Raw genomic sequence first — 54,667 nt, 5'->3', positions numbered from 1 at the left:
GCGGCCAGGATCACGTCCTTCATCACCGCCTCCTCGCTGATGCCGCGGGCCTTGGCCTGGTCGGTGATCTGGGCCTCGACCAGCGGGGTCTTCACGAAGCCGGGGCAGATGGCGTTGCAGGTGATGCCCTGCTGGGCCACTTCCAGGGCGATGGTCTTGGTCAGGCCCAGGATGCCGTGCTTGGCGGCCACATAGGCCGACTTGTAGGGCGAGGCGACCAGGCCGTGCGCCGAGGCGATGTTGACGATCCGCCCGCGGCCCTGCTCGCGCATGATCGGGATCGCCGCCTTGCTGGCATGGAAGGCCGACGACAGGTTGATGGCGATGATCAGGTCCCACTTGTCGTCGGGGAATTCCTCGACGGGGGCCACGTGCTGCACGCCGGCGTTGTTGACCAGGATGTCCAGCTCGCCGAACTCGGCCTTGGCGGCCTTGACCATGTCGGCGATCTCGACCGGCTTGGTCATGTCGGCGCCGTGGTACAGCACCTCGACGCCGTGCTTCTCGGCCAGTTCCGAGCGGGTGCGCTCGATGGCGGTCATTTCGCCCAGGCCGTTGAGCACGATGTTGACGCCTTGACCGGCGAGGGCGTCGGCCAGGGCGTGGCCGATGCCGCTGGTCGAGCCGGTGACGATCGCGACCTGCCCCTGCAACCCGAAATCAACCGCCATGACGCGCTCCTGCTGGCCTGCCTGGGCCGCTCGAATTGTTGCAACGCAACATATAGCCCGCCGTTGCGAAAGAACGAGGGGCTATAAATTCATCGTTAGATGAATTCAGGGCTGCGGGCGAGCGAAAACCCAGTCGGCCTCGGTGGAGAGCTCGGGTCGGAAGCGGTAGCCGTCGCGGTCGAAGGCCTTGAGGTCGGCGGCCTTCTCGATGCGGCCGTCGATGATGTGGCGGGCCATGCGGCCGCGGGCCTTCTTGGCGTAGAAGCCCAGCACCTTCAGGGTTCCGGCCTTCTCTTCCTTGAAGTGGCAGGTGACCACCGGCAGCTTCAGGGCCTTGGCGTCGACGGCGCCGAAATATTCCTGGCTGGCCAGATTCACCAGCGTCGGGTCCGCGTGGCCGGCGGCGGCCTCGTTGAGCGTCTTGGCGATGGTCTCGCCCCAGAAATCGTAGAGGGTGGCGCCGCGCTTGGTCTTCAGGCGGGTGCCCATCTCCAGGCGGTAGGGCTGCAGGGCGTCCAGCGGCCGCAGCACGCCGTAGAGGCCCGACAGGATCCGCAGGTGGTCCTGCGCCCATTCCAGCGAGGCGCGGTCGAGTTCGCGCGCCGCCAGGCCGGCATAGACGTCGCCGTTGAAGGCGATCACGGCCTGGAGGCCTTCTTCGACCTCCGGGTCGAAATGTTGGAATCTTTCGCGGTTCAGGTCGGCCAGCTTCTCGGAGATGTGCATCAGCCGGCGCAGGTCGGCGGCCGTCAGCTTGCGCGTGACCTTGGCCAGTTCGGCGATCTGCGGCTTCAGGGCCGGCGTCGTCAGCGGCAGCACCTCGCTGGGCGCGGTGAAGTCGAGCGACTTGGCGGGAGAGATGACCATCAGCATGGGGACGCAGATAGAGGCTTTGGCCCCGCTTCGCCAGCGGTGGCGGCGCCTCTTAAGCCCGTAAGGGGCGATGCGCCCCTCAGGCCAGCGTCAGCACCAGCGGTCCGTTCCGCGTCGCCACCAGGGTGTGCTCGTACTGCACGGTGGGCTGGCCGCGCGGCGGACGCAGGGTCCAGCCGTCGTCCAGTTCCTCGACCCAGTCGGCGCCGAGCGACAGGAACGGCTCGATGGTGAAGACCAGGCCCTCGGGGATCGTGCGACGGTCGCGCGGCTCGCGCCAGGTGGGGATCTCGCGGGGCTCGTCGTGCAGCGAGCGGCCGACCCCGTGGCTGGCGAGGTTGCGCACCAGGCTGTAGCCGTTCTTGTCGGCGAAGGTCTCGATGGCGCCGCCGATCGCGTTCAGTCGGCCGCCAGGCTGCACGGCCCGGATGCCCGCCCACATCGCCCGGCGCCCGTCGCGGCACAGGCGTTCGATGCGCTTCGTCGTCGGCGGCACTGAAAAGCTGGCGCCGGTGTCGCCGAAATAGCCGTCCAGCTCGGCCGAGACGTCGATATTGATCAGGTCGCCGGCCTTGATCACCGTGTCGCCCGGAATGCCGTGGGCGCAGTCGGGACCCACCGAGATGCAGGTCGCGCCGGGGAAGTTGTAGGTCAGTTCCGGGGCCGAGCGCGCGCCGTCCTTCTCCAGCAGGGCGCGGCCAATGTCGTCCAGCTCCCGGGTGGTCATGCCGGGCTCCAGCGCGGCTCCCATGGCCGCCAGGGTGCGGGCCACCAGGGCGCCGATGACGCGCAGCTTCTCCAGCTGGTCTTCGTGCTCGATGGTCACGGCAGGGTCTCGACGGCCTTCGCCGCTTTTGGGCTGTCAGACGCTGGATCGTCGCCGTCCACGCCCGCCTCCCGCAGCTCGCGCGCCACCAGTTCCTGGAAGGTCAGGTGCGGGTGCAGTTCGCACAGCATGCCGATCCTGATCCAGAACGCCGCCTGGCCGTTGATCGACCGGTACGACGCCTTGCTGGCCCGCCGCAGCTGCTCGTGCAGCTCGTCCTCGATGTTGACGATGCCCATGGGATATCTCGATCATATACGTTTCGTATATGAGATATATGGCCTGGGTGCGGGCGAGGCAAGCGATGAAGACGGCCAAGCTTGTCGCTGGACAATCGGCCCTCGTTCGCCTCACGGTTGGGCGCGGCGTGGGGCGAGTGCATGACGAGCGTGATGAAGCGGGCGGTGGGGCCGCTGCTGGTGGCGATGGCGCTGGCCGTGGCGGGGTGCAAGCCTCTGTCGTTGAGGAGCGATCCGGCCGCCGAGGCCGCTGCGCGCGCGGTCTATGACGACATCGCCGCCGGCCGGGCCGAGGCCGTGCGATCGCGGATGGCGCCGGAGGCCGCAAAGACGACCACGCCGGCCGCGATCCTGGCCCTGCGCCGTCTCGCGCCGCCGGCGGGGACGGTCGAGCGGCGGCTGATCACCTTCCAAGGGACCTTCGCGCCCGGCGTGGAGACGCTGGACCTGACCTACGAACTGCCTTTCCGCGACGAGGCCGTGCTCTATCACGTGCGGCTGGTGCGCGCCGACAAGACCCAGGCCTGGCGGCTCTGGGGCTGCGGCTTCAATCGCGCCAGCAACGCCGAACTGGCCAAGGGCTCCTTCACCCTAAGCGGCCGGACGCCTTTTCAGCTGGCGTTCCTGACCGTCGCGGTGCTGTCGCCCCTCTTCATGCTGTGGGCGGCGGTCGCCGCCTTTCGGGCCCCGGGGCTGAAGCGAAAGTGGTTGTGGGTTCCGCTGTCGTTCCTCGGCGTCGGCGTCGCGTCGATCAACTGGACCACGGGCGCGGCGGGCTTCCAGCCGATACACATCGTGCTGCTCGGCGTCACGGCCAGCAAGCAGGGCTACGCCAACTTCTACCCGTGGATCCTGAAGTTCACCGTGCCGGTGGGCGCGGTGGCCGTCCACCTACGGGCCTGGAAGGCGCGGCGGGCCGCCAAGGTGACGGCGCCGCCGGCTCTCGATCAGGCAGCCTGAGGGCGGCCCTATTCGGCCGCCGCCGACGATGTCGAAGCCTGCTGCCCCTTCGCCGCCGCGATCAGTTGGCGGGCGTGGGTCTGGACCTGGCGCAGGGTGGCGTTGGTCATGACCTGGGTGGTGTCGTTCAGCGCGTCGGTCACTCCGAAATAGGTCGGGTAGGCCGCCAGGTGGTTGGCGACGATCAGGCCGAAGAAGTCCTGCAGGCTGGCGTAGTCGACGTCCGGCGGCGTGGCCGCGAAGGTCTTGTGGGCGATCGGGGTGTAGGTCTTGAAGGCGAGCAGGCCGTCGGCCAGCAGGTCGATCGAGCCCAGCAGGGCGTCCATCTCCAGCTTGAACGCCAGATCGCCGGTGTTGGTGAAGAAGCCCTTCAGATGCACGTCGTTCCAGGCGGTGGGCACGATGTCGTGGGCGTTGACGATGTCGGTGTTGAAGGGCGTCGGCCCGGTGTCGGCCGGCTGCGGGTAGAAGTGGGTGTAGAGGGCCGCGAAGTCCGGATTGCCGGGCGTTGGGCCGGCGCTGGGCAGGGCCAGGTGGGTGATGCCGGGGAACGGGCCGCCGTTCTGGCCGATCACCGCCGTCGCCAGGGTCGGCGACAGCGCCCCGCCCAGGCTGTGGCCGGTGAAGATGATCGTGCCGCCGGTGTTGGCCTTGGCCCAGGCCGTGACGAAGGCCTGGATGCCGCCGCTCTTGGAGTCGGTCATCGCCAGCAGGGCGGTGATGCCGGTGTGGGTGGCGTGCGAGATCTTCGGCGACGGCGCGCCCGTGAAGCCGCCGTTCCCGTAGGCCCAGTCGACCTGGCGGACGATCGCGAAGTCTTCGGCCAGCCAGTCGTAGGCGTCGTCCTCGTTGGTGCCGGCCATGGCCACCACCAGGCAGGGCGCCCCGTTCACCGTGGCCGCCGCCGCGTACAGCAGGTTGTCGGCGTAGTAGAGCGCGGTTGGGTCGTCGCCGTCGTGGCTGGCGGCCTCGGGCCCCCAGACGACCGACCAGTCGGCGATCTGGCCGGCGTTGTCGGTGACGAAGGCGGCCACCGCCTGGGCCACGATGGCTTCCAGATTGGCCAGGGTGTCGACCTTGTCGCCGGCGGCGTTCGACAGCCAGGACAGGCAGAAGGCCTGCTGCTGCAGGGTCAGGCTCGAAGCGGGCATGATCGCCTCCCTATGTTGATTTTGATGGCGCGCGGCCCGGCCGTCGCCGAGGGCACGGTATCACGGTTTCAACTTGAGGATGTGATCTGTCGCACAAGGCGGCGCGGGGAATCCCCTTCGCCCGAAAATGCTCTAGGAAGGGGCCATGAACCAAACCCTCGCCCTCGTGGCCGCCCTGGCCTGGCCCCTGCCGATGATCGCCGCCCTCTACTTCGTGGCCCGCACCAAGGCGCTGAAGCTGCGGGTGATCTGGGCGGTGCTGGCCTTCGTCGGCGTCGGGGCGTTCTGGATGAAGCCCTCGACCGGCGAGTGGGGCTTCGTCCCGTTCGCGATCAACATCCTGGGCCCGGGCGCGGCCAACGGCTTGCTGAAGGCCACCTTCCCCGCCGGGGCGGTGCTGTCGCTGATCATGGTCTATTTCGCCCGACGCAAGGCCAAGGCGGCCCAGGGCTAGTGACGGCCTAGAACAGCACCCGCGGGTTCATGATCCGCTGCGGGTCGAGCGCCGCGCGGATCGCGCGCAGGGCGGCGACCTCGATGGGGTCCTTGTAGGCCAGGGCCTCGGCGGTCTTCATCGCGCCAAGGCCGTGTTCGGCGCTGATCGAGCCGGTGAAGCTGGCGGCGATGTCGTGGACGATGCGGGCGCCTTGCTCGCGCAGGGCGTCATGGGCGTCGTCGTCGCCTCCGGAGGCCTTCAGCACGTCGTAGTGGACGTTGCCGTCGCCCACATGGCCGAAGGCGACGATGCGGGTTCCGGGGAAGGCCTTGTCGATCGCCGCATTGGCCTGGCCGATGAACAGCGGGATCTTCGAGACGGGCACCGACACGTCGTGCTTCCACACCGCGCCCTCGGGCTTCTGGCCGGCGGAGTGGCCTTCGCGGATGTGCCAGAAGTCCTTCATCTGGGTCTGCGTCTGGGCCACGGCCGCGTCGGCGATCAGGCCGGCCTCGAAGGCCCCGGCCAGCAGGCGTTCCAGCGCCGCCTCGGCCGCGCCGGGCTCGCCGCTGGCGATCTCGATCAGCACGTACCAGGGATGCTCCGTGGGCAGAGGATCGCGCAGGCCCGGCACGTTGCGTACGGTCAGAGCAAAGCCCAGGCGGCCCATCAGCTCGAAGGCCTCGACCGCGCCGCCGGTCTCGTCCTTGGCCTTGGCCAGAAGGGTGATGGCGTCCTCCGGCGAGGCCAGGCCGACGATGGCCACGGCCCGCGAGGCCAGGGGCGCGTGCAGCTTCAGGGCCGCGGCGGTGACCACGCCCAGCGTGCCCTCGGCCCCGATCAGCAGCTGCTTGAGGTCGTAGCCGGTGTTGTCCTTGCGCAGGCGCTTGAGACCGTTCCAGATCTCGCCGTTGGGCAGGACGGCCTCGATGCCCAGCACCTGTTCGCGCATCATGCCGTAGCGCAGCACGGCCGTGCCGCCGGCGTTGGTCGAGATCAGCCCGCCGATGGTGCACGAGCCTTCCGAGGCCACGCCCACGGTGAACCGCCGGCCCACGCTCGCCGCCTGCTGGTGGGCCTCGTACAGGGTCACGCCGGCTTCGAGCACCATGACGTCGTCCAGGGCGTCGACGTCGCGCACGGCCCGCAGCTTCTCGGTCGACAGCAGGATCTCGCCCTGCGGGATCTGGCCGGCGACGAGGCCCGTGTTGCCGCCCTGCGGGGTGATCGCCACGCCCTCGGCCGCGCAGATGCCCACTACGGCGGCCACCTCGGCGGTGGTGCGGGGCGTCACCAGCAGCGGCGTCTCGCCCTTCCAGCGCCCGCGCCATTCCACCAGCTTCGGCGCCAGCCGCTCGGGATCCTGGCTCCATCCACCCTCGCCCAGCACGGACTTCAGGCGCGAGACGACATCTGCGGGAACGGGCTTTGTCATGGCCCGGGAGAATAGGGCGGAACGGGCAGGGGGTGAAGGCCGCCCTATGGTCCCTCTCCCCTTGCGGGAGAGGGTGGCCTCCGAAGGAGGTCGGGTGAGGGGGCGCACGAACGCAAAACGCCGCGAAAGCCGATCAGCTTTCGCGGCGTCTGGCTTTTGAGAAACCCCTCATCCGTCGGCTTTCGCCGACACCTTCTCCCGCAAGGGGAGAAGGGGGCTACTTCCCGTCGCGGAACGGGTCGGCCGGATAGACGCCCAGGATCTCGAACTTCTCGGAGAAGAACTGCAGTTCGTCGAAGGCCAGGGCCAGGCTGCGGTCTTCGGGGCGGCCGTCGACCTCGGCGTAGAAGAAGGTGGCCGTGAAGGCGCCGTTCTCCATGTAGCTTTCCAGCTTGGTCATGTTGACGCCGTTGGTGGCGAAGCCGCCGAGGGCCTTGAACAGGGCCGCCGGCAGGTTGCGCACCCGGAACACGAAGCTGGTCACGCAGCGGTGGGTGAACGACGGGGCCGGCGGGGCCGGGTCGGCGGTCATCACCAGGAAGCGGGTGGTGTTGTGGCGCTCGTCCTCGATGTCGCGGGCCAGGATGTCGAGGTCGTAGATCTCGGCGGCCAGGGCGGGGGCGACGGCGGCGCGGGTCGGGTCGGGCTTGGCCGCCAGGGCCTTGGCCGCGCCGGCGGTGTCGCCCGCGCCTTCCTTGGCCAGGCCCAGGCGCTTGAGGCTGTTGCGGCACTGGGAAAGCGCGATCGGCATCGAGACGGCGGTCGTCACGGTGTCCAGCGTCACGCCCTTGTTGGCCATCAGCTGGAAGCGGATCGGCTTGAAGCGCTCGCCGATGATCTTCAGGCCCGAGGCGGGCAGGAGATGGTGGACGTCGGCGACGCGGCCGGCGATCGAGTTCTCGATCGGGATCATGCCCAGCTGGGCGGCGCCGGTCTTGATGGCCTCGAACGCCTCCTCGAAGGTGGCGCAGGGCAGCACCTCGTAGTCGGGGAAGTAGGTGCGGCACGCCTCGTGGCTGTTGGCGCCGGGTTCGCCCTGGAAGGCGATCTTCTTGAGGGTGCTCATCTAGCTTTCAGTCTTTTCGGCGTGGTCGCGCGCGGCCTGCAGGTCGGAAGGGTTGTCGACGGAGATCGGGGCCTCGCCCGCCACCGCCGCGCGGATCGTCAGGCCCAGCTCCATGGCCCGCAGCTGCTCCAGCTTCTCGCGCTTTTCCAGCGGCGAGGGCGCTGCGGCGTTGAACGCCTCCAGCGCGGCGCGGCGATAGCCGTAGATGCCGATGTGGCGCCAGACGGGCGCGTCGCCATAGAGGGTGGAGCGGGTGAAGTAGAGGGCGCGGCCGCTGTTTCCGCTCGCGTCCATGGCCAGCACGGCCTTGACCACGTCGGGGTTGGACCGGTCGTCGGCCGAGGCTTCCGGCGCCACCACGGTGGCGATGTCGGCGTCGGCGTGGGCGGCCAGTTGGCCGGCGCAGGCGCTGAGCACCGCCGGATCGACGAAGGGCATGTCGCCCTGCAGGTTGATGATCACGTCGTGGACGCCGTCCGGGTCCAGCACGGCCAGGGCCGCCAGGATGCGGTCGGAGCCCGAGGGCAGGGCCGGATCGGTCAGCACGGCGCGGCCGCCGGCGGCTTCCACCGCCGCCACGATCTCCGGATCGCCGGCCGCCACGGCCACCGGGCCGATGCCCGCGGCCTCCGCCTGGCGCAGCACGCGCACGATCATCGGCAGCCCGCCGATGTCGGCCAGCGGCTTGTTGGGGAGGCGGGTTGCCGCCATGCGGGCGGGGATGAGGACGATCGGGTTCATGGCGTACCGGAGTTGGGCGAAACGCGGTTCGCCCGGGTTGCGCACGGGGCGGTAGCGTGTCAGAGACCGGAGCGCAACATCGCGCGTGGGACGACCATGGGGGGACCCGCGCTCATAAATCGGCTCCGCCCACGTAAGGCGGGCCAATAAAGAGGCTGACAAGGCTGAGATGAGCGACCTTACGTTCAACAAGATTTTCGGCGGCGTGCTCCTGACCGGCCTGGTGATCTTCGGTCTGCGCGAGGCGTCCGACATCGTCTTCAAGAAGCACGAGGTCGAGAAGGCCGGCTACGAGATCGCCGTCCAGGAAGACACCGGCGGCGAAGGCGCCCCGGCCGCCGAGGTCCCGCCCGACTGGGGTTCGGTGATCCTGCTGCCCGCCAACATCGAGGCCGGCAAGGCCGTCGCGGCCAAGTGCGCCTCGTGTCACAACTTCGATTCGGGCGGCCCCAACGGCACCGGTCCCAACCTCTACGGCACCCTGGGCAAGCATCCGGGCACGCACCCGGGCTTCGCCTATTCGTCGGCCATGACCGACTTCGGCGGCAAGAACCCGCAGTGGGACTACGACCACGTCGACCAGTTCCTCAAGGGTCCGCAGAAGTACATCTCGGGCACCAAGATGACCTTCGCGGGCCTGAAGAAGCAGGAAGACCGCATCGCCATCATCGCCTACCTGCACAGCCTGGGCTCGACCCTGCCCGTGCCGGCGCCCAAGCCGGCGGCGGCCGCCGCCGCTCCGGCTGCCGCGGCTCCGGCCGCGGAAGGCGCCGCGGCGCCGGCGGCTGGCGCTGCTCCGGCCCCGGCGGCCGCGGCTCCCGCCGCCCCGGCCCAGCACTAAGGCTCCAGACAGCCCGAAACCAAGAGCCCCGCCGGTGCGAACCGGCGGGGCTTTTTCATGATCCTTCTCCCCTTGCGGGAGAAGGTGGCGGCCTAAGGCCGACGGATGAGGGGTCTCTCAGACTTGAGACGCTCCACCCGGCTTGTCCGCTGCACGCAGCTTTGATTTTTGAGAGACCCCTCACCCGACCCCCGCCTTCGCGGGGGCCACCCTCTCCCGCAAGGGGAGAGGGGACTCAGGTCGTCTCCACCGACAGCGCCCACAGCCGCTCGGCCGCCTCCGGGTCCAGCGCGTGCGGCAGCACCCCGGCCCAGGGCTTGTCCTTGGTCCAGGCAACGGCCTGCTTGCAGTCTTCCAGATAGAGCCCGCCGACGCCGTCGAGCTCGGGCCCGACCGCCGCCCAGACGCTGGTGGCCGCGCCCTGCTGCGGGGTCTTGAAGCCGTCGCGGGGCTTGCCGTCCTCGCCGATCCAGCCCAGGGCGACCTGCTCCTCGATCGGCAGGTGGCGCTGCAGCGGGGTCATGATGCCGCCGGGCATGACGGCGTTGGCCCGCACGCCCAGGTCCTTGAACCGGGCGTCGAAGCCGACCGCGAACAGGCTGTTGGCGGTCTTGGCCTGGCCGTAGGCCTCCCACTTGTCGTAGGGCCGATGGCGGAAGTGCGGGTCCTCGAAATCCACGCCCGAACGGCGATGGCCGATCGACGACAGCGACACCAGCCGCGAGGGAACGCCCGACCCTTGCGCCCCCGCCACGAGGTTTTCCGCCAGCAGCGTCGACAGCGCGAAGTGGCCGAAGTGGTTGGTGCCGATCTGCATCTCCAGCCCGTCTTCGGCGTAGCCGAGCGGGCAGGCCATGACGCCGGCGTTGTTGATCAGCAGGTTCAGCGGCGCCTCGCCCCAGGTCTGAGCGAAGGCGCGCACCGAGGCCAGGCTGGAAAGGTCGAGCATGGCGAAGCGGGCCTTGCCGGGACCGGCCGTGCGTTCGATCTCGGCGACGGCTTCCGCGCCGAGGTCGGGCTTGCGGGCGGCGATCACCACCTCCGCGCCTGCTTCGGCCAGCGCCCGGGCGGTCTCGATCCCGATGCCGGTGGCCGCGCCGGTGACGATGGCGGTGCGGCCCGTGAGATCATGACCGGCGACCACCTCGCCGGCGGTGCTGCGGGCCCCGAAGGGCGAGACGATGCGGTCGGCCATGGCGAGGATCCTTGTCGGTCATGAGGAACCTCCCCCTGTGGGGGAGGCGATCGCGCAGCGATCGGTGGGGGGAGTTTCCGCGAAGCAGGCCTATGCAGCGGAAGCTGAAAACGGCCCCCCTCCGTCGCCTTTGGCGACACCTCCCCCAGAGGGGGAGGATCTTTGTATCCTACCCCACCTTGCTGAAGTCCGGGGCTCGGCGTTCGGCGAAGGCCATGAACGCTTCGCGGGCCTCGGCGGTCTGCAGGCGCTCGGCGAACAGGGCGCCTTCCTTGTCCATCAGGCTGGCGATGGCTTCGGCGTCGCGCATCAGGCGCTTGGTGACGGTCAGGGCGCCCAGCGGACGCTTGGCCAGCTGGTCGGCGGCGGCGCGGGCGCGGGCCCGCAGGTCTTCGGCCGGAACCACGGCGTTGGCCAGGCCCCAGGCGGCGGCGGTCGTTCCGTCCACGGCCTCGCCCAGGGCGAACATGGCGTAGGCGCGGGCGTGGCCGATGCGGGCCGGCAGCAGCCAGCTGGAGGCGGCCTCGGGCGCCAGGGCCAGGTTGACGAACGGCACGGTCAGGCGCGCGTCGGGGGCCACGAACACCAGGTCGCAGTGCAGCAGCATGGTCGTGCCCACGCCGACGGCCTGGCCGTGGACGGCGGCGACCAGCGGCCGGGTGGCGTTGGCCAGGGCCTTCAGGAACCGCCACACGTGGCGCTCCTCGGTGAAGGCACCGGTGGCCTGGGCCACGAAGTCGCCCAGGTCGTTGCCGGCGCTGAAGCTGTCGCCGTCGCCCTGGAACACCACGACCCGGATCTCCGGATCGCGCTCGGCGCCCTCCAGGGCGTCGGCCAGGGCGCCGTACATGGCGTTGCTGAGGGCGTTCTTCTTGTCCGGGCGGGCCAGGGTGATGGTCAGGACGCCCGCCTCGCGGTCAATCTTCACGTGCTCGGTCATTGGGGAGCGTCTCCTTTGGGGAACTTGGTCTGCAGGCTCGAAAGCCAGCGGGCGACCACGGCGATCTCGTCGTCCGTGAAGCCTTCGGTGAGGTGGGCGTTGAGGTGGACGAGGCCGGCTTTCGCCTCCTCGCGGGCGGCGCGGCCGTGGTCGGTCAGGTGCAGGCGCAGGGCGCGGCCGTCCTTGGGATCGGGCCGGCGCTCGACCAGGCCGGCGCGGGTCATGCGATCGACGAGGCCGGTCATGGCCGAGGGGGCCAGGTCCAGGGCCTCGGCCGCCTCGCCGATCAGCGCCCCGTCGGCGCCGCCCAGATAGAACAGCACCCCCGACTGGGCCGAGGTCAGGCCGTGCCGGTCGGCCGCCAGCTTGGCCTCGATCCAGCGCTGCACCCGCCGATGGCCGGAGGCGAGCAGGAAGACGAGGCGCTTGTCGGGGGCAGGGGCGGGGGGCGTCGACATGCGCCGACTATATGCTTCGTGTGCGAAATATCAAACGGGTGTTTTCCTACCTTGTCCCTCTCTCTTTGAGAGAGGGAGGGGCCCACGCCGAAGGCGTGGGAGGGTGAGAGGTAACAAACTCACCGAATGAAGCGCGGAGTTGCGACTTGGACGTCGGGTATGTGGCTGCAGGTTCGGATTTGCTTGTTGGCGGTGAAACCTCTCACCCTCCCACCGCTTCGCGGCGGGCCCCTCCCTCTCTCTATGAGAGAGGGAAATACTAAACCGCCCGATACCACCCCACGCCGGCCTCGTCCGTCTCCCGCGCCGCCAGTCCGCGGCCGATCAGGCAGTTGAGGTGGGCCATGGCCTCGCCGGTGGCCATGCCCAGCACCTCTGGGCCGATCGGCCGGGCGAAGAGGGCGCCGAACGCGTCGACGGCGCGCTTGGGTTCGGCAAGCTTGCCGACCAGGCGGGAAAGGCCGCGTTCGTGGCCGTTGATCAGCTGGTCGATGCGGGCGTGCAGGCCGCGGAAGGGGGCGTTGTGAGCTGGCAGCACCAGCACCTCGTCGGGCACGATCGCCTTGACCTTGGCCAGCGAGGTCAGCCAGTCGGTCAGCGGATCGGCGTCGGGCTCGGTGGGAAAGACCGAGACGTTGGACGAGATCTTCGGCAGCACCTGGTCGCCAGAGATCAGCAGGCCCAGACCGGGCGCCCACAGGCAGGCGTGGTCGGGCGAGTGGCCCTGGCCGGTCACCACCGTCCAGTCGTGCGCGCCGATGCGGAAGGTCTCGCCGTCTTCCATGCGCCGATAGCTGTCGGGCAGGGCGTGGATCGCCCGGCCGAAGCCGCCGAAGCGGGTCTTGTAGTTGTCGATGGCGTCGTCGTCCCAGCCGGCGGCGCGGAAGAACCGCACCCCGTCCTCGGGCGCCTCGCGGCCGGTGTCGGCCACCAGCATCCGGCACTGGAAGTATTCCAGCCGCGTCATCCACAGGCGGCAGTCGAAGCGGCGGGTCAGCCAGCCGGCCAGGCCCACATGGTCGGGATGCAGGTGGGTGACGATAACGCGGGTGACGGGACGTCCCTCCAGCGCGCCGGCGAAGGCGGCCTTCCAGGCGCCGCTGGTTTCCTTGGTGGCCATGCCGGTGTCGACGATCGTCCAGCCCTCGCCGTCGGCCAGGGCCCAGACATTGATGAAGCCCAGCGAGCCGCCCAGCGGCTGGCGCAGCCACAGCACCCCGGGCGCCACCTCGACCGCCTGGCCCGAGCCGGGCTCCGGCTCGACCTCGAACGGATAGGCCAGGCGCGGCCGGCGCGGCGATTCCGCGTCGCTGGCGGCCTCCTCGAACCCGTCGCTCATCGCCCGTCTCCTCCCCAAACCACCCATTTTTTATGGCCAAGCCGCGCCATGATTGCGCCCCTGTCGGACGACATCTTGACCCTAGATGCAAGCGGGCGCTTAAGTCCGCCGCGAGGAATTCACCCCCAGGAGACTACAGACATGAGGCCATTCGCGATCGGCCTGACGGCCGCCCTCGCGGTCGCCGTGCTCGTTCCGGCAGCCGTCCTTTCGGCGCCGAAGGATGCCAAGCCCGCCGCCGCCGCCGTCGACGCCAAGTCGCGTGAAACCGGCATGAAGGAAGCGCCGCCGCTGATGGCGCAGACGACCATCGCCTGCCAAGTGTCCGACGCCCGCCTGATCGGCGCCGACAAGAAGACCAGCACCTCCTACTACGAAGTCGCCTGCCAGGAAGGCATGGGCTACGCCATCGTGGCCAAGAAGGACGCCGCTCCGCAGGCGTTCAACTGCCTCGAGACCGGCCAGGTCGGCGCCGACGGCAAGGAATCGGGCCTCAAGTGCCTGCTGCCGGCCAACGCCGATCCCAAGCAGGGCCTGAAGCCCTACCTCGCCAAGGCCAGCGCCGCCTGCGACCTGCAGAACGCCCGCGCCATCGGCACCGGCAACAACAACTCGTTCTTCGAAGTCGCCTGTAAGGGCGGCGCGGGCTACATCGTCCAGGTTCCGGTCCCGATGAAGCTGGAAGGCACGGTGGCCAACAGCTGCCTGCTGTACGAAGAAACCGGCAACATCTCGTGCAAGCTGACCGACCGCGCCACCCAGCTGCAGGTCGTCGACACCCTGGCCGCCGCCGCCAACAACGGCTGCGCGGTGAAGGACAAGCGCTACATCCTGACCACCAAGACCGACAACTACTTCGAAGTCTCGTGCCAGGACGGCAAGGGCTACGTGCTGCAGCAGACCCTGGCCAGCGGCGCTCTCTCCCGCGCCATCGACTGCGCCAACGCCCCGGGCGGCGCCGAGTGCACCCTGACCGACAGCCGCGCGGCCAAGACCGAGCAGGCCGGCCTCTACACCAGCCTGGCCAAGAAGGCCGGCTTCGACTGCAAGGTCGAATCCTACGGCCTGTTCCCGTCGAACGACCCCAAGAAGGAAGTGGTCGAGCTGAAGTGCTCGAACCGTCCGGACGGCGGCATCGGCATGTTCTCGCCCACCGAGAACCGCGTCTATGACTGCCTGTTCTCGGAGCTGAACGGCTTCCGCTGCAGCTACACCAAGCCGAACGCGGTGTTCCCGCGCCTGTGGTCCGACCTGAAGGCCTACGGCAAGGGCAGCTGCGAGGTTTCCGACGCCCGGGTCATCGGCCGCACCGAGACCGACGGCTTCATCGAAGTCGCCTGCGCCGACGGCCTGCCGGGCTGGGTGATGTCCTACCCGCTGAACGCGCCCGCGCCCAAGCCCAAGGAGCTGCTGTCCTGCCTGCAGGCCAAGGGCGTCGGCGGCGGCTGCAAGCTGCCGACCAACATCAAGAAGTAAGAGCTTTTCGGAGCTCTGACGAAGAACCCCGCCGGTGCGAACCGGCGGGGATTTTTTAATCCTCCCCCGTGCAACGGGGGAGGTGGCGCGCTGCGGATACGCAGCGTGACGGAGGGGGCGACCGCCGCTGCCCAGCCCAGTCTCGCCCCCTCCACCGCGGAGCCTGCCCAGCGGAACCTCCCCCTCTGGGGGAGGCGGCCGAAGGCCGGTGGGGGGACGGTTTCAGCTTCCGCCGACTGGGCCGGCTTCGCAGTCACGCCCCCCACCGATCGCTTCGCGATCACCTCCCCCATAGGGGGAGGTTCCTTTTGTCGGGGAAGCCTAAAGCGCCGCCTCGATCAGCCTTGGCCCCTTGCCCGCCATCGCCTGTTCGAACGCCGCGTCGAAGGCTTCGGCCGTCTCCACCCGCTGCGCCGGCACGCCCAGCCCTTCCGACACCGCCACCCAGTCGATGCGCGGCTCGCCGATGTCCAGCAGCTTGCTGGCCGCCGGGCCCGCCGGGCCGGCGCCGGTGCGGGAAAGCTCGATGCCGAGGATGCGGTAGACGTGGTTGGCGAAGACCACGACCACCACGTCCAGCTGCTCGCGGGCGATCGTCCACAGGCCCTGCACCGTGTACATGCCCGCCCCGTCGCCGGTCAGGGCCAGCACCTTGGCGTCCGGCCGGGCCACGGCCGCGCCGATGGCCAGCGGGATGCCCTGGCCGATCGCCCCGCCGGTCAGCGACAGCCAGTCGTGGGCGCGGGCGGCGCGGGTCTGGGTGAAGATCGGCAGGCCGGCGGTCACCGCGTCGTCGGAGATCACGGTATCGGCCGGCATGTGGCGGGCGATGGCCGCCCCGATGGCCCAGGCGTCCAGCTTGCCGGCCGGCGCGGGCGGCGGGGCGTAGGGCTCGGCCGGACCGGCGGCGGGCGCCTCCAGGGCGTCGGCCAGGGCGTTGAGGGCGGCCGCCGCATCGTCGCCCCGGCCGCACAGGGTCTCCAGTCCGCAGTGCTCGGGCACGAGCACGCTGGGCCGGTCGGGATAGGCGAAGAAGGCCACCGGCCGCTCGGTGGCGACCAGCACCATCAGGTCGGCGCCGTCGAGCTCCTTGAGGGCCTGCTCGCCGAAATAGGGCAGCTTGTCGGGACGGAAGCGGCCCTCGCCGCGCGCCTGGCGGGCGGTGAAGGTGTCGGTCAGCACCCGGATCCCCAGGGCCGCCAGCCGCCCGGCGGCGGCGATCCCGTCCGCCCGGCAGGCGCCCGAGCCCAGCAGCAGCACCGGCGCCTTGGCCGCCTTCACCGCGTGGGCGATGGCGGCGATCGTCTCGGCGTCGGGCGCGCCGGGGGCGGGGATCTCGGCCACCCCGCCGTGCACCGTGGCCTCGTTCCAGGCGGCGTCGGCGGGCAGGATCAGGCAGGCGTTCCCGGCCGGCGTCCCGTAGCTGGCGGTGATCGCCTCGGCGGCCAGCGGCCCGACGCTGTCGGCGCTCTCGGCCGACTTCACCCACAGCGAGTTGGGCGCGGCCAGGGCGGCGATGTCGCTGTTCAGCGGGGCGTCGAAGCCCCGGTGATAGGTGGCGTGGTCGCCGACGACGTTGACGATCGGGGTGAAGGCCCGGCGGGCGTTGTGCAGATTGGCCGCGCCGTTGGCGTAGCCCGGCCCCAGATGCAGCAGGGTGCAGGCCGGCCTGCCCGCGATCCGCCCATAGCCGTCGGCCGCCCCGGTCGCCACGCCCTCGAACAGGCACAGGATCGAGCGCATGCGCGGCTCGCGGTCCAGGGCCGAGACGAACTGCATCTCGCTGGTGCCGGGGTTGGCGAAGCAGGCGGTGACGCCGTTGTCGGCCAGGGTGGTGATCAGGGCGTCGGCGCCGTTCATTCTCGTTTCCTTCCCTAGCACTGGATGCTCCCCCTGAAGGGGGAGCTGTCGCGGAGCGACTGAGGGGGAAGTACGGCCAGCTTTTCGGAAGCTGAAAACGTCCCCCCCTCCGGCCCTCTGGGCCACCTCCCCCAGAGGGGGAGGATCTTTAGAACACCATCACGTCTTCATCGGGCGCGACCGCGAACAGCCGCTCGATCTCCGCCGGCCGCCGCTCGCGGGCCAGGGCCTGGTTGATGTAGCCCTTGTCGGTCAGCTCGCCGCTGGCCGCGTCGGGGGCGCCGGGCAGGATCAGGGCGCGGGCCACGCGGCCGCCGCCCTTGGCCCCGGCGTTGAAGCGCTCCAGCCCGGCCCGGATCGCCACCCGCACGGCGGCCGCGTCGCCGATGCGCTCGCAGGTCCGGGGCTCCAGGAACAGCATCAGACCGACGCCGTCGCGGCCCTCGCCGCAGACCACGGCGTCGCTGGCCGCCCCGCCGATGGCCGAGATTGCCGCCACCCGCAGGGCCCCGGCGGCGACGAAGGTCCCGCTGGCCAGCTTGAAGTTCTCCACCAGCCGTCCGTCGAAGACGAGGCCCGCCGAGGGATCGTTCGGATCGGCCAGCCGCGCGGCGTCGCCCAGACGGTAGAAGCCGTCCTCGTCGAAGGCCTCGCGCGTGGCGTCCGGCTGGTCGAGATAGCCGGGCGAGACCTGCGGGCCCTTGACCCGGATCTCCAGTTTCTCGCCGGCGGGCACGAGCTTTACCGAAGTGCCGGGCGTGGGCAGGCCGACCATCCCTGCGCGCGCGTTCAGCCAGTGGATGTTGCAGGCCGTCGGCCCGGTCTCGGTGGCGCCGTAGCCGGCTGCGAAGGTGATGCGCTGGCCGGTCGTCTCCAGGGCCACCGCCTGCACCCGGTCGAGGATCGACTGGGCCATGGCCGCGCCGCCGTACTGCAGCACCCGCACCTTGCGGAAGAAGGTCGCCGCCAGCACCGGATCGCGCTCCAGCTCGCCGACCAGCAGGCCCCAGCCGGCCGGCACCATGTTGTGATAGGTCGGCGAGACCTCGCGCAGGTTCCGCAGCGTCTCGGAAAACCGCCCGGGCACGGGCTGGCCGGTGTCGATGTACAGCGTGCCGCCCCGGTGCAGCACCATGTGCAGTATGGCGTTGGCCCCCAGGCTGTGGCTCCAGGGCGCGGAATTGACCAGCACCGGCGGATCGGGGTCGGCGTAGCAGGCCTCGATCTGGGCGGCGTTGAGCGCGATGTTGGCGTGGGTGCAGATCACCGCCTTGGGCCGCCCGGTCGAACCCGAGGTCAGCAGCAGCTTGGCCGGCAGCTCGGGCTTGGCGAAGTCGATCGGCTGGAACCTGCGCAGCAGTCCGTCCAGCGCGATGTCGCCGGGGCGGGCGTTGCGGCTGACGATGATCGGCAGGTCCGCCAGGGCCGGATGCGACAGGCCGTGGGCGAAGGCCGCCGCGTCGTCGACATAGACCGCCGCCGGATTCAGGCGTTCCAGCGCCTGGCCCAGCCGCGTCAGGTCGGCGCCCGCCTGGCCATATTGCGGCGACACCGGCGCCACGGCGCGTCCGCCCATCATGGCGGCGTAGGCGATCAGGGCGTGGTCAATGCCGTTGCGGGCGAGGATCAGCAGCGGCCTGTCGGGATCGGGCAGAAGGGCTACGTCACCGAGGCCGTCGGACAGGCGAACGATCTTCTCGTACGCCTCGCCATAGGTGATCGTCCGCCAGCCCTCCTGGCCCTCGACGCGCTCGGCCAGCCAGACCCGGTTCGGCGCCTGGGCGGCCCAGCGGGCCAGCGGGGCGGTGGTGGTCCGCACCGCGTCGGAATAGGGCATGGGGTTGCGCAGGATCAGCGCCTCGCCGTGCTTTTCGACCTCCAGCGCCCGCTGCGCATAGCGGGCGTCACGGAACGGAGCGCTGACGAGGGTGTCCATGCCCCCTGTTATGGAGCGCGTCGAACGGCCGTTCAACCTCGTCGAGCGGTGTTCGATGGTCCTTCTCCCCTTGCGGGAGAAGGTGTCATCCGGAGGATGACGGATGAGGGGTCTCTCAGACGCAAAACGCCGCGACAGCTGAACAGCCGTCGCGGCGTTTCTGTACGTGCGACCCCTCACCCGACCCCACTGCGTGGGGCCACCCTCTCCCGCAAGGGGAGAGGGAACTACTTCGCCAGCGTCTCCAGGAACCGCACGGGCTCGCCGCGGCCTTCGGCGATGATCTCGTCGTCGCGCATGACCACGATGCCGCGCACGATGGTGGCCACCGGCCAGGCCTTGGCCTCGAAGCCGTCGAACGGCGTCCAGCCGGCGCGGTTGGCCATCTGCTCGTGGGTGATCGTTCGCTTGGCTTGCATGTCGACGATGGTGAAGTCGGCGTCGAAGCCTTCGGCCAGGCGGCCCTTGTCGGCCAGGCCGAACACGCGGTTGACGCCATGGCTGGTCAGGTCGACGAAGCGTTCGAGGGAAAGCTTGCCGTCCACCACGTGGGTCAGCATCACCGGCACCAGCGTCTGCACGCCCGGCATGCCCGACGGCGAGGCCGGATAGGGGCGGGCCTTTTCCTCGCGGGTGTGGGGGGCGTGGTCGCTGCCCAGCACGTCGGCGATGCCGGCCTCGATGCCGCGCCAGACGCCGGCCACGTGATAGGCGTCGCGGATCGGCGGGTTCATCTGGGCGAAGCCCTTCAGCCGCTCATAGGCCTCGGGCGCCACCAGGGTCAGGTGCTGGGGCGTGACCTCGACCGAGGCGACGTCCTTGTTCTGGGCCAGGAAGTCGATCTCTTCCTTGGTGGTGACGTGCAGTACGTGGATGCGCTTGCCCAGGTTCTTGGCGATGCGCACCAGGCGGTGGGTCGATTGCAGGGCGGCCTGGGCGTCGCGCACCTCGGGGTGGCTGGTCCAGTCGCCGGGACGGGCGAGGCTCCGGCGGTCGGCCAGGCGGTATTCGTCTTCCGAGTGGAAGGCCGCGCGGCGGTTCACATGCCGCAGCACGTTCTCGACGCCCTCGTCGTCCTGCACCAGCAGGCTGCCCGTCGAGGCGCCCATGAACACCTTGATGCCGCAGCAGCCCGGCAGGCGTTCGAGTTCGCCCAGGAAATTGGCGTTCTCGTGGGTGCCGCCGACATAGAAGGCGTGGTCGGTGTGCATCCGGTTCTTGGCGCGGGCCAGCTTGTCGGCCAGGGCGTCCGGATCGGTGGTGGTCGGCTCGGTGTTGGGCATCTCGAACACGGCGACCACGCCGCCGAGGGCCGCGCCGCGCGAACCGCTTTCGAGGTCTTCCTTCCACTCCAGGCCCGGCTCGCGGAAGTGCACCTGGCTGTCGATCACGCCCGGCAGCACGGTCAGGCCCGTGGCGTCGAACACCTCGCCCGCCGAGGCCTGGCTGAGGTCGCCGATGGCGACGATCTTGCCGCCGCGCACGCCGACGTCGGTGATCCCGCGCCCGGCATGGTTCACCACCTCGCCCCCACGGACGATCAGGTCGAAGGTCTGGGACATGGCGCGCGCTCCTGAGGTGGGTTTGGGGCGGTCTAGGTCTGCTGCGAGCGGGTGGCAACAGGTTTCCCTATTTCACCTGGACCCCAAACTCCGAGCATCCCCGCGAAGGCGGGGACCCAAGCAGGGTCGGCCGCTGCGCGACGCTGTGAGGTTGGTCACCGCCGAGCGTGATACGAACCCCGGCTCGGCTTGGGCCCCCGCCTTCGCGGGGGTGAGCGGAAGTGGGGCGTTCAGCCAGGACGCCAGTCAACAGTTCAACGTCTCGTACAGGTCCAACCAACCCGGGTTCATCGCCTCGATCAGCCGGATCTTCCAGGCGCGGTTCCATTTCTTGATCTGGCGCTCGCGGATCAGCGCGCCTTCGCGGCTGTCGCCGCTTTCGTACCAGACCAGCCGATGGACGCCGTAGCGCTGGGTGAAGCCCCGGAAGTGCTCTTCCTTGTGCTGCCAGATGCGGCGGGCAAGGTCGTCTGTGTGGCCGCAATAGAGCGTGCCGTAGGGGGCGCTGGCCAGGATGTAGACGGTGAACAGGAGGTCCATGGGCCGGCCTCGGGTTGCTCTCGAAATGGAACATAACAAGAACAATCTGGGCGTGCAATAGGTTAGCTCCGCCCTTCATCCGAGCGTCCCCGCGAAGGCGGGGATCCAAGCTGAGGTTGGTGTTCTCGCATCGGCGGCCGATCTTGGCGCGGCCGCGGACCCCGCTTGGGTCCCCGCCTTCGCGGGGATGCTCGGAGTTAAATGCGGAAGAGCAGAGGGAGAGCGGCCGCCCTAAGCCGGCGGGCTGGCTTCGCCGCTGGCGCGTTTGCGGCGGCGGGGGGAGACCTTGAGTTTGGGTTCGGCTTCGGCCGGCGGGGGCTCTTCGGCGACGGCCGGGGTTTCGGCGGCGGCTTCCTGAGCCACTTCCGGCGCGGTTTCGACCGGCGGCTCGGCGGCCGGTTCTTCAACCGGCGGCGCGACGACGACCGCGCTGGCCCGGGCCTCGTCCAGCAGCTCCACGGCCGCGCGAACCACCTTGGCCACCGGCAGGTCGCTCATGTGGCGGATGGCTTGCGAGAGGTCGGGGTCGACGGCCTTGAACTGTTCGAAGTCGCGCGGGCCGCGCACGGCGCGGGTCAGCGGACCCCAGGGGCCGTAGCGGCGCTCGTCGGAGGGGCCGAACAGGCCGACGGTCGGCGTGCCGGCCGCGGCGGCGATGTGCATCAGGCCGCTGTCGTTGCCGATGAATAGGTCGGCGCGCTTGAGGCAGGCATAAGCGGTCAGCAAATCAACCTTGCCAGTCAGGTCGATGCAGCGGCCGCGCGCCGAGGCCATGCGCAGTTCCTCGACCATGCGGCCGTCTTCCGGACCGCCGAGGATCAGCAGGCGCCCGCCCTCCAGCTTGGCGCCGGGGCCGAGCAGTTGGGCCGCCGTCTGGGTGAAGCGCTCGATCGGCCAGACCTTGCCGATCCAGTTGGCGGCCGGGCCCATGGCCAGGATCGGGCCGGCCTGCTCATTGCCGCGCGGGGCCAGCATCTGGTCGGCCAGGGCCTGGACTTCGGGCGTGATGTAGAGGTGCGGGGCCGGCGGGGCGTCTTCGATCTTCAGCACGCGGGCGGTCTCGATCACCTTGTGGGCGATCTCGCCGGGGGTCTTCTTCCAGATCGCCCGCTTCTCGCGGCGCAGGAAGAGGGCGGTGGCGCTGCCGCGCAGATCGACCACCAGGCCCCACTTCTTGTGGCGCACCTGGTTCCACAGCTTGAACCAGTGACCCTTGCCCTTGCCCTTCTCCATGACGATCACCCGGTCGAGGCCGGGGACGTGGGCGAACAGGGGGGCGGCCAGCGGGCCGGCGACGATGGTGAAGCGGGCGTTGGGGATCTCGTCGGCCAGCATCTTGATCAGGCCGGACGACAGCACGGCGTCGCCGATACGCGTGGCGGTGATGAAGAGAATCGGGAAGGCCCGCTGTGTCATCGGTCCATCTATAGGGTGAACCGCCTGTCAACGCATCCCGTTATCCCGCTTAAGCTTTCTTCGCATGAAAGACTGGCGGATGCGTCGCCCTGGCGCCACATGTTCGGCCATGACCAGCCCGCGCACCGCCCATCTTTCCTCCCGCGCCGTCATCGCCGTCGCCGGCCCCGACTGGAGGAGCTTCCTGCAGGGTCTGCTGACCCAGGACGTCGAGACGCTCGCGCCCGGCGAGCTGCGGTTCGCAGGGTTGCTGACCCCGCAGGGGCGGCTGCTCTACGACCTGTTCGTGGCCGGGTTGCCGGACGGGGCGCTGCTGGACGTGGCGGCCGAGCACCGCGACACCATCATCACGCGGCTGTCGATGTACCGCCTGCGGGCCAAGGTCGAGATCGGGGCTTCCGATCTGGCGGTCGGCGCGGCGTTCTCGCCGGACGGCGCGCCGGTTTCGGGTGAAGGTCTCTACGCCGATCCGCGCCTGCCGGCCCTGGGCGCGCGGGTCTACGGCCCGACGGCCGAGCCCGACGCCACGGAAGCCGAGTACGACGCCCATCGCCTGGCCCTGGGCGTGCCCGGCCCGGCCGACTGGCTGACTGACAAGGCCTATCCGATCGAGGCCGATTTCGACCTGCTTTCGGGCATCGACTTCAAGAAGGGCTGCTTCGTCGGCCAGGAGACCACCAGCCGCATGAAGCGGCGGGGCACGATCAAGAACCGCATGCTGCCGATCGCCTTCGACGGCCCGGCCCCGGCCTTCGGCGCCGAGGTGCTGGCCGGCGAGCTTCGGGCCGGCGAGGTGCTGAGCGGCGGCGAGGGCCGGGCCATGGCCCTGCTGCGGCTGGACCGCATCGAGGGCGCGGACCTGACGGTCGACGGCCGCCCCGTGCGGGTCGAGCGCCCCGACTGGGTCCCGCCGACGCCGGTGGCGGTCCCGACGGTCTAGTCGGCCCGACTTCGGGACCTTCGGCCATTTTCTCCGAGCCTCCCCGCGAAGGCGGGGATCCAAGCCGAGTCCGCGGCTAGCCCACGGCGGCGCCATATCCCGAAAGCCAGCTTGGGTCCCCGCCTTCGCGGGGAAGGACGGAGGTGGGGGAGGCAGGCGCATGATCCGCCCTAGCCGGCCCCTTCGAGCCAGGGCACGCGCGGCAGGCGGGTGTCGCCATCCAGCTGGCAGACCGAGCGTGGCGAGGCCGGCCCCACCTCGGCGAGGATGCGGTCGATCTCCTTGCGGTAGCCGCGCGAGGCGGCGCCATTGAAGCCGTTGCTGGCGGGCAGGGCGGCCAGCGGCTGCGCCAGGTCGCGTCGTCCCATCCGCAGCAGCGCCAGCACCGAAGCCTGGATCACATCAGCGCGGGCGTCGCTCCGGGGGATGGCCGCGACCCGGTCGGCGACGCTCGCCGCCGCCGGTCCCGCGCGGCAAAGGCCCAGCAGGGCGTCGGTGCGGCCCGGCACGGCGCGGACGGCCTCGATCCTTTTCGCCAGCGGCAGGGCGGCCGGCGCGCCCAGATCGCCCAGGCGGACGGCCAGCCCCTCCAGGGCCGCGTCCTCGCCGACCAGCGGCGCCAGGCGCGGGCCGATGCGGGCGAAGGCCTCGGCCGGCAGGGCGGCGGCCACGTCGGCGAAGGTCTGCTGGGCGCTGGAGCGGGAGCGATCGCCATAGGCCCGCCCGATCGCCGCCAGCAGGGCCTCGGCGTCGACCTGGTCGGCGTTGCTGACCACGATCCAGCGGCTGAAGTCCTCGTCCTGGGCCAGGTCCTCGCCGGCCATCAGGCGCGAGAAGCGGGCCAGGCTGCGGTCCACGGCCTGGCGTCCGAAGGCGCGGGCCTGGGCCACGGCCGGTTCCGAACCCGCCGCCAGGGCGCGGGTCTGGGCCTCGTCGAGCGACAGGATCAGCTTGCCGCCGATCCTGGTCGTATGGATCGGCCGCTCCGCCAGGCCAAGGACCCCGGCGATCATGCCCGCAAAGCCCTCCGCCCCGCCGCCGACCCCCGGCTTCAGCTGGTAGAGCGTGTGGGTGCATTCGTGGCGGGTCCAGGTGAGGCAGCCCACCAGCGGGAAGGGGATCGGCGAGGGGACGGCGGCGATCCCATAGGCCAGGGCGACGGCGCGGCCGTCCGGCGCCGTCAGGGTCAGGCGCCGCAGTCCCGGCTCCAGATCCCCGGGTCCTTCGCCGGTGGCCACCCGCACCACCGGCCCCTGCGGCTCGCCGGGCAGGCTCAGCACGCAGGCGTTGGACACCAGCGCCCGGCCGACCATCATCCGCTGCGCCGTCATCCGAAGGTCGGGGGACTTGGGGATGGTCTCGCAGGTCGCGCGCGGCAGCACCCGCAGCGCGGCCGGCTGGCCGCTGCGGTAGACATCGGGATAACGGTAGACGACCGGCAGGGCGTAGCGCTCGACCAGGCTCTGGGCCAGTTGACCGGGGGCCAGGATCGAGGCCTGGGCCGGATCGAAGGGCAGGCGCACGGCGGCGTTCTCGCGCCGCAGCCGCTCGTCCAGCGCGCGATAGTCCAGATAGCCCGTGACGCACCAGACCAGGTTGCCGCCATAGACCAGCACCGGGATGATCAGCATCCAGCGGGGCGCGGCCCGGCGCCAGGCGTCGACCGCCATCGTCACCAGGGCGGCGTTGAACAGCAGGCCGATCCAAAGCGGCGACAGGGCGAAGAACAGGATCAGGTTCAGCAGCGGGATCTGCTGCAGCAGATAGGCCGGGATCATCGCCAGCAGGAACAGCGGCCAGGCGGGCCAGCGCCGAGGCTTGGCCGGCCCGTCGGGACTGGGAGCGGGTTTTCGCCGTCCGAACGTCTCGCTCATGCGGGCCGTCTCCGTCGCCAAGCGCGCGGGCTCTACTCGCTCATAAATTGATTACTGATTATTCATCGCGCGGGCGATTGCGGCGACAGGGATCTGGGCTCAAGTCTTCGGGCGAGCATCGCCGTCTGGGGGAAAGCTAATGAACCGCCGTGAACTCCTGGGCGCGGGCGCCCTGCTGGCCGTCCCCCTGGCCGCGTTCGCCGGACCTGCCCTGGCGGCCGACATCGACCGCTTCTCCGTGGTCGTGCGCGGCAAGGGGCCGGACGTGATCCTGATCCCGGGCCTGGCCTCGTCGCGGGCGGTCTGGGCGCCGACGGCCAAGGCGCTGGAGGATCGCTACCGCGTCCACCTGGTGCAGGTGGCGGGTTTCGCCGGCGATCCGGCCGGAGCCAACGCCGAGGGCGCGGTCGCGGCCGGCGTCGCCGAGGGCCTGGCCGCCTACATCCAGGCCAAGGGGCTGAAGGCGCCGGCCGTCATCGGTCATTCGATGGGCGGCACGATCGGCCTGATGCTGGCGGCCCGGCATCCCGCGCTGGTCGGCCGGCTGATGGTGGTCGACATGTTCCCCAACCTGGCCATGGCCTATTTCGGACCGGGCGCCTCGCGCGACGCCGTGGCCAAGGGCGCGGCCGACTTCCGCCAGCGGATCGAGACCGCGCCGCAGGACCAGTACCTGGCCCGCCAGAACCAGACCGCCGCGACCATGGTGCTCACCGAGAGCGCCCGCCAGGCGGTGGTCGACGACTCCCTGGCCAGCGACCGCAAGGTCGTGGGTCGGGCGATGGAGGAACTGCTGACCACTGATCTGGCGCCCGAACTGCCCCGGATCACCGCTCCGACCACCGTGGTCTGGGCCTGGAACAAGGCCAGCTTCGCGTCCGCCGAGGCCTTCGCCGGCTGGTACGGCGCGGCCTATGCGCCGCTGAAGGGGGTCAAGCTCGTCCGCATCGACGAGGCCGCCCACTTCGTGATGATCGACCAGCCGGCCCGCTTCCAGGCCGAGGTCGAGGCGTTCCTGAAGCCCTAGTCGGCCTGCGCGCGTGTTCCTCAAAAGTTCTGGTTTTCGGGCGCCGTTCTGCTAGCGTCGCCGCATGACTGAGATCCATCGCTGCACCTGGCGGGGCATGAACGGCGACCCGCTGTACGAGGCCTACCACGACACCGAGTGGGGCGTGCCCGAGTACGACAGCCGCGCCCTGTGGGAGAAGCTGGTGCTCGACGGCTTCCAGGCCGGGCTGTCGTGGATCACCATCCTCAAGAAGCGCGAGGCCTTCCGCGCCGCCTTCGCCGATTTCGACCCCGAGATCGTCGCCCGCTTCGGGGCCGAGGACCGCGCCCGGCTGATGGCCGACGCCGGCATCATCCGCTCCAACGCCAAGATCGACGCGGCCATCAACGGCGCGCGGATCTATCTCGACATGCGCGCTCGCGGCGAGGACTTCTCCGAGTTTCTGTGGGGCATCGTCGGCGGCGCGCCGATCCAGAACAGCTTCACCGGCATGGGCGACGTCCCGGCCCAGACGCCCCTGGCCGTCGAGATGGCCAAGGCCCTGAAGGCCAAGGGCTTCAAGTTCTGCGGCCCGGTGATCGTCTACGCCTTCATGCAGGCCGTCGGCATGGTCAACGACCACTTCGTGACGTGCTTCCGCCACGACGAGTGCCGGGCGCTGGGCGGGGAGCGGGGGTAGGGCGCGACGGCTCGCGGGCCTTGGCCCTGCGCGCTATGCTCGCATGATGGACGCCAGCACCGTTGAGTTAGACGCCGCGAAATCCCGCCTCCGCGCGGCCATGCAAGATTTCGAGGCCTGGGCGGAGCGGGAGGCGCCGGTTTCCTCGCGAGGGGGAGAGTGGGAAGTCAACTATCCGGATTGGGGCGAGATCCACGACGCCTACCTGGATCTGCTGCGCGTGATCCATCTCGAAGCGCTGGACGCCGAGACGTCGCATCGCCTGCTCTACCTGCTCGGTCGGGACAATGAGATCCAGTTCCTCGAGCGGGAGCTGGTGGCGCGACCGCCCCTGCTGCTCGCCCTGACGGAAGCGGCGCTGCGGTCCGACGACGCGGATGCGCGGTGGCAGATCGCCGACGCGCTCGGCGTCGTCGATGTCCCCGACGAAAGCGTCGTCTCCACGCTTGAGGCGTTCGTCGTTGATCCGGAGGAGTATGTCTCCCGGCGTGCGCTCCTGGCCCTGGCCCGACGGACGTCGGCGACCATCGAGCCATGGGCGGTCAGGGCGTGGGAGACGGGCGGGGAGTACCAGCGAATAGCGGCGCTCCACGCCCTCGCGACCCGGGGCTCGGCGTTGCTCGCGTTCTATCTCGCCGAAGCCGACGCCGACGGACGTGAGCATCTGGCGAACTTCGCGGAGGGAATCCGCAAGAACGGTCCCGAGGCCTGATCGGCAATCAACGGCCTGAGCTCATTTTCCTCCGAGCATCCCCGCGAAGGCGGGGACCCAAGCTGAATTTCAGGCGGGGGCGCGGCCGTGGATCATCCGCGGCCTCGGCTTGGATCCCCGCCTTCGCGGGGAAGAACGGGTTTGGGTGGTGCAGGGCGGAGGACTGCCCGCCGACGCCTAGCGCGCCGCCGCGACCTCGGCGGGGCTGGGCGTCTTGGCGAAGCGCGCCGGGTTGCAGTCGGCCAGCTGGGCGTCGGACAGCGTCACGCCGCGATAGTTGAAGCCCGTCACGGTCCCCAGTTCGCGCGTCAGGCGCCGGCAGCTGCGCAGGGGCGGCAGCGATTTCACCTGGAGCGAGCGGCAGACCTGGCCCTCGCAGCGCCAGGCCGCGCCGTCGAACACGATGTAGTCGCGGGGCGCGGGCGCGCTGAGGGTCAGCCAAGCGTTCTGGGCCTGGGGTTCGGCCATGGCGGGGCCGCCCGTCGCGACCAGGGCCGCGACGGCGAAAAGAAAGCTACGCATGGGAAAGCTCCGGGGAGGAGGTTGGGGAGGGTACGCTTACTGGAACCCGTTGGCGCCGCGCCTAGGCGGCGGCCTTGAAGAGCGTGAATTCCTCGCCCAGCGCCCGCGCCACCGAGGGGCGGACTTGCAGGCGGTCGCGATAGGCGGAGAGGGCGGGATAGGGCGTGAAGTCCATCGCCAGGTAGCGGGTCCAGACCAGCATCACGAACAGATAGGCGTCGGCGACGCCGAAGCGGTCCTGCAGGAACGCGCGTCCGGCCAGGTGCGCCTCCAGCACGGCGAAGCGCTCGGCGGCCGACGCCCGGGCCAGGGCCTTGGCGTCTTCCGGCGCGCTGGCGGCCAGCAGGACGCCGAAGGTCCGGGCGTGCAGCTCGGCGCCGACGAAGCTCAGCCAGCTCTGGGCGCGGCGGCGCTCGGGGCCGTCGGGGGCGATCAGGCCGGCGGCCGGGAACAGGTCGGCCACATGCTGCAGGATCACCGCGTTCTCATAGATCAGCTCGCCGTCGCCCGTGCGCAGCACCGGCACCTGGCCCATCGGATTGATCGCCAGGAACGGCGCGCCGTCCCGCGTGCGCTTGGGCCTGGCCCTGGTGTCGACCTGGATGAAGTTGATCGGCGCGCCCGCCTCGTAGGCGGCGATCCGCGTCGCCATCGAACAGGCCATCGGAGAGAAGTACAGGTCCATCGCCGCCTCCGTTTGCATTTTCATACTGTTTCGCATAAAAATAACGGAGGTCAAGGAATAAGCTGCGAAACGGTACAAAAAGCAGCGCCGGCCTGGAGAGAGTCGAGATGTCGGAACAACCCGCCAAGCGCCGAGGCCGCCCGCGCGCCTACGACCCCCAGGTCGCCCTGGCCAAGGCCACCGAGACCTTCTGGACCCAGGGCTACGCCGGCGCCTCGCTGGACGACCTGAGCGCCGCCACCGGCATGAACCGCCCCAGTCTCTACGGGGCGTTCGGCGACAAGCAGGCGCTCTTCTCCGCCGCCATCGACGCCTATATGGACGCCTCGCGCGGGGCGATGGTCCAGGCGTTCCGGGCCGGCGGCACGCTGCGCCAGGCGCTGGAGCGGGTCTATCGCGCGGCGCTGGACATCTATCTGTCGGGCGAGGATGGCGGGCGCGGCTGCTTCATGGTCAGCGCGGGCCTGGGCCAGGCGGTGGTCGATCCGGCCGTGCGCGACAAGGTGGCGGCCGGCCTGCACGAGCTGGACCGGGGCTTCGAGCGCCTGGTCGCCCGCGCCGAAGCCGCCGGCGAACTGCCCCCCGGCGCCGACCCGGCGGTCCTGGCCCGCGTGGCCGGCGGCATGCTCAACGCCCTGTCGGTCCGCGCCCGCGCCGGCGAGACCCGCGAGCAGCTGGAAGCCACGATCCAGGCGACGGTGGATCTGGTGTGCGGGGCGGAGAGGGGTAGCCGCCCAGATGCTCCCCCTCTGGGGGAGCTGTCGCGGAGCGACTGAGGGGGTTTAGCCGCCGTGCCGGCCCCCTCCGGCCCTCCGGGCCACCTCCCCCAGAGGGGGAGGATTTACCGCTTCGCCAGCCCCGCCACCGGAACCCGCGTCACCTGCACGTCCTCCTTGTTGGCGGCGTAGCCGACATAGAGCCAGCCGTTCCAGACCACGCTCTTGGGATAGTGATAGCCCGGCCGCTTGTACTGGCCCGGAAACCGCAGCGGCTGCAGGTCGGCCTGGCCGCGCAGGCGCCAGCTGCGATCGAACAGGCGGCCGTCGGGGCTGAGCGTCACCGCCAGCGGCAGGCGCGGGCGGTCGGTGTTGGGGGCGTTGACGAGATAGGCGGTCCCGTCCGGCAGGTTGCCGGCGCTCTGCTTGGCGCGGGCGTCGGGCATGTCGGTCAGGGCCGGCGTCGTCCAGGTCTGGCCCCGGTCGCAGCTTTCCGCGGCCAGCTGGCGGAAGCTGAGGTCCTCGTCGCGGAACACCATCACCGCGCAGCCGTCGGCGCGGCGGAACAGGCTGGGCTCGATCTCGCGGCTCAGGCGCTTCTCGTGCGGGGCGGCGGCGCCTGACGTGTCGCGCGGCAGGCTCTCCATCTTTCCCTGCCTCCAGCCCGAGACGCCCAACGGGTCGTCGGTGAAGAACGGCTTGGCGATCATCCCCGGCCGCAGGTGGAAGGCGGTCATCACCCGGCCGTCGATCCGGTGCGGGTCCTGCTCGATCACCCCTTCCACGGGGCGGCCGCCTTCGCCCATCACCCGGCGCGGCGCGCTCCAGGTCCGCCCGTCGCGGCTGGTGCGGTATTCGGCGTAGCCGCCGGCCCCCGACTGGAAGCCCTCCGGCCAGACATTGGCGTAGGCGACCAATACCTTCCCATCCGTCCACCAGCCGCCGCTGGAGCGCATCAGTCCGCCGGTCCCGGCCGGCGCCAGTTCCTTGGGCGCGCTCCACCGCTCGCCGTCGTCGCTGACGCTGTAGGCGACCCAGGTGTCGGCGGAATCCTCGTCGCGGGCCGAGCTCTGCCACTGGGCGTAGAGGCGGCCCTTGAAGCCGATCAGCGCCACGCCGTTGCTGAACTTGTCGGTCGTTTCGGTCGGCGCGAAGACGGTGAAGGTCTCCACCCCCGGCGCGGGCGCCAAGCCGAGGTCCGGCCGGCCCTGCGCGAAGAGCCCCGGCGCGACCGTGTAAGGCGGGACTTGCGGCGCGGCGGCGGCCGTCAGCAGCAGGACGGCGGCAAGGCTGGCGATCGAAGACGGTCTCATCCGGCGAGCCTAGCGGGGCGAGGCGCCTCTCCGCTACCGCCGCCGCGCGACCAGCGCCCAGACGGTCGCCGCCACCGAGGCCCCCAGGGCCGCCGCCCCGATCCAGTCCCAGGCGCCGTCGCCCAGCAGGGCGACGACCAGGCCAAACAGGCTGAGCGCCGCCACGGCCAGCGGGATGCGGAACATCTGCCAGAGGGAAAGATGGCCCCGGCTCATTTCAGCGTCCCCCGCTTGACCAGCCACAGATAGAGGCCCGAGCCGAGGACCACGATGGTCGCCAGGTCGAGCAGCGCCCAGAGGATCTTCAGCGGCAGGCCGCCGTAGTCGCCGAAATGCAGCGGCTGCGACAGCGACAGGGCCGCCACGTACCAGGGCGTCGGGGCCACGGCGGCCAGCCGGCCCGTGCGGGCGTCGATCAGGGCCGGGGTGGTCAGGTGGGCGGTCAGCGGCGTGTCGCCGTGGAAGAACACCGCGTAGTGGTGCTGGGTCGAATAGGTCGAGCCGGGGAAGGCCACGAACTGCAGCTGCCTGCCGGGCAGGGCCAGCCTGGCCCGCTCGACCGCCGCGTTCAGCGAGCTGCGCGCCGCGATCGGCGCGGGCGCATCATAGGCGGTGGTCAGCTCCTTCAGCGCCGTGTCCTTCCAGTAGGCGATGATCGGCGTGGCCAGGGTGTTGACGACGCCGGTGACGCCCACGACCAGCACCCAGGCCAGGGTCACCGCGCCCAAGAGGTTGTGGTAGTCGAGCCAGCGGGTCCGCGCGGCCTTGTGGGCCCGCACCGTGCCGAACGGCAGCCGGCGCATGAACGGCGCGTAGAGCACCACGCCCGACACCAGCGCGACGACCAGCAGCAGCCCCATGGCCCCCAGGAACAGCATGCCCGGCAGGCCCAGGAACATGTCGGTGTGCAGCTGGAGCAGGAACTCCATCACCGGATGGCCGGCCACCGACGGGGCCGGATCGCCGCTGGTCTGGTCGATCGGCTGGAAGCTGTAGCCCGACTTGCCCGGGACCACGCTGGTGACGTTCACCACCGGCCGGTCCTCGTCGAAGCTCATGAAGGCGGGAACCTCGCCGGGCTTGCGGGCCATGGCCGCGGCCAGCACCTGGTCGAGGTCCAGCTTGGGGCCATTGGGCCGGGCCGGCGTCCAGGCCTGGTGCATGGCCACCTCCTCGATCTCGTGGGTGAACACGAGCGGCAGGCCGGTGACGCACAGCATCAGCAGGAACAGGGTCGAGACCAGGCTCGACCACTTGTGCGCCCACGACCAGGCCCGCAGCGTCGAGGCCTTCATCGGGCGAGGCGCGGGAAGGCGAGGGCGGGCACGGCGAGATCTCCAGCGCTGAGAATGCGTCGCGATAGAGAAAAAGCCGTGCGGTGACAATCGGATCGTGGGGCGGGCTCAATCGATCAGTTGGCAAAGCTCGGCCTGGCGCTGGCGGGCGAAGGCCAGGACCATTTCCATCGATCCGGCCTTGGTCGCCGTTTTGTAGAACCAGGCGCTGAAGGCCTCGACGGCTTCAGACGGCGGATCCTCCCAGTCGTCGAACACCGCTTCGCCGTCGGGCCTCAGCACGCCTTGGCCGACCAGCTGTTGGTACTTGGCTTGCCACAGCCAGTCGGCCCGCCCCGCCAGGGCGGCGTCGATCTCCTTGCGTGAGGGCGGCCGCCACCAGGGGCGATCCCGCGACAGCAGATGGCGCATCAAGCGCCGACGGTTGCGCGCCCACTTCTTCGGCTCGTCCAGCAGGTTTGGCTCTTCGATCACGCGGGGGGCGGCCGGGTCGCCCGCCTGCTCGCGGAACGCCGCCTCGAAATGCGTCTGCAACTCGGGCCAGGGCAGTTGCCGGATCAGGCGCCAGGCCAGGGCCAGGTTGGCTCGGTAGTTGTAGGCGAACTGGCTGAAGCCGCCGTTGGCGGTCTGGCCGACAAGATCGCTCCACATCATCAGCACGCGTTGGGCTTCGGTCAGGGAGTCGTTGCCGGGGCTGCCATAGAAGTTCCATCCCTCGATCTCCATCACCTCGGGCCGGTGGATCAGACCCTCCCCCGTCGCCCATGTATCGGCGTCGTACGGCTTCAGTGCCTCCTCGAACTGGGCGCGTGTCAGGCGCGGCAGCGGATTGGTGTTCGGCATGATCCATTCCCCGATCCTCCCCGCGATGCGACCGCGCCCGAGGGGAGAGCGGGGAGCGTATCCTCTACCGGCGCGAGCGTCGTCAATCGCCATCCGGCCTCGCCCCGTTCCCTTCACGGCCGAACACGCCTAAACACCCGCCCATGCCGAGCGGTCCCGACATGATGCTGGAAGCCGCCTGCGGGCCGGGACCGGTCTGCGGGGTGGACGAGGCCGGCCGCGGGCCGTGGGCCGGTCCGGTCAGCGCCGCCGCCGTGATCCTCGATCCGGCCCGGGTCCCTGCGGGCCTCAACGACTCCAAGAAGCTGTCGGCCAAGGCCCGCATGGCCCTGGAGGTCGAGATCAAGGCGATGGCGATCGCCTGGTGCGTGGGCATGGCGTCGGTCGAGGAGATCGCGGAGCTCAACATCCTGCACGCGGCGGGCCTGGCCATGAAGCGCGCCGTCGAGGGGCTGGGGGTCAAGCCGGCCTTCGCGCTGGTGGACGGCAACTACCGCTTCGTTCTGCCGTGCGAGGTCAAGACCGTGGTCAAGGGCGACAGCCTGTCATGCTCGATCGCGGCGGCCTCGATCCTGGCCAAGGAAGCCCGCGACCGGATCATGGTCGAGGCCGACGGCCTCTATCCCGGCTACGGTTTCGCCGGCCACAAGGGCTACCATGCCCCCATCCACCTCGAAGGCCTCCGCAAACTCGGCCCCTCGCCGATCCACCGCCTCAGCTGGGCCCCGGTGAAGCTGGCGCTGGCGGGGGAGCTGGGAGAGGGCTGAGGGCGACCGGCCCGCCGACGTTGTGGCGGACGTCCGCGTTCGGCGACGGCTCCAGCTTTCCGACGCGACCTGTGGTGGATGGTCGAGGTCCGCTCGTGGCGTCTTCGCTGACGTTGGGATGGTCCGGTCTGCGGTCAATGTGATCCACGAAACGCAAAGTTTCGTTTTGCCTCTGGTAGAGCGCCGCAGGTCTGGCAGCTATTCCTCGTTGCGGCCCCAGAAGTGCTCGATCGTGCTGACGAAGACGGGATCAGCGCAGAACTCGCAGCCTGGCGTTTTTGATACGAAGCGCCGGGTTCGACCGACCGGACCTCGCCACGGATCGACCTGCCAGCCTCCTGTCTCAGGGTAGCCGACGTGTTGGCGTACAAGTTCGATCGCCAAGAGCGCGCCCGCCATCGCGGATACGAATGCGAACGGGGTGAGGACCTGGCGCCCCTCCGGGGATGCGAGGGCCTGGGTTGCGCAGAGTTCCCGAAATAGAGAGTCGAAAGCCTTGTTCACCAGGGCCTTTGGATCACGCCCCGGATAGCGCTGCACGATCTTCTCGGCGACTTCCAAGGTGACGAAGCCCGTCCGGATCGTGTCGATGTCGAGGCCCAAAGCCTCGGCGATCGACGTTTCGCGCGCATGTTCGTCGGGCGTATGCCGGTAGAGGCAAGCTAGGCAGGCTCCGTCCGATGGCTGTCGATTTGAGTGAACGACGACAAAGCGAACGTCGGTGGTGGAGGCGTCCAAAACTCGGCCGGGCACGAACTTCTGGAGCTTTCGACGGGCAACACGGCTGTCCACCGTTACGATCATGGTGGACACGGGAGGCTTGTCCTTGGCCCAATCGGCAAACTCCTGCTTGAAAGCGCTTATCCGGAGCCCGGAGAGGTCCGGTTGAGCACGTTCCACAAGCAATTCGGCCTTACCGCCGCCTTCATCGCCCGGCTGCAGATAGAGGCAACGATTGAGGTTGCCCGCACCGACTTCTTTGGGATCGACAACGTCCATGGAACCTTCGACCGGGACGTGCCGCAAGGCTCTCAGGAATCCATGAGCGACCGCGCCGGCGCCGACCATGACCACTCCGTTCAGCGGGATCACCTCACCGACAGAGAGGTTGGGAATGCCGAATTCCTTCGCTTGGAGGTCGAGTGGATCAGCCGCGGCGGGCAACCGCGCATCCGAGATGGCCGCTCGGATAGCCATTGCCGCAATAATCGGTGCGGTCGCAGCCTCGAACAGTGCGGCGGGATTGCCTGCCGGCCGTCTCACACTCTCCGTACTGGCGACAACTCTCTCGGCGCCGATATCCGCGAACAGGACCGGGCCGTCCGAGACCGGTTCGGCAGGGCCGATCACCAATTCCAGATCAACCGGCACGCCGACGTCACGCGTTGTCGTCACGGTCCGTCCAGTCATAGCCTCGATCTCGCCCGCCCAACCTTGTCGGGAGGGAGCGACGGTTACGAGGATGGTCCGCTGCAGTTTCGCCGTCGCCTCGTCTTCATCCACACCAATCATCGAGGCGAGCATCCGGGCAGTTTCCAGGGCGGCGCTCACTGAGTGATCTCCAGGCAGGTGTTGGGGACGAGTTCCCACTCGCCGTCCGGCGAAAACTCGTAGGTCATCACTTCGTCGAGGAAGGTCTTGGCGGACGTAGTCGCGGCGAAGCCTGGCAGAACCAGCGACAAGGCGCCTCGATGTCGGATAATCGCCCACGCCGCGTCGGCTTCGGAATGGAATGCCGGTCCCGGGTGGGTGTGAAGCTGAGCCAGGATTTTGGACCGAGTTTGGCCGAGCGTCCGCATCAAGGCCGTCATGCTGGAGGGGGGAAGATAAAAGCGGTCTCTCTCGCAGACCTGCTCCGGCTCATAGACGTCCCGGACCTTTCCTTCACCGGTTGCTGTGTCCCGCCCAAGCCATACGACCATCCGCTCCTGGCCAAGCGCACCGCCCGCACGCAATCGCGTGAGCGTGTCTTCCAGAGCGGCCCGTCCAATGATGAGGCGTGTCATCGTTTTCCCTTCCAGACTCGCCAGAGTTGGACGACCAGTCCAACCAAGTCGTTTCCCGATTGACCCCGATAATTCTCCCACGCTTCAGCGCGGTGCCCCGAGTGCGTATGAAACTCGCGCGATCCCCTCATGCAGACGAAAGGTCTTTGGGTCATCTCGTGGGCGCCCGCGTTGAACACCGAGTTGCTGCGCGCGAACATCGGCCCGTAGACGGGGTCGTTTCCGCCAGCTTGAAGCGGATCGCCCCCGGGGGTCAAAAGCGCGATCGACGGCGGCTGATCGTTCCAGCCATCACAAGTCAAGCGCACGCGAAGAGGGGGAGTGGCCCCCTCTTCGAACACGATGTCCAGAGTGGGATAGGCGGCCTCGACCAGTCTCCAGCCATAGCCCTTCAAGAGCCGGGGCGTGAGTTTCGAGGCCGCCTCGTCGAACATGCGCTTGGAGACAAACTCAAGCACCGCCGCCGCCCTCCGGCGCGTTCCAGGCCAGGGCTACCGTGCCGGAAAGGCTGTTCTGGGCGAACGTGAGTGCGGGGTTCACGTCCCGTCCGTCGAAGCTCACCACCCAGTCCGAGGTATCGGTCAGGTGCAGCTTGCGGGCCGCACGTGCGAGCACGTCCGAGACGAGGGTGTCCGGCTCCACGCGGATGACGCCCTCCAGCGGAAAGACACCGTTGGTGGTCAGCACCGACACCAGCACCTTTTCCGGTCGGCGGCGACGCGTCACCAGGTCCTCGACCCCCTTCGGTCCGAACTCGACCTCGCCGTCCTGGGCCAGCACCAGGTCGGGCTCGCCGTCTCGCTCGAGGACCAGCTCATGCTGGTCATCGACGCCGAAGATTTCGAGCAGTTCGCTCACATCGGCGGTCGCTGCGCCCCAAACCTGGGATACCTCGTCCACGGTGAAGGCCCAGAGATTGTCGGTCTCGAAGGCTCGAAAGCGGCGCAGTTCGGGCGGCAGGACCTCCTCGTGGGGCCAGTTCCGGATCCGACCGCCATCGATCGAGAGGAGCTGGTGCTCGCTCGGCGGCTTGAAGCCGCCCGCCAGCAGCGCGTCCCGGGCGGTGGGCGTCGCGTCCGGAATGGCGACTTCCTTGCCGTTGATATGGAGCGCCGTAGTCGCGGCGCGGTCGAGGGTAGACATGTTCGCTTTCTCCGTTCGGCGGCGCCGTTGGTTGACAGCCCTTGTTTCTGGACTAATGTGGATTTGCGGTCCACATATGGACTATCTACATTTGGACTAAATCGGACGTCAAGTCCGTTTTCACACTGGAGGGCCTATGCGAACAGCGCATGAGCCTGGCGTCGACGGCGCCAGGCCATTACCGATTCCGGTGGAGCTAGAGGCTTTCTTCGCTCTCGCCGATAAATGGGATCTCTCGACCGACGAACAGATACGCCTGCTCGGTTCGCCAGGGAGATCTACATTTTTCAAATGGAAGAAGGATGGCGGAGCAGTTCCGCCAGATACAGTCGAGCGAATTTCTCACGTGCTCGGCGTCTGGAAGTCGCTTCAGATCCTTTTTCCTGCCGAAGAGCGCGGGCGTGCTTGGCTCAGGCGGAAAAATGAATTCTTCGAAGGTGCGACTGCCTTAGATATAATGTTGACGGGTAAGTTCTCGGATCTCTATCGAGTACGGTGGTACCTTGATGCTCAACGCGGCGGATGAAGCAGGTCGGGTCTCGTGGAAGCTGACGGGGTATCGCCTGATACCGTCGCGGTTTCCCCCCGTGTCCATTTACGATGGTCTGATCGCGAATGACCGTATCGATAGCCTCGTCGATATAGAAAATCTTACCAATCCAAGACTGCAGGCTGCGCAGCGTCTGGCTGACGCGGTCAACGATGCTGGACCATCCAGTCGATTGCAGAATTGGAATTTGGCTCCGTTTGCCTACTCCAACCCGGAGGGCAGCCTGTTTTTCGGACCCGACCGGCCTTGTCTCGAGATGGCTTCCGATAAACAGACTGCCTTGGCGGTGTCGGTGGCGCGTCGCCAGCGCTTCCTGAGGCGTACTGAAGAGCCTGCGGTTGGTCTTGATATGCGCATGCTTGCCACGCCTATCGATGGCCTGTTCCTGGACTTCAGGCCGTTAGGAGCGCATCTGAGCCATGAGCAGTGGCGGGCGTTGGGTGAAACCGTGCCCTTCGACGTGGACGGTGTCCTTTACGTCGCGCCTGAACGGCCCAGCGGGCACTGCGTTTCTATTCTCAATGGATCGGTTTTGGGGCGAACGCTACAGGCGAACCACTACAGGTTCCTTTGGAACGGGCACAGAATGAGCAGTCTCTACGCCTTCGATGACGAGGGGCGAGAGTTTTCGCCGGACGTTCTGGCTGGTCCCGAAAATGTCCTTGCAGCCTGACTTAGGCGAGTTCCCCGCCGTCCCAGTCTACTAGGCGAACAATCTCGTGGTAGGAGCAGCCCGGCGTTCTGCAGACGACGCTCGGCACGACGGTTCCGTCGGCTCTGATCCTGTGGCTCGACAATACGAGCCGGTGGCCGTGGCTGCAGATCATCTCCGCCTTGAATTGCGCCCTTGTGCGGGGGTGGCACGGTATCCAACTTGGTCGCGCCGAGGGGGTCGTGCTCGCCTTGGGTACGGGGCGCGCGGCCCATTCGATAGGGGCGGGCTGAACTGACGGTCGAAGCTCGGAAGTGGTGCGCGTGGCGTGGGCAAGAGGGTTGGCTTGCTCGTTTGAGAACAGTCGGCGGATAAGCCGTGCAAGCCATTTCAACATCGCAGCACCTTGAGTATTAGTTGCCAGCTTACCCTAAGGTGGAGTTGCGGCAAAATCGGTAGTGATCGTGCGCTGGCCTGGGAGCTGCGCCAACGGCAGCTATTGGCGCTAAGCAGTCAGCCAGAGCCATCGATCTGCATGACTGCCTTCCGCCCTTCGGCGACGCGAAGTTCGCCCGGTCGCGACGACCGACCGAGACCGGCGGACCCCTAAACCCGCCGCCACCCCGTCGGCAGTCCCACCCCCGCCGCCTCGATGCGCGCCACGGCCTCGGCCAGGGGCTCCACGGCCACGGCCATGTGGTGGGCGTTGGCGTGGACGATGGTGTCGGGGTCGAGCAGGATCGCCACGTGGCCTTTCCAGAAGACGAGGTCGCCGCGCCGGCGTTCGGTCTCGTCGATCGGCTGGAGGAACGAGAACTGCATGTCGGTGTCGCGCGGGACGGCCTTGCCGCAGGCGGCCAGGGCCTGCTGCACCAGGCCCGAGCAGTCCAGCCCCAGGCTTTCCCGCCCGCCCCACTGGTAGGGCGCGCCCAGGAACGACAGGGCCGTGGCGGCCGGGTCGGGGGCGGTGGCCACGCCGATGGGGGCCAGGTGCGCCTCGATGAACCAGCCTGTCCCCGCGCCCTTGGCGAAGCGGCCCTCGCGGGCCTCGACCGTCACCAGGGCGTTCAGGGAATAGAGGCCCACGGGCCGCGACTTGATGTCCGGCTCGCTGAACGCATAGGTGCGCAGGCTCGACACCTGATGGGTCGCGGGCTCGCCCAGGGGCGCGAGATCGGCCTCCGCCACCCAGCCCACATAACCGTCGCGCGCCGCCTGGCCCCAGGCGAAGCCGTCCTTGACGTCGAGCACAGCGAAGCGCTCGCCGAACAGCAGCTGGCTTTCCTGCTCGGCGTCCGGCGCGGGGGTCTTGCGCAGGGCGGCCGTGGGCGCGGCGACCTGGCGGGCCTTGGGGGCGTCGTAGCGCTCGGCGGCGACGATCCCTTCCAAAGCCAGGTCGGCGAGGTTGGGGCGGGCCAGGGTGAGGCGGCGATCCGGAGCCATCAGGCGAACTTGCTCTTCAGCATGGCGTAGAGGCCGCGAATGGCCTGGGCCTCGCCGCCGCTGGGCCGGCCGGCGGCGCCCTTGGGGTTCCAGGCGTAGATGTCGAGGTGCGCCCACGACCCCGTCGTCGGGGCGAAGCGTTGCAGGAACAGGGCGGCGGTCACCGAGCCGGCCTGGGCCCAGGCGTCGGGGTCGTTCTTCAGGTCGGCGATGTCGCTTTCCAGCGCCTCCCGATAGCCGTCCCACAGCGGCATGCGCCACACCGGGTCCGAAGCGGCGCGGGCGCCGGCCTCGATCTGGCCGGCCAGGGCGTCGTCGGGGGTGTAGAACGGGATCACCTGCGGGCCCAGGGCCACGCGCGCCGCGCCGGTCAGGGTGGCCAGGTCGATGGTCAGGGCCGGCGAATGCTCGGCCGCGCGGGTCAGGGCGTCGGCCAGGATCAGGCGGCCCTCGGCGTCGGTGTTGCCGACCTCGATGGTCAGTCCCGCGCGGCTGTCGAGCACGTCGCCCGGCCGCATGGCGTCGCCGGCGATGGCGTTCTCGACCACCGGCACCAGCACGATGAGGCGCACGGGCAGCTTGGCGGCCATCACCATGCGGGCGAGCGCCAGGGCGTGGGCGGCGCCGCCCATGTCCTTCTTCATCAGCCGCATGCCGGCCGAGGGCTTGATGTCGAGACCGCCGGTGTCGAACACCACGCCCTTGCCGACCAGGGCGACCACCGGGTGCTTTTCGTCGCCCCACTGGAGCTCCAGCATGCGCGGCGCGCGCTCGGGCACGGCGGCGCGGCCCACGGCGTGGACGGCCGGATAGCCTTCGGTCAGCAGGTCGTCGCCGACGATGGCGGAGAAGCTCGCGCCGAACTGCTCGGCGATCTCGCGGCCGATGGTCTCGATCTGGCGCGGGCCCATGGCGTTGGCCGGGCTGTTGACCATGTCGCGGGCCAGGGCGCAGGCGTGGACGATGGCCTGGACCTCGGAAAGATCGACGCCCTCGGCCGCGACAAGGCGTCGCGCGCCGTCGGCGCCCCGGGCCTTGAAGCGGTCGAAGCGATAGGTCCCCAGGGCGAAGGCCAGGGCGATCTGGCCGGCGTCGAGCCCCTCCGGCGTCGCGTGCAGGCGATAGTCGCCGGCCGGCAGCTTGGCCGGCAGGGCGCGGAAGGCCATGGCGTCGGCCTTAATCCCCTTGGAAACCCGTTGCCCCAGGCCGAACAGCACGCGGTCGAGGGCGCCTTCCGGGGTGGGGGCGACCACCACCTGGCCGGCCTTGCCGCTGAAGTCCGACAGCTTGGCGAAGCCGCGCACGAAGCTGGGCCGCGCCTCCAGGAACGCCGCGACCTCGTCTTCGTAGAGGGCGTGCACCGGGATCACGGGGCCGTCGGCGGCGCCGCGCGAGGAGGCGGCGATCAGGGGTTCGGTCATGGGCCGGGGCTTTCGCGGATTTATGCTTAACGATTCCTTGAGGGGGCCGGGCGATGCTCGACCCTACCTCTCCGGAGACTGCCCTTTCATGTGTCGCAAGCCCGCCCTGCTCGCAACCGTTCTCGCACCCGTTCTGCTGCTGGCCGCCGTCCCGGCGTTCGCCGCCGACAAGGGCAAGGCGTCCACGACGAGTGACGCGTCCGTCTCCGCCCCGGCCCCCGCGCGCCGCAAGGCCAGCCCCGCCGAGCGCGCCGAGGTCCGCCGGATGGAGCCCCTGGCCCGCGCCGCCTTCTGGAGCGCCGAGGTCGAGGCCGATCCGCGCGACGCCGAGGCGGGAGTGGGCCTGTCCCAGGCCCTGCGCACCCTGGGCCGCTACGACGAGGCCGCCGACGCGGTCGGCCGCGTGCTGGTCGCCACGCCGAACGACCAGGAAGCCCTGCTGGAATCCGCCCGCGTGCAGGTGGCGCGCGGCGAGGGCTTCTTCGCCATCGAGCCGGCCAAGGCCGCCGCCGCCGCCGCCCCGCGCGACTGGCGTCCGCTGACCCTGCTGGGCGTCGCCTACGAACAGTCCAAGCGCGACGACGAGGCCTTGGCCGCCCACCGCCAGGCCGTCGCCCTGGCCCCCAACGAAGCCGCCCCGGCGGCGAACCTGGCCATGTACCTGGCCGGCCACGGCGACCTGCCGGGCGCCGAGGCCCTGCTGCGCAAGGCCGCGACCCTGCCGTCCTCGACCATCCAGATCCGCCAGAACCTGGCCCTCGTCGTCGGCCTGCAAGGCCGCGTCGACGAAGCCGAGAAACTGGCCCGCCAGGACCTCCCGCCCCAGGTCGTCGACAACAACCTCGCCTGGCTCCGCGCCGCGTTGGGCCAGGGCGGCGGCACCCGCACGTGGGAAGCGGTGAAGGCGGGGAGCTGAGGCTCTCGCCCAACCGAAATCGCCGTCGCCGACGGTGAGATTTCCGGCTCGACCTCAGGTGGATGATGCGGCACGCTTCCGGCTTCGGAGGGAGACGTGGCCGACAGCAATCGACGTAGAGCCCTGGCCGACGTGGTGAGCGTCGAGGCCTGGCACGCGGCCCTGGAGCAGGGGCGGGCCAAGGCCGACCTGCATGTCGACGTTGTCTTCGGCGTCGGCCGCATCGGCGGCGGCGACCCGTCAGGGGTGCGGTTCAGGCTGGGCCTCAAGCGCGCCGAGGTGATCGTGCTCGTGCCGATGCACGAGCCGGCCCATATCGGCGGCGAGTCCGTTCCCCGTGAGACCGTCGGCCAGGTGGTCGGCAAGGTCGAGACCAAGGCCAAGATCAGCAAGAAGGTCGGCCTGGCCCTGAACGGCCAGGGCGGGGCGTCGGCTACGGGCGTTCAAGCCAAGGCGAACGCCAAGGCGCACCTGGCTCTCGCCGCCAGCAAGGACTGCACGGTCAGCGCCAGCCGCGCCTACAAGGGCCTGGGCGTGACGCAGATGAACACGGGCGATGGGCAGCCACGTTGGCTCATAGTGCCGGAGCTCGGCGAGGCCGTGCTGTCGGGGCGGCCCTGGGACGCCAGGAAGGCGCCGCGCGGCGAGATCAAGGACGGGCGTCCCGCCGGCTCGCGAAGCCTTCCGGGCGCGGTTCGGGTCGAGGTGCGCTGCCTGCGCGAGGACCTGGAGATCAGTAACGTGGTGCTGACGGGCGGGCTCCTGGGCAAGATCGGCCGGAACCGCGAACTGGCCGCCGAGGCCGCCATCCGCACCCTGCTTTCGGAGGAAGGGCTGGTCGCCGGCGACATGAGCGATCCCTTTGCCGAACTGGTTCTGGTGATGACGTTCGCCGATGCCGTCTGAGGGCGAGTCCTGGCTGTCGGCGGTCGCGCGCGTGCTCCGCGCCGAGACCGACGATTTGCGCGAACTGGCCAGGATCGCGGGCCTCGATCCCGCGACCATGTACGTCGGCACGCGCATGGATGGCGCCGATATGCGCGGCCAGGACTTGCGGGGGATGGCGTTCCCGGGCCTGGATCGCAGCAAGGTGCGGACGGATGCGCGCACCCAGCTGGATGCGCCGGAGCGGGTGGGGGAGGCGTCCCGGGCGGTGAACGAGGGGTTCCAAGTCACTATCCTGCTATTCTTCCACGACCCAGAACTCCTGGCGAGCTATCGGAATCAGTCCCAGCGGCTGCCATTCGACATCGTCGCTTTCGGTCCTGACGAGGAGGAAGTCTTTCAGGATGCGTGCGTGGGTTTCGCGGGCCCCAAGCTTTCTCTTGAGCTCGGCGGGCGGGGGGAGGTTCCTAGATGGGACCGGAAATGGCGCTGGGGCGCGCCGAGCGGGCTCATTCGCATCGTTGGCGTCGATGGACGCGAGGACCGCTTCCGCAGCTTCTCGAAATTGGTGGAGCAGGACGTCTCGACGCCGACCATCCTCGTCCCACTTCCGCTGGGGATCGGTGGACAGCGCAAGGACGCCCTATTCTCGACGTCCATTCGTGATCTGATCGGTCTAGCTGGCGCCGACTGGCCGTCTCTCGCCGACCTCATGCGGCAGTCCGATCTTCGAACCTTCGTCAGTGCGCGTTCGGAGGTGTCTGATCGAGAGGGGATCTGGTTCCAGCTTTTCGGGCGCGCCTGGAAGCTCCGCTTAAGTCCGGAACAGGCGTTGCTGCTTCACTCAGCCAGAGAGGAACGCCCAGCAGCGCGGTACCGGGAGCTGATTTTTCCGAAGAGTCAGGATTTCGCACTGGAGCGCAAGGCGGGTTGGCCTACGCATGACGCAGCCATTCTCACCCGTGGAGCGTCCTCGAGTCGTCAGTCAATAGGCCTAATCTACTACCATACGGCGCAGAGATTTCTTCTGAGTATGGGTTGGAATGTCAAAGAGAATTATTTTTCAAGTTTTGACGAAGATGGTGCTGGTCTTGTAGAGTATGATCAATTTATTGGTGGTTCGCGTATATATATAAATTTTAAAATATCACCATATCAGCGATATTTGGGATCTGATTTTTCTGATAAAATAATTGACGTAGATAAGGTGAGTGGAATTGTATTGAGTGAATACGCCGATGCTGGTTCGATTGCGAGAACGTTTGCACACGACAAGCATCTGCTGCTGAATCTCCAGGATTTTCGCTGGCTGGACTCTCGCGCGAATAGCCTTTGGCTGGCCGTGGGGCATCAGGCGCGTCGGATCGCGCGCACCATGGCCAGTCCGTCGCGCTCGCTGTATTTCGCCGGGCTGATCAGAAGGGCTTTCGAGATGAAGCGGGCGCATGTACCCCGCGAAAAGGAACTCGCGAAGCTGATCGAGCAAGACGATTGGTTCCGGAGGCGATCGTTGGGTGTCGCGCCGATCGGCTTCGATGATCGGCATGTGACCTTTTCGGTGACCATGCCCGATCTCCTTTGGACGAGAAGCGCGGAAATGCTGGTTCTGGGGATCAACGAGGACGGGCCATTCTTGCAACTGAGTTCGGCGGCGGCGGCGCGCGCGGCTTTCCGTCCGGTGGCCGACAGGGAGTGAAGCCGAGGAAAAGGTTCCGCCCTTTTCCAGAGGCTCTTTTCAGGCCAGCCGCCTCACCGCCGCCGCCTCCACCCCCACCGGCGTCTCCACCACGAACCGGCTGCCCAGGCCCGGTGTGCTGTCCAGGGTGATCTCGCCGCCCATGGTCTCGACGATCTGGCGGGTGATGCTGAGGCCAAGGCCGGTGCCGCCGACGTGGCGGGCGGGGTCGCCGACCTGTTCGAAGGGGCGGAAGACCGCGTCCAGCTGGTCGGGGGCGACGCCGACGCCGGTGTCTTCGACGGTGAAGCGCAGGCGGGCCTCGCCGCCCGCTTCGGGCTCGAGGCTTTCGACGCTCAGCGACACGCGGCCCTGGTCGGTGAACTTCACCGCATTGCCCAGCAGGTTGATCAGCACCTGGCGCAGGCGCTTGGGGTCGGCGACGATGGTGCGCGGGGCGTCGGCCGACAGCTCGACGGCGAAGGCCAGGCCCTTCTCCTCGGCCCGCAGCCGGAACATCTGGTCGATCTCGTCAAGGCAGGCGCGCAGGTCGAAGGCGGCGGGCTGGAGGTCGAGCCGCCCGGCCTCGATCTTGGCGATGTCGAGGATGTCGCTGATCATCGCCAGCAGGTGCTCGCCGCTGGAGCGGATGGCGTCGACGGCCGTGCGCTGCCTGTCGTCCAGCGCGCCGCGGCTGAGCCAGTAGCTGTAGCCGATCACCGCGTTCAGCGGCGTGCGCAGCTCATGGCTCATGTGGCCCAGGAACTGCGACTTGGCGGCGTTGGCGGCCTCGGCGGCGGCGCGGGCCTCGCCCATCACCCGGGCCTCTTTGGCCTGGCGGCGCTGGCGGGTCTCGAACTCGCGGCGCATGCCCAGCAGGCGCCCGACCAGAAAGCCGCCGGTCACCACCAGCCAGACGCCGAGGATGATCAGGTACCACTGGCCGTCCGACAGCGAGACGCCCTCGAGGTCGATCTCGTCGAGCGACACGGTCAGCGGGCCGGGCGCGGCGTCGTCGGTGGTGATGGCGATCGCCCGCACGTCGGCCAGGTTCGGGGCGGCGTCGCGGGGCGACACGCCGTGGCTGCTGACCCACCAGCCCTCGGCGGTCAGGCGGTCCAGCGGCAGGCGGATCTCGTTGGCGCCCGGATCGACCGGGAATTCCAGGACCAGCGGCACGTCCTGGTCGCCGACCTTGCCACGTAGGGCCGCCGGCGGAGCGGTCTTGACCTGCAGCTTCAGCCGGTCGCCGCCGCCTTTGTAGGTCAGCCGCAGGGTGATGCTCTGGTAGCGGGTGAAGTCGAGCCCCTTGCTCGCGCCGCCGGTGGTCAGCTGCAGGCCGTAGCCGCAATAGGGATAGGTGACGGCCGCCCGGATGTCGCAGCGCCAGGCCATCTGCCGGTGCGGATCGGGGGTGACGCTGGAGCGGCCGCCGGTCTCGGCGTCGGAGAAGGCGTAGGCGATTACCTGGTCCGACTGCGGCGTCAGGGCCAGGCTCTGGCGGGTGAGGGCGCCCTTGCCCAGCAGCGCGGCGAAGGTCACCGCGATCAGCAGGAACAGCGCCGCCTCGACCTTCAGATGCCGATAGCGCCGCCAGCCGCCGTTCTCGTTGGACGCCGGCGACGACACCGGTGTCCGTGAGGTTGAACGAGGATCCGGACGCTGCGGCACGAGGCGCTCCTGGAGGCCTGTGCGGGCCGCGAAAGGAAGAAGCGCGACCTTAGCTCGAGCATGTTTGACCGCCGTTTAACGCGGCGCCGGAAATCTTCGGCTCGGCGCCGCGACCTTTTGTCGGTCTCTGCGCGTGAATGACCTTTGCGAGCGCCATGCGCCATGGTTCAACCCGAAGTGGTCGCCGCAGCCCCAAGGAAACGCCATGTCCGTTCGCCGCCGGATCGCCGCCGCCGTCGCGCTCGCCGCGCTCGTCTCCGCAAGCGCGGTTCCGCCCGCCTGGGCCCAGATCCCCGGCGACCTGCGCGACCTGATCGGCGCCCGGGCGGCGGGCGGCGAAAGCGAGCTGCAGCGGCGGGGCTATGAGTTCGACCATGTGGACGAGGGCGGCAGCGCCAAGTGGAGCTACTGGCGGCGGGGCGAGGACTGCGTCCAGGTCACCACCCGCGACGGCCGCTACCTGACCATCGTCGAGGCCCGCAACCTGTGCCGCAAGAAGAGCTCTGACTCCAAGGCCGCCGCCGTCGTGGCGGGGGTGGCCATCGTCGGCCTGGCCGCCGCCCTTGCGGCTCACAAGCAGAAGCACGGCGACGCCGACCGCGCCCACGACGACGAATACGAGCGCGGTTACCAGGCGGCCCTCTACGGCTCCGACTATGACGACCGGCACGAGACCGAGGGCTATCACGAGGGCTTCCTGGCCGGGCAGTCCGAGCGCGACAACCGCCGCTACGCCAACACCCGCTACGTCCGTAACGCCCCGCGCGCGGCCCAGGACGCCTGCTCGCGCCGGGCCGACGCGTTCCAGAACCGTCCCTATGGCAGCAGCGTGCCGATCAGCGTCCGCGACCTGGGGCGCGGCGACTGGGAGCTGACCATGGCCACCGGCCCCTATCGCTCGCGCTGCTTCGCCTCGTCCGACGGCCAGGTCCGCTCGATCGAGCCGTACTGACCGCCAGGGTGGATCGACGCTCGGCGTTTGAGACCTTCAAATCCGTGTTTCCCCGCGAAGGCGGGGATCCAAGCTGGATTTCAGGATGAGGCGCGACCGTAGATCGATTTCGACCTCTGCTTGGGTCCCCGCCTTCGCGGGGATGCTCGGTGAAAAATAAGCTCAGGCCGGTGAATGTCGATCGACCCGGGAGTTGGCCTTCAGGCCAGGGCCAGCGGGATCAGGATCAGCAGCATGTAGAAGAGGGCGCGCGCCAGGGCCGCCACGGCGGTCACGGCCGCGCGGGCCGGCGGGATCGACAGATGCCGCGACAGCCAGCGGGTCTGGGCCACGATCAGCCAGACGGTCGAGGCCAGGATCACCGCCGCGCCGGCCCCGACCAGGGCCGGGGTCCCGCGCTGCACGGCCATCAGCCCCAGCGACACGCACAGCGCCACCGGCGAGGCCAGGTAGCACTGGGCGTAGAACGGCCGCCGCAGGGTCTGGCGCGAAATCGCCACGCCCTGCTTGCGCAGCCGGGTCAGGGTCACGACCAGCGGCGTGAGGCCAAACAGCAGGCAGCGGAACATCAGCAGGTTCTGCTGGGAATCGTAGAGCGCCTTGGCCAGGGGCGGGGCGTTGGCCGGCTGGGGCACGTGGACCGCCCAGCCGATGGCGTTGGCGATCACCAGGGTGATGATCAGCAGCACCGGCGGGCTCAGCGCGTCGTCGTAGCGCAGGTCCTCGGGCTGGCCTTCCTCGCGGTCGGAATAGGCCATGGCCGTCATCGGCCGGCTGACGATCCGCAGCATGGTGCGCGGGTAGAAGTAGAGCCAGGTCATGGCTTCGAAGAGCAGTTCCTCGAAGCTCCTCAGGATCTTCAGCAGGTCCACGAAGCAGGCTCCCGTTGCGCCGACCGGTCGGTGATAGCAGCAGCGGGCCGCAATTTCTGCCCATCCATCGCAAGGCGAGGGGCGAGCGCTATACAGCCATGGCGAAGCGTCGCCATAGTCGCCCGCGCAGTGGAGCTTCGATCATGGCAGGGCCGACCCCGCGAGACTTTCCCTATATCCGCGCCGCGCCCGAAGGCCTGTCGGCCGGTTGGTGGGTCATGGTGCTGGGAAGCTGCGTCGCCGGTTTCGTGGCGCTGATGCTGCTGGCGCGCGCGCCGGGCGGTCCGATGGCGCTGGCCGGGCCGGTGCTGTTCGCCGCCATGCCGCTGCTGGCGCTGAGGGCGGCCGCCGGCCAGGGCTGGACGGCGCTATTCCCGCGTCTCACCTTGACCGACGTGCTAGCCGGCCTGCTGACCGTTCCCCTCGCCCTGCTGCTGTCGAGCGCGGTCGCCCTGGTCTTCACCAAGGCCGGCGGCGTCGCCGTCAATCCGGTCGCGGGCCTGCTCACGCGGCTGGACGGCTGGGAGCGCGTCGTCTTCATCGCCGGCACCGCGCCGCAGCTGCTGGGCGAGGAGCTGATCACCATCCTGCCGTTCCTGGCGCTGCTGGCGCTGTTTCATCGCCGGTTCGGACTGGCCCTGCGGTCTTCGGTTCTGGCCGCCTGGATCCTGTCGGCCGCGATCTTCGGCCTGCTGCACCTATCGACCTATGGCTGGAACCTGGCCCAGGTGCTGCTGGTCATCGGCGTCTCGCGGCTGGCGCTGACCGTCCCCTATCTGCTGACCCGCAGTGTCTGGTCCTCGCTGATCGCCCACATTACCTTGGACTGGTCGATCTTCGCGCTGGTGCTGCTGGGCGCGGCCAGAGGGTAGGGCGAGAGGGTAGGGGGCCAACCCCTTGCCCTGACTCAGCTTCCGGCGCTTTGCGCGGTTGACATCCCCGGCCGCCTCGCTTATCCACCGCCCCTCACTCGCGGCGGCCGCAAGGTTGTCCGCGTCAACGCTATTGTAATTCGGAGCCACGTCGTGAAGCGGACATTCCAGCCGTCGAAGCTCGTGCGAGCCCGCCGTCACGGCTACCGCACGCGTATGGCCACCAAGAACGGCCAAAAGATCGTCGCGCGTCGTCGCGCCAAGGGCCGCAAGCGCCTGACGGCCTAAGAGCGGGTCTCCCGCTCTTCTTTCCTGCTCCGGCAGGATCGTACGACATGACAAAAGCCGCCCCTTCCCAGAACCAGGCCTCCAGCCTGCGCCGGAAAGGGCGGCTTTTTTCATGACCGATTCCCAGGTTTCCGCCGTCCCCCTGGCCGAACCTCTCGCGCCCGACCCCAAGGGCCCGAAGATCGAGCGCATCAAGGTGCGCGCCGACTTCCTGAAGGCCGCCAAGGCTCCCTCGCTGTCGCGCGGCGCCGTCTTCATGCAGCTGCGCCCGCGAGGCGACGACGACGCCCTGATCCGCGTCGGCTTCACCGCTTCCAAGAAGGTCGGCGGCTCGGTGGAGCGCAATCGCGCGAAAAGACGCCTGCGCGAGGCCGCGAGGCTCCTTCTGCCCCTTCATGGACGGCCCGGTTGCGACTATGTGTTCATCGCCCGCGGCGGTACGCGCTCGCGGCCCTGGGGGCGTTTGCTTGACGATGTAAAAGCCGCGCTGATAAGCCTCGCGGCCGAAATAGACCGCGGGGGGAGACATCCCTCTCCATCTGCCCCTGCCGCGCCCGCCTCACCCTCTTCGCACGCGCCTGCGTCGAAGCCCTCCGATCCCGGTTAAGTCATCCATGCAGAACGACAACAAGAACACGCTGGTCTTCATCGTCAGCGCGTTCGCGATCCTTCTCGGCTACCAATTCTTCGTGCTGGGCCCGAACCAGAAGAAGATGGAAGAAGCCGCCCGCGCCAAGAAGGCCGCCGAGGCCCAGGCCGCCGTCGCGCCTCCCGGCATGACCGTTGGTCCGGACGGCTCGCCCCAGCCGATCAAGCTGTCGCGCGACGTCGCCAAGGCCGCCAGCCCGCGGATCGCCGTCGACACCCCGGCCCTGGCCGGCTCGATCGCCCTGAAGGGCGCGCGGATCGACGACCTGTGGCTCAAGCGCTACGGCCAGACCACCAAGAAGAACGCCCCGCCCGTCGAGCTGCTGCGCCCGACCGGCGCCGAGAACGCCTTCTTCGCCGAATTCGGCTGGGCCGGCGCCAATCCGGCGGGCCTGCCGGACGCCAACACCGTCTGGACCGCTCCGGCCGGCGCGACCTTGCGCCCCGGCTCGCCGGTCGTGCTGACGCATGACAACGGCCAGGGCCTGATCTTCACCCGCACGCTCTCGGTCGACGCCGACGCCATGTTCACGGTGTCCGACAGCGTCAAGAACCAGGGTGGCCAGACCCTGACCCTGGCGCCCTACGCCTCGGTGCAGCGCTGGGGCATCCCCACCGATCTGGGCAAGAACCACATCGTCCACGAGGGCGGCATCGGCATCCTGGGCCAGGACGGCTACGAGCTGAAGCAGGCCAAGTACCAGGACTGGAAAAAGAAGAAGCCGCTGCAGGAGTTCTCCTCCAAGGGCGGCTGGACCGGCATCACCGACAAGTACTGGCTGGCGGCCCTGATCCCGAGCCAGGACGAGGCCATCACGGCCCGCTACAAGGTCACGCCCGTCTCCGGCGTCGATGTCTACGAGGCCAACTACACCGCCGCGGCGCGCGCCCTGGCCCCCGGCCAGACCCTGACCGAGACCACCCGCCTGTTCGCCGGCGCCAAGACCGTGCCGCTGCTGCGCCAGTACGAGTACGCAGGCAACGCCCCCAACGGCTGGGCCTTCTGGGACAAGCGCAAGGCCGACATCCCGCGCTTCGACGACGCCGTGGACTGGGGCATGTTCGCCCTGATCACCCGTCCGATCTTCAACGTGCTGGAGATCTTCTACAAGCTGGTCGGCAACTTCGGCATCGCCATCATGCTGCTGACCGTGACCCTGAAGCTCCTGCTCTATCCGCTGGCGGACAAGAGCTACGAGTCCATGGCCAAGATGAAGAAGATCGCCCCCGAGGTCGAAAAGCTGAAGGCCAAGAACAAGGAAGACCCGGCCAAGCTGCAGCAGGAAACCATGGCGCTGTACGCCAAGGAGAAGATCAACCCGTTCATGGGCTGCGTGCCCATGCTGATCCAGATCCCGGTGTTCTACTCGCTGTACAAGGTGCTGACGGTCACGATCGAAATGCGCCACGCGCCGTTCTTCGGCTGGATCCAGGATCTGTCGGCGCGTGACCCGACGACGTTCATGAACCTGTTCGGCCTGATCCCGTGGGATCCGGCGACGGCCCCGCTGATCGGCAACTTCCTGGGCGGCCCCCTGCACATCGGCGTCTGGCCGCTGCTGTACGGCTTCACCATGTGGCTGACCACGGCGATGAACCCGCCGGCGGGCGATCCGATGCAGCAGAAGATCTTCCAGTTCTTCCCGCTGATCTTCATGTTCACCCTGTCGCAGTTCGCGGTGGGCCTGGTGATCTACTGGTGCTGGTCGAACGTCCTGACCATTATCCAGCAGTACATCATCATGCGCCGCTACAAGGTCGACAACCCGATCGACCAGATCGTGGCTCGCCTGACCGGCAAGCAGACCGCGACGGCCACCTGATGACCGATCCGATCGATCCCATCTTCACCGAAGACGAGATCGAGGCGGCCCGGGTGCTGTTCGCCCAGCCGGTCTCGTTCATGATGGGGGCCGTCCGCATGGACGGCCTGCCGCCCTCCGACCTGCCGGAAGTGGCCTTCGCCGGCCGCTCCAACGTCGGCAAGTCGAGCCTGATCAACGGTCTGGTCGGCCAGAAGTACCTGGCCCGCGCCTCCAACGAGCCGGGCCGCACGCGGGAGATCAACTTCTTCCTGCTGGCCGAGAAGCTGCGTCTGGTCGACCTCCCGGGCTACGGCTTCGCGCGCGTCTCGCGCTCGACGGCCAGCAAGTTCCAGGACCTGGGCCGCCAGTTCCTGCGCGGCCGGCCCAACCTCAAGCGGGTCTACCTGCTGATCGACGCCCGCCACGGCCTCAAGAAGGTCGATGCGGAGGCGCTCGACGCGCTCGACATCTCGGCGGTCTCCTACCAGATCGTCCTGACCAAGGCCGACAAGATCAAGCCGGCGGAAGTCGAGAAGGTCGTCGAGGAAACCACCAAGGCCGTCGCCAAGCGCCCGGCCGCCTTCCCGCGGGTGCTGGCCACCTCGTCGGAGAAGGGCCTGGGCCTGCCCGAACTGCGGGCGGAGATCTCGCGGACCTGCCTCGGCTGATCCTTCTCCCCTTGCGGGAGAAGGTGTCGGCGCCAGCCGACGGATGAGGGGTTTCTCAGAAATGAAACGCCGCGACAGCCGAAAGGCCGTCGCGGCGTTTTGCGTTTGTGCGACCCCTCACCCGACCCCGCTCCGCGGGGCCACCCTCTCCCGCAAGGGGAGAGGGATCGTCAGGGCACGGATCATCCGCGCCGCTACATAAATTCGCAATAAAACTGTCGCCGAAACTTCTCTGGCCCCCAGGTTGTGGCGAAACTATGCCCTGCCCCGACAAAAACACGCGCGTCACCCGGTGTCATGCCCGGCCGCGAAGTGGGGGATGTTTCGATGAAGAAGACCGCTCTGTTGGCGCTGTGCGCCCTCGCGCCCCTGGCCATGGCGGCCCAGGCCGCGGCCGCCGATCTCGCCGACGCTCCGATCGCCACCGCCGAAGAGCCGGTCACGGCCTCGGAAGTCGTCGTCCAGGCCCAGATCGCCTACCGCAACCGCAGCGAGGAGACCGCCCCGGTCCTCGAATACGGCCTCGACTACTTCCAGCGCTTCGAGCCCCTGACCGCCGGCGACGCCCTCAAGCGCGTGCCCTCGGTGGCCTTCCTGTCGGACGTTCTGGAATCGGACGGCGTGCGCATGCGCGGCCTGGATCCGGGCTACACCCAGGTGCTGATCAACGGCGAGAAGGTGCCCGGCTCGGGCGTCGACCGCTCGTTCTTCGTCGACCGCATCCCCGCCGAGCTGATCGAGCGCGTCGAGATCGTCCGCAGCGCCAGCGCCAACCGTAGCGGCGACGCCCTGGCCGGCGCCGTCAACATCGTGCTGCGCGACGCCTATTCGCTGGACGGCGGCTTCTTCCGCGTCGGGGCCCTGGGCTTCAACGACGGCCGCATCCGCGAGACCCTGGGCGGCGTCTGGGGCGGCCAGGTCGGCCCCGGCCGCCTGCTGCTGGGCGCCAACCTGCAGGGCCGCCGCAACCCCAAGGAAAAGACCAGCCTGCGCTACGCCAGCCCGAACGGCGCCTTCGTCAACCGCGAAGACCAGAGCGACGTGCGCAACGGCACCGACTACTCGTTCAACGCCAGCTACCAGACGCCCCTGGCCGGCGGCGACCTCGACCTGTCGGCCTTCTACGTCAAGACCGACCGCAAGCAGGACGAATACTCGCTCGAGTACAACACCCGCACCGGCGGCTCGACCGCGCCGATCGTGTTCGGCAAGACCACCGGCGGCAACCTGCTGACCATCAACCACCAGATCGTCGACACCGACCAGGAAACCCTGACCCTGTCGGCCAAGTACAAGCACGAGATGTTCGGCGGCGTCGGCTCGGCCCGCGTCACCTACGCCCGCTTCACCGAGACCGATTTCGACCGCGAGGACGACACCGACTACAACCGCTCCAAGCCGCGCTACACCTTCGATCGGACCACGACCGACATCGAGGACACCGAGACCACGCTGAAGCTGAAGCACGAGCGTGACCTGGGCGCGGCCAAGCTGGAGTTCGGCGTCGACCTGCAGGACAAGAGCCGCGACAGCGACATCCAGACCCTGCGCAACCGCTACAACATCGGCGCGACCGCGGTCAGCAACCCCTACGAAGCCGTCCCCGGCGGCGTGAACCAGATCGAGGAAAAGCGCGTCGATCCCTACGCCCAGCTGTCGGGCAAGGCCGGCGACGTGAAGTGGGAAGCGGGCCTGCGCTACGAGACCACCGACGTCTCGATCACGGACGAGACGGCCGCGGCCGCCCTTCGCGACACCAGCCTCGACTACGCCATCCTGCTGCCCTCGGCCCACCTGCGCTGGAGCCTGACCGACGACGATCGCGTCACCGCCTCGGTGGCCCGCACCGTGCGCCGCCCCGGCTTCGACCAGATCTCGCCGGCGGTTCTCGAGGAGGAGTACGGCGACAACGACTTCATCGGCAATCCGAACCTGAAGCCGGAAACCGCCTGGGGCCTGGACGTCGGCTATGAGCGCCGCCTCGGCCGCCAGGGCGTGGCGGGCGTGAACTTCTTCTACCGCGACGTCACCGACCTGATCGAACTGGCCGACACCGGCGTCGTGGGCTCGGCCGGCGGCACGGCCAGCGTGCTGCAGTCGCGCAACGTCGGCGACGGCAAGGTCTGGGGTCTCGAGTTCGACCTCTCGACCCCGCTGACCGTGGTGGGCCTGGAGAACACCGGCGTGTTCTTCAACTACTCCTGGCTCGACAGCGAGATCTCGGACGTGCTGGGCAAGCGTCGCTTCAACGGCCAGGCCAAGTACGTGGCCAATGTCGGCTTCATCCAGGACCTGCCGAAGCTGGGCGCGGCCTTCGGCGCCACCTACCGCAAGCAGGGCGAGGCCTTCGACCGCCTGATCGGCGAGGAGGTCCACACCACCTACGGCGGCGAGCTGGAGATCTTCGTCGAGAAGCGCATCGGCGAGCGCACCACCATCCGCCTGACCGGCTCGAACCTGCTGAACGGCAAGAAGAAGGAAAGCTTCGACAAGTTCGACAGCCTGGCCGACCAGAAGGCGCGCAACTACGCCGAATACGAACTGGAATCGGAAGAAGCCGGCCCGGCCTTCCAGCTGATCGCCCGCATGGCGTTCTGATCCAGATCCCGAGCCTTCTCCCCTTGCGGGAGAAGGTGTCGGCGAAAGCCGACGGATGAGGGGTTTCTCAGACACGAGACGCCGCGACAGCCGACCAGCTGTCGCGGCGTTTTCGTTTAGACGCTCCTCCCCCGCTCGCGGGGGAGGAGGACCACGAAGTGGTGGAGGGGGAGAGACTGGGCGCAGCGCCGGCGGTCGCCCCCTCCGTCACGTCGCCGATGGCGCCGCGCCACCTCCCCCGTTTCACGGGGGAGGAGAGGCTCGTCGATGCGTCCGACTTTCCCGT

General features: G+C 69.0%; 53 protein-coding genes and 1 pseudogene (1 of these 54 cut by a window edge). 22 read left to right on the top strand and 32 right to left on the bottom strand.

Annotated features, from left to right (window positions below):
• The 4 genes from AC1RRS_RS03530 to AC1RRS_RS03515 all read right to left on the bottom strand — a co-directional run.
• Positions 1–671, bottom strand: partial view of a 3-hydroxybutyrate dehydrogenase gene (locus tag AC1RRS_RS03530; RefSeq protein ID WP_487290371.1) — the 5' portion only. The gene continues 127 nt to the left of window position 1, outside the view; the window shows 671 of its 798 coding nt (coding positions 1–671); it begins with the start codon at positions 669–671; the stop codon falls past the left edge of the window.
• 105 nt (positions 672–776) lie between these two features.
• Positions 777–1,544 (bottom strand): peroxide stress protein YaaA, encoded by a 768-nt coding sequence (yaaA, locus tag AC1RRS_RS03525; RefSeq protein WP_492853963.1) that lies wholly within the window; start codon positions 1,542–1,544, stop codon positions 777–779.
• Positions 1,545–1,623: 79 nt separating this feature from the next.
• Positions 1,624–2,370 (bottom strand): type I methionyl aminopeptidase, encoded by a 747-nt coding sequence (gene map / locus AC1RRS_RS03520; protein WP_492853962.1) that lies wholly within the window; start codon positions 2,368–2,370, stop codon positions 1,624–1,626.
• Complete coding sequence (locus AC1RRS_RS03515) at positions 2,367–2,609, bottom strand: ParD-like family protein (RefSeq protein ID WP_492853961.1); 243 nt, start codon at positions 2,607–2,609, stop codon at positions 2,367–2,369. Before AC1RRS_RS03515 ends, map begins: the two co-directional genes overlap by 4 nt.
• 141 nt (positions 2,610–2,750) lie before the next feature.
• Here AC1RRS_RS03515 and AC1RRS_RS03510 point away from each other — a divergent pair, with 141 nt between their 5' ends.
• Entirely contained in the window at positions 2,751–3,569 is an 819-nt protein-coding gene (locus tag AC1RRS_RS03510; protein ID WP_492853960.1) for a hypothetical protein, read from the top strand.
• Positions 3,570–3,577: 8 nt separating this feature from the next.
• On the opposite strand, the gene AC1RRS_RS03505 is transcribed toward AC1RRS_RS03510, so the two are convergent.
• A complete protein-coding gene (locus AC1RRS_RS03505; RefSeq protein WP_492853959.1) occupies positions 3,578–4,720 on the bottom strand; it encodes a lipase family protein in 1,143 nt (380 codons plus the stop codon).
• A gap of 145 nt (positions 4,721–4,865) precedes the next feature.
• Between AC1RRS_RS03505 and AC1RRS_RS03500 the strand changes: the two genes are divergently transcribed.
• Positions 4,866–5,174 (top strand): hypothetical protein, encoded by a 309-nt coding sequence (locus AC1RRS_RS03500; protein WP_492853958.1) that lies wholly within the window; start codon positions 4,866–4,868, stop codon positions 5,172–5,174.
• A gap of 7 nt (positions 5,175–5,181) precedes the next feature.
• Here AC1RRS_RS03500 and AC1RRS_RS03495 read toward each other — a convergent pair whose 3' ends face one another.
• The 3 genes from AC1RRS_RS03495 to AC1RRS_RS03485 all read right to left on the bottom strand — a co-directional run bounded on the left by AC1RRS_RS03495 (position 5,182) and on the right by AC1RRS_RS03485 (position 8,398).
• Positions 5,182–6,591 carry an FAD-binding oxidoreductase gene (locus tag AC1RRS_RS03495; protein ID WP_492853957.1) on the bottom strand — a complete coding sequence of 470 codons (1,410 nt, stop codon included), beginning with the start codon at positions 6,589–6,591 and terminating at the stop codon, positions 5,182–5,184.
• Between the two features lie 217 nt (positions 6,592–6,808).
• Positions 6,809–7,657, bottom strand: coding sequence for a prephenate dehydratase (locus tag AC1RRS_RS03490; RefSeq protein WP_492853956.1), 849 nt, complete (start codon positions 7,655–7,657; stop codon positions 6,809–6,811).
• Positions 7,658–8,398: a 3-deoxy-manno-octulosonate cytidylyltransferase gene (locus tag AC1RRS_RS03485; protein ID WP_492853955.1), complete on the bottom strand. Its 741-nt coding sequence runs from the start codon at positions 8,396–8,398 to the stop codon at positions 7,658–7,660.
• A 169-nt stretch (positions 8,399–8,567) separates the two neighbouring features.
• Here AC1RRS_RS03485 and AC1RRS_RS03480 point away from each other — a divergent pair, with 169 nt between their 5' ends.
• Positions 8,568–9,239 (top strand): c-type cytochrome, encoded by a 672-nt coding sequence (locus tag AC1RRS_RS03480; RefSeq protein ID WP_487290383.1) that lies wholly within the window; start codon positions 8,568–8,570, stop codon positions 9,237–9,239.
• A 235-nt stretch (positions 9,240–9,474) separates the two neighbouring features.
• Here the strand turns inward: AC1RRS_RS03480 and AC1RRS_RS03475 are convergent, their stop codons facing one another.
• The 4 genes from AC1RRS_RS03475 to AC1RRS_RS03460 form a co-directional block, all read right to left on the bottom strand.
• Positions 9,475–10,434, bottom strand: coding sequence for an SDR family NAD(P)-dependent oxidoreductase (locus tag AC1RRS_RS03475; protein WP_492853954.1), 960 nt, complete (start codon positions 10,432–10,434; stop codon positions 9,475–9,477).
• Positions 10,435–10,603: 169 nt separating this feature from the next.
• Positions 10,604–11,374: an enoyl-CoA hydratase gene (locus tag AC1RRS_RS03470; RefSeq protein ID WP_492853953.1), complete on the bottom strand. Its 771-nt coding sequence runs from the start codon at positions 11,372–11,374 to the stop codon at positions 10,604–10,606.
• Positions 11,371–11,832 carry a MarR family winged helix-turn-helix transcriptional regulator gene (locus AC1RRS_RS03465; protein WP_492853952.1) on the bottom strand — a complete coding sequence of 154 codons (462 nt, stop codon included), beginning with the start codon at positions 11,830–11,832 and terminating at the stop codon, positions 11,371–11,373. Before AC1RRS_RS03465 ends, AC1RRS_RS03470 begins: the two co-directional genes overlap by 4 nt.
• Positions 11,833–12,091: 259 nt before the next feature.
• Positions 12,092–13,171 (bottom strand): MBL fold metallo-hydrolase, encoded by a 1,080-nt coding sequence (locus AC1RRS_RS03460; RefSeq protein ID WP_492853951.1) that lies wholly within the window; start codon positions 13,169–13,171, stop codon positions 12,092–12,094.
• Between the two features lie 141 nt (positions 13,172–13,312).
• On the opposite strand from AC1RRS_RS03460, the gene AC1RRS_RS03455 reads away from it, so the two are divergent.
• A complete protein-coding gene (locus AC1RRS_RS03455; RefSeq protein ID WP_492853950.1) occupies positions 13,313–14,647 on the top strand; it encodes a hypothetical protein in 1,335 nt (444 codons plus the stop codon).
• Positions 14,648–14,968: 321 nt separating this feature from the next.
• On the opposite strand, the gene AC1RRS_RS03450 is transcribed toward AC1RRS_RS03455, so the two are convergent.
• The 5 genes from AC1RRS_RS03450 to AC1RRS_RS03430 form a co-directional block, all read right to left on the bottom strand.
• A complete protein-coding gene (locus tag AC1RRS_RS03450) occupies positions 14,969–16,507 on the bottom strand; it encodes an acetolactate synthase large subunit (RefSeq protein WP_492853949.1) in 1,539 nt (512 codons plus the stop codon).
• 148 nt (positions 16,508–16,655) lie between these two features.
• Positions 16,656–18,443, bottom strand: coding sequence for an AMP-binding protein (locus AC1RRS_RS03445; RefSeq protein ID WP_492853948.1), 1,788 nt, complete (start codon positions 18,441–18,443; stop codon positions 16,656–16,658).
• Between the two features lie 227 nt (positions 18,444–18,670).
• A complete protein-coding gene (locus AC1RRS_RS03440) occupies positions 18,671–20,005 on the bottom strand; it encodes a dihydroorotase (RefSeq protein WP_492853947.1) in 1,335 nt (444 codons plus the stop codon).
• Positions 20,006–20,251: 246 nt separating this feature from the next.
• On the bottom strand, positions 20,252–20,545 hold the full coding sequence (locus tag AC1RRS_RS03435) for a GIY-YIG nuclease family protein (protein WP_492853946.1): 294 nt from the start codon (positions 20,543–20,545) through the stop codon (positions 20,252–20,254).
• Between the two features lie 231 nt (positions 20,546–20,776).
• Positions 20,777–21,961 (bottom strand): glycosyltransferase family 9 protein, encoded by a 1,185-nt coding sequence (locus AC1RRS_RS03430; RefSeq protein WP_492853945.1) that lies wholly within the window; start codon positions 21,959–21,961, stop codon positions 20,777–20,779.
• Between the two features lie 109 nt (positions 21,962–22,070).
• Between AC1RRS_RS03430 and ygfZ the strand changes: the two genes are divergently transcribed.
• A complete protein-coding gene (gene ygfZ, locus AC1RRS_RS03425; RefSeq protein WP_492854002.1) occupies positions 22,071–22,901 on the top strand; it encodes a CAF17-like 4Fe-4S cluster assembly/insertion protein YgfZ in 831 nt (276 codons plus the stop codon).
• A 170-nt stretch (positions 22,902–23,071) separates the two neighbouring features.
• Here ygfZ and AC1RRS_RS03420 read toward each other — a convergent pair whose 3' ends face one another.
• Positions 23,072–24,775: a hypothetical protein gene (locus AC1RRS_RS03420; RefSeq protein WP_492853944.1), complete on the bottom strand. Its 1,704-nt coding sequence runs from the start codon at positions 24,773–24,775 to the stop codon at positions 23,072–23,074.
• Positions 24,776–24,914: 139 nt separating this feature from the next.
• Between AC1RRS_RS03420 and AC1RRS_RS03415 the strand changes: the two genes are divergently transcribed.
• The 3 genes from AC1RRS_RS03415 (at position 24,915) to AC1RRS_RS03405 (ending at position 27,175) form a co-directional block, all read left to right on the top strand.
• Positions 24,915–25,802, top strand: coding sequence for an alpha/beta fold hydrolase (locus AC1RRS_RS03415; RefSeq protein ID WP_492853943.1), 888 nt, complete (start codon positions 24,915–24,917; stop codon positions 25,800–25,802).
• A gap of 64 nt (positions 25,803–25,866) precedes the next feature.
• The gene (locus AC1RRS_RS03410) at positions 25,867–26,463 is read left to right on the top strand and encodes a DNA-3-methyladenine glycosylase I (protein ID WP_492853942.1); all 597 of its coding nucleotides are present in this window, start codon (positions 25,867–25,869) and stop codon (positions 26,461–26,463) included.
• Positions 26,464–26,509: 46 nt separating this feature from the next.
• Entirely contained in the window at positions 26,510–27,175 is a 666-nt protein-coding gene (locus AC1RRS_RS03405) for a HEAT repeat domain-containing protein (RefSeq protein ID WP_492853941.1), read from the top strand.
• Positions 27,176–27,352: 177 nt separating this feature from the next.
• Here the strand turns inward: AC1RRS_RS03405 and AC1RRS_RS03400 are convergent, their stop codons facing one another.
• Both AC1RRS_RS03400 and AC1RRS_RS03395 read right to left on the bottom strand, forming a co-directional pair.
• The gene (locus tag AC1RRS_RS03400; protein ID WP_492853940.1) at positions 27,353–27,697 is read right to left on the bottom strand and encodes a DUF8200 family protein; all 345 of its coding nucleotides are present in this window, start codon (positions 27,695–27,697) and stop codon (positions 27,353–27,355) included.
• A 61-nt stretch (positions 27,698–27,758) separates the two neighbouring features.
• On the bottom strand, positions 27,759–28,406 hold the full coding sequence (locus AC1RRS_RS03395) for a glutathione S-transferase C-terminal domain-containing protein (protein WP_492853939.1): 648 nt from the start codon (positions 28,404–28,406) through the stop codon (positions 27,759–27,761).
• A gap of 83 nt (positions 28,407–28,489) precedes the next feature.
• Here AC1RRS_RS03395 and AC1RRS_RS03390 point away from each other — a divergent pair, with 83 nt between their 5' ends.
• Complete coding sequence (locus AC1RRS_RS03390; protein WP_492853938.1) at positions 28,490–29,158, top strand: TetR/AcrR family transcriptional regulator; 669 nt, start codon at positions 28,490–28,492, stop codon at positions 29,156–29,158.
• Positions 29,159–29,223: 65 nt separating this feature from the next.
• Here AC1RRS_RS03390 and AC1RRS_RS03385 read toward each other — a convergent pair whose 3' ends face one another.
• The 4 genes and pseudogenes from AC1RRS_RS03385 to AC1RRS_RS03370 form a co-directional block, all read right to left on the bottom strand.
• The gene (locus tag AC1RRS_RS03385) at positions 29,224–30,411 is read right to left on the bottom strand and encodes a sialidase family protein (RefSeq protein ID WP_492853937.1); all 1,188 of its coding nucleotides are present in this window, start codon (positions 30,409–30,411) and stop codon (positions 29,224–29,226) included.
• A 33-nt stretch (positions 30,412–30,444) separates the two neighbouring features.
• The gene (locus AC1RRS_RS03380) at positions 30,445–30,627 is read right to left on the bottom strand and encodes a hypothetical protein (RefSeq protein ID WP_492853936.1); all 183 of its coding nucleotides are present in this window, start codon (positions 30,625–30,627) and stop codon (positions 30,445–30,447) included.
• Positions 30,624–31,709 (bottom strand): annotated as a pseudogene (locus tag AC1RRS_RS03375) (PepSY-associated TM helix domain-containing protein); the annotation flags it as partial. The pseudogene AC1RRS_RS03375 and the gene AC1RRS_RS03380, both read right to left, overlap by 4 nt.
• A gap of 105 nt (positions 31,710–31,814) precedes the next feature.
• Entirely contained in the window at positions 31,815–32,549 is a 735-nt protein-coding gene (locus tag AC1RRS_RS03370; RefSeq protein ID WP_492853935.1) for a DMP19 family protein, read from the bottom strand.
• Between the two features lie 143 nt (positions 32,550–32,692).
• Here AC1RRS_RS03370 and rnhB point away from each other — a divergent pair, with 143 nt between their 5' ends.
• Positions 32,693–33,316: a ribonuclease HII gene (gene rnhB, locus AC1RRS_RS03365; protein ID WP_492853934.1), complete on the top strand. Its 624-nt coding sequence runs from the start codon at positions 32,693–32,695 to the stop codon at positions 33,314–33,316.
• A gap of 198 nt (positions 33,317–33,514) precedes the next feature.
• Here rnhB and AC1RRS_RS03360 read toward each other — a convergent pair whose 3' ends face one another.
• From AC1RRS_RS03360 to AC1RRS_RS03345, 4 genes are read right to left on the bottom strand one after another with little or no spacing between them, the layout of a single operon-like run.
• On the bottom strand, positions 33,515–34,867 hold the full coding sequence (locus AC1RRS_RS03360; RefSeq protein WP_492853933.1) for a ThiF family adenylyltransferase: 1,353 nt from the start codon (positions 34,865–34,867) through the stop codon (positions 33,515–33,517).
• Positions 34,864–35,322, bottom strand: coding sequence for a hypothetical protein (locus tag AC1RRS_RS03355; protein WP_492853932.1), 459 nt, complete (start codon positions 35,320–35,322; stop codon positions 34,864–34,866). The genes AC1RRS_RS03360 and AC1RRS_RS03355 overlap by 4 nt, the downstream gene beginning before the upstream one ends.
• Entirely contained in the window at positions 35,319–35,780 is a 462-nt protein-coding gene (locus AC1RRS_RS03350) for a hypothetical protein (RefSeq protein ID WP_492853931.1), read from the bottom strand. Before AC1RRS_RS03350 ends, AC1RRS_RS03355 begins: the two co-directional genes overlap by 4 nt.
• Positions 35,773–36,465, bottom strand: a complete 693-nt coding sequence (locus tag AC1RRS_RS03345; protein ID WP_492853930.1) for a hypothetical protein — start codon at positions 36,463–36,465, stop codon at positions 35,773–35,775. Before AC1RRS_RS03345 ends, AC1RRS_RS03350 begins: the two co-directional genes overlap by 8 nt.
• 136 nt (positions 36,466–36,601) lie before the next feature.
• Between AC1RRS_RS03345 and AC1RRS_RS03340 the strand changes: the two genes are divergently transcribed.
• Together AC1RRS_RS03340 and AC1RRS_RS03335 are read left to right on the top strand one after the other, a co-directional pair.
• Complete coding sequence (locus AC1RRS_RS03340) at positions 36,602–36,991, top strand: antitoxin Xre/MbcA/ParS toxin-binding domain-containing protein (RefSeq protein ID WP_492853929.1); 390 nt, start codon at positions 36,602–36,604, stop codon at positions 36,989–36,991.
• Positions 36,972–37,688 (top strand): RES family NAD+ phosphorylase, encoded by a 717-nt coding sequence (locus AC1RRS_RS03335; protein ID WP_492853928.1) that lies wholly within the window; start codon positions 36,972–36,974, stop codon positions 37,686–37,688. The genes AC1RRS_RS03340 and AC1RRS_RS03335 overlap by 20 nt, the downstream gene beginning before the upstream one ends.
• Before the next feature lie 585 nt (positions 37,689–38,273).
• On the opposite strand, the gene AC1RRS_RS03330 is transcribed toward AC1RRS_RS03335, so the two are convergent.
• Complete coding sequence (locus AC1RRS_RS03330; protein ID WP_492853927.1) at positions 38,274–39,110, bottom strand: C40 family peptidase; 837 nt, start codon at positions 39,108–39,110, stop codon at positions 38,274–38,276.
• Complete coding sequence (locus AC1RRS_RS03325; protein ID WP_492853926.1) at positions 39,110–40,531, bottom strand: leucyl aminopeptidase family protein; 1,422 nt, start codon at positions 40,529–40,531, stop codon at positions 39,110–39,112. The genes AC1RRS_RS03330 and AC1RRS_RS03325 overlap by 1 nt, the downstream gene beginning before the upstream one ends.
• 88 nt (positions 40,532–40,619) lie before the next feature.
• Between AC1RRS_RS03325 and AC1RRS_RS03320 the strand changes: the two genes are divergently transcribed.
• The 3 genes from AC1RRS_RS03320 to AC1RRS_RS03310 all read left to right on the top strand — a co-directional run bounded on the left by AC1RRS_RS03320 (position 40,620) and on the right by AC1RRS_RS03310 (position 44,028).
• Entirely contained in the window at positions 40,620–41,447 is an 828-nt protein-coding gene (locus AC1RRS_RS03320; RefSeq protein ID WP_492853925.1) for a tetratricopeptide repeat protein, read from the top strand.
• Positions 41,448–41,543: 96 nt separating this feature from the next.
• Positions 41,544–42,353, top strand: a complete 810-nt coding sequence (locus AC1RRS_RS03315; protein WP_492853924.1) for a hypothetical protein — start codon at positions 41,544–41,546, stop codon at positions 42,351–42,353.
• Positions 42,343–44,028, top strand: a complete 1,686-nt coding sequence (locus tag AC1RRS_RS03310; protein WP_492853923.1) for a hypothetical protein — start codon at positions 42,343–42,345, stop codon at positions 44,026–44,028. Before AC1RRS_RS03315 ends, AC1RRS_RS03310 begins: the two co-directional genes overlap by 11 nt.
• 39 nt (positions 44,029–44,067) lie before the next feature.
• Here AC1RRS_RS03310 and AC1RRS_RS03305 read toward each other — a convergent pair whose 3' ends face one another.
• Positions 44,068–45,636 carry a sensor histidine kinase gene (locus AC1RRS_RS03305; protein ID WP_492853922.1) on the bottom strand — a complete coding sequence of 523 codons (1,569 nt, stop codon included), beginning with the start codon at positions 45,634–45,636 and terminating at the stop codon, positions 44,068–44,070.
• Between the two features lie 247 nt (positions 45,637–45,883).
• Between AC1RRS_RS03305 and AC1RRS_RS03300 the strand changes: the two genes are divergently transcribed.
• Positions 45,884–46,630 carry a hypothetical protein gene (locus AC1RRS_RS03300; RefSeq protein WP_492853921.1) on the top strand — a complete coding sequence of 249 codons (747 nt, stop codon included), beginning with the start codon at positions 45,884–45,886 and terminating at the stop codon, positions 46,628–46,630.
• A 200-nt stretch (positions 46,631–46,830) separates the two neighbouring features.
• On the opposite strand, the gene AC1RRS_RS03295 is transcribed toward AC1RRS_RS03300, so the two are convergent.
• Complete coding sequence (locus AC1RRS_RS03295) at positions 46,831–47,502, bottom strand: hypothetical protein (RefSeq protein ID WP_492853920.1); 672 nt, start codon at positions 47,500–47,502, stop codon at positions 46,831–46,833.
• 143 nt (positions 47,503–47,645) lie between these two features.
• Between AC1RRS_RS03295 and AC1RRS_RS03290 the strand changes: the two genes are divergently transcribed.
• From AC1RRS_RS03290 to AC1RRS_RS03265, 6 genes are all read left to right on the top strand, one after another.
• Positions 47,646–48,374 (top strand): CPBP family intramembrane glutamic endopeptidase, encoded by a 729-nt coding sequence (locus AC1RRS_RS03290; RefSeq protein WP_492853919.1) that lies wholly within the window; start codon positions 47,646–47,648, stop codon positions 48,372–48,374.
• A gap of 153 nt (positions 48,375–48,527) precedes the next feature.
• A complete protein-coding gene (rpmH, locus tag AC1RRS_RS03285; protein ID WP_110118343.1) occupies positions 48,528–48,662 on the top strand; it encodes a 50S ribosomal protein L34 in 135 nt (44 codons plus the stop codon).
• 112 nt (positions 48,663–48,774) lie between these two features.
• The gene (rnpA, locus tag AC1RRS_RS03280) at positions 48,775–49,269 is read left to right on the top strand and encodes a ribonuclease P protein component (RefSeq protein ID WP_492853918.1); all 495 of its coding nucleotides are present in this window, start codon (positions 48,775–48,777) and stop codon (positions 49,267–49,269) included.
• Between the two features lie 7 nt (positions 49,270–49,276).
• Positions 49,277–51,133 carry a membrane protein insertase YidC gene (gene yidC, locus AC1RRS_RS03275; protein ID WP_487290419.1) on the top strand — a complete coding sequence of 619 codons (1,857 nt, stop codon included), beginning with the start codon at positions 49,277–49,279 and terminating at the stop codon, positions 51,131–51,133.
• Positions 51,133–51,783, top strand: coding sequence for a ribosome biogenesis GTP-binding protein YihA/YsxC (gene yihA, locus AC1RRS_RS03270; protein ID WP_492853917.1), 651 nt, complete (start codon positions 51,133–51,135; stop codon positions 51,781–51,783). The genes yidC and yihA overlap by 1 nt, the downstream gene beginning before the upstream one ends.
• A gap of 327 nt (positions 51,784–52,110) precedes the next feature.
• Positions 52,111–54,381, top strand: coding sequence for a TonB-dependent receptor plug domain-containing protein (locus AC1RRS_RS03265; protein ID WP_492853916.1), 2,271 nt, complete (start codon positions 52,111–52,113; stop codon positions 54,379–54,381).
• Positions 54,382–54,667 lie beyond the last annotated feature (286 nt).

Source organism: Caulobacter sp. GW821-FHT12A07 (genome assembly GCF_058807655.1).
The sequence above is the reverse complement of the archived record's forward strand: the minus strand, read 5'-3'. Positions and strand labels throughout refer to the sequence as shown.

Coding starts and splice junctions, on each gene's coding strand:
- ygfZ (WP_492854002.1), top strand. CDS start 22,071: ATGACCAGCCCGCGCACCGCCCATCTTTCCTCCCGCGCCGTCATCGCC.
- AC1RRS_RS03325 (WP_492853926.1), bottom strand. CDS start 40,531: ATGACCGAACCCCTGATCGCCGCCTCCTCGCGCGGCGCCGCCGACGGC.
- AC1RRS_RS03495 (WP_492853957.1), bottom strand. CDS start 6,591: ATGACAAAGCCCGTTCCCGCAGATGTCGTCTCGCGCCTGAAGTCCGTG.
- AC1RRS_RS03465 (WP_492853952.1), bottom strand. CDS start 11,832: ATGTCGACGCCCCCCGCCCCTGCCCCCGACAAGCGCCTCGTCTTCCTG.
- AC1RRS_RS03385 (WP_492853937.1), bottom strand. CDS start 30,411: ATGAGACCGTCTTCGATCGCCAGCCTTGCCGCCGTCCTGCTGCTGACG.
- AC1RRS_RS03320 (WP_492853925.1), top strand. CDS start 40,620: ATGTGTCGCAAGCCCGCCCTGCTCGCAACCGTTCTCGCACCCGTTCTG.
- rnpA (WP_492853918.1), top strand. CDS start 48,775: ATGACCGATTCCCAGGTTTCCGCCGTCCCCCTGGCCGAACCTCTCGCG.
- AC1RRS_RS03410 (WP_492853942.1), top strand. CDS start 25,867: ATGACTGAGATCCATCGCTGCACCTGGCGGGGCATGAACGGCGACCCG.
- AC1RRS_RS03430 (WP_492853945.1), bottom strand. CDS start 21,961: ATGACACAGCGGGCCTTCCCGATTCTCTTCATCACCGCCACGCGTATC.
- AC1RRS_RS03310 (WP_492853923.1), top strand. CDS start 42,343: ATGCCGTCTGAGGGCGAGTCCTGGCTGTCGGCGGTCGCGCGCGTGCTC.
- AC1RRS_RS03340 (WP_492853929.1), top strand. CDS start 36,602: ATGCGAACAGCGCATGAGCCTGGCGTCGACGGCGCCAGGCCATTACCG.
- AC1RRS_RS03395 (WP_492853939.1), bottom strand. CDS start 28,406: ATGAAAATGCAAACGGAGGCGGCGATGGACCTGTACTTCTCTCCGATG.
- AC1RRS_RS03510 (WP_492853960.1), top strand. CDS start 2,751: ATGACGAGCGTGATGAAGCGGGCGGTGGGGCCGCTGCTGGTGGCGATG.
- AC1RRS_RS03380 (WP_492853936.1), bottom strand. CDS start 30,627: ATGAGCCGGGGCCATCTTTCCCTCTGGCAGATGTTCCGCATCCCGCTG.
- AC1RRS_RS03450 (WP_492853949.1), bottom strand. CDS start 16,507: ATGAACGGCGCCGACGCCCTGATCACCACCCTGGCCGACAACGGCGTC.
- AC1RRS_RS03505 (WP_492853959.1), bottom strand. CDS start 4,720: ATGCCCGCTTCGAGCCTGACCCTGCAGCAGCAGGCCTTCTGCCTGTCC.
- AC1RRS_RS03330 (WP_492853927.1), bottom strand. CDS start 39,110: ATGGCTCCGGATCGCCGCCTCACCCTGGCCCGCCCCAACCTCGCCGAC.
- AC1RRS_RS03445 (WP_492853948.1), bottom strand. CDS start 18,443: ATGGACACCCTCGTCAGCGCTCCGTTCCGTGACGCCCGCTATGCGCAG.
- AC1RRS_RS03435 (WP_492853946.1), bottom strand. CDS start 20,545: ATGGACCTCCTGTTCACCGTCTACATCCTGGCCAGCGCCCCCTACGGC.
- AC1RRS_RS03335 (WP_492853928.1), top strand. CDS start 36,972: ATGCTCAACGCGGCGGATGAAGCAGGTCGGGTCTCGTGGAAGCTGACG.
- AC1RRS_RS03345 (WP_492853930.1), bottom strand. CDS start 36,465: ATGTCTACCCTCGACCGCGCCGCGACTACGGCGCTCCATATCAACGGC.
- AC1RRS_RS03355 (WP_492853932.1), bottom strand. CDS start 35,322: ATGACACGCCTCATCATTGGACGGGCCGCTCTGGAAGACACGCTCACG.
- AC1RRS_RS03390 (WP_492853938.1), top strand. CDS start 28,490: ATGTCGGAACAACCCGCCAAGCGCCGAGGCCGCCCGCGCGCCTACGAC.
- AC1RRS_RS03400 (WP_492853940.1), bottom strand. CDS start 27,697: ATGCGTAGCTTTCTTTTCGCCGTCGCGGCCCTGGTCGCGACGGGCGGC.
- AC1RRS_RS03470 (WP_492853953.1), bottom strand. CDS start 11,374: ATGACCGAGCACGTGAAGATTGACCGCGAGGCGGGCGTCCTGACCATC.
- AC1RRS_RS03515 (WP_492853961.1), bottom strand. CDS start 2,609: ATGGGCATCGTCAACATCGAGGACGAGCTGCACGAGCAGCTGCGGCGG.
- AC1RRS_RS03370 (WP_492853935.1), bottom strand. CDS start 32,549: ATGCCGAACACCAATCCGCTGCCGCGCCTGACACGCGCCCAGTTCGAG.
- rnhB (WP_492853934.1), top strand. CDS start 32,693: ATGCCGAGCGGTCCCGACATGATGCTGGAAGCCGCCTGCGGGCCGGGA.
- AC1RRS_RS03480 (WP_487290383.1), top strand. CDS start 8,568: ATGAGCGACCTTACGTTCAACAAGATTTTCGGCGGCGTGCTCCTGACC.
- AC1RRS_RS03475 (WP_492853954.1), bottom strand. CDS start 10,434: ATGGCCGACCGCATCGTCTCGCCCTTCGGGGCCCGCAGCACCGCCGGC.
- AC1RRS_RS03455 (WP_492853950.1), top strand. CDS start 13,313: ATGAGGCCATTCGCGATCGGCCTGACGGCCGCCCTCGCGGTCGCCGTG.
- AC1RRS_RS03415 (WP_492853943.1), top strand. CDS start 24,915: ATGAACCGCCGTGAACTCCTGGGCGCGGGCGCCCTGCTGGCCGTCCCC.
- yidC (WP_487290419.1), top strand. CDS start 49,277: ATGCAGAACGACAACAAGAACACGCTGGTCTTCATCGTCAGCGCGTTC.
- AC1RRS_RS03265 (WP_492853916.1), top strand. CDS start 52,111: ATGAAGAAGACCGCTCTGTTGGCGCTGTGCGCCCTCGCGCCCCTGGCC.
- AC1RRS_RS03500 (WP_492853958.1), top strand. CDS start 4,866: ATGAACCAAACCCTCGCCCTCGTGGCCGCCCTGGCCTGGCCCCTGCCG.
- AC1RRS_RS03300 (WP_492853921.1), top strand. CDS start 45,884: ATGTCCGTTCGCCGCCGGATCGCCGCCGCCGTCGCGCTCGCCGCGCTC.
- AC1RRS_RS03440 (WP_492853947.1), bottom strand. CDS start 20,005: ATGTCCCAGACCTTCGACCTGATCGTCCGTGGGGGCGAGGTGGTGAAC.
- yihA (WP_492853917.1), top strand. CDS start 51,133: ATGACCGATCCGATCGATCCCATCTTCACCGAAGACGAGATCGAGGCG.
- AC1RRS_RS03290 (WP_492853919.1), top strand. CDS start 47,646: ATGGCAGGGCCGACCCCGCGAGACTTTCCCTATATCCGCGCCGCGCCC.
- AC1RRS_RS03490 (WP_492853956.1), bottom strand. CDS start 7,657: ATGAGCACCCTCAAGAAGATCGCCTTCCAGGGCGAACCCGGCGCCAAC.
- AC1RRS_RS03405 (WP_492853941.1), top strand. CDS start 26,510: ATGGACGCCAGCACCGTTGAGTTAGACGCCGCGAAATCCCGCCTCCGC.
- AC1RRS_RS03420 (WP_492853944.1), bottom strand. CDS start 24,775: ATGAGCGAGACGTTCGGACGGCGAAAACCCGCTCCCAGTCCCGACGGG.
- AC1RRS_RS03460 (WP_492853951.1), bottom strand. CDS start 13,171: ATGAGCGACGGGTTCGAGGAGGCCGCCAGCGACGCGGAATCGCCGCGC.
- AC1RRS_RS03485 (WP_492853955.1), bottom strand. CDS start 8,398: ATGAACCCGATCGTCCTCATCCCCGCCCGCATGGCGGCAACCCGCCTC.
- yaaA (WP_492853963.1), bottom strand. CDS start 1,544: ATGCTGATGGTCATCTCTCCCGCCAAGTCGCTCGACTTCACCGCGCCC.